Genomic DNA, 57,671 nt, shown 5'->3' with positions numbered 1-57,671 from the left:
TCGGTGAGTCCCATCTTTCCGGCATACTCGCTCCAAGTGGCAATGGTAATTTGATACATGCCCGATGCCGTAGTTTTTCCGCCGTAACCGGCCCCCGGATGGGTGGACTCATCGGTGAAAGTCCATTTCCCGGATTGAAAACCCGGTGCCCAGCCATAACCATATTTCGCGTGGTAGCTACCGCCTTCGGATTCGGCAATGGCAACCAAAAATGCCTTCACGTTCTTATCCTTCAAATACTCTTCATTCTCGGCCCGCCTTATCTGTTTCCTGGCGTCCAGCAATACAGTTTTTGGAGTGGCGTCTTTGACGGGCGTCACCGCTCTGGTGGCTACGGGAGACATTTTTCTGCCATTCTTGCTAACCACTTCAGCCATGATGAAAGTCACCAATATAGATTTTGACGCTCTCTGTCTGCCCCTTTGGGAAAACAGAAATAATGAAACTTGTTCTTTGGTCTGGGGAGCACGGTGTGCAGTCGGTTGTATGAAGAGCATCTGCTGCCATGCCTTAGTCCTCCAGAAACAGTTCGATTGTTTCGGGCAGGTGCGAACTCACCAGATGCGTATACCCCATCGAATCACTTACACCGTGCTCTATGCTGCCGTCAGCGCGCTGGATGGCGTAATCAAGATTGGGTAGAGGCTCGCCCGAGTCTTGGTCAACTAGTCTGAACTTGTCGCTGAAGTGCACTGGCATCGGCAGCAGGCCGCTGAAGGGGGCTGGTACGAAGGTGTCGCCAATAATGACCGTGCCGGACCCACCCATAACCACGTTGCCGTGACCACCGGTACTGTCTTGAGTAGCCGCATTCAGCCCATTGATGAAAACAGTAGCGCTGACGCCGCCCGTGATCGGGCTACCGCATGCGGATTTATCGGTCATTCGAGCGGCGGCAAGGCCATCGAAGTTCACATTGGGGGAGCCGGTGACAATCGGATTCGTGCCATGCCCCGGAAGCGGGCAATTGGTAGGATCTGTTACTCGGGCAGCCGGTTTACCACTCATGGGAAGTTCCTTTTCAAGGCTTTAAATGGGGTAATAGTGGTCGATGGGGGAGTCGGAAAATCGCCAGCACTCATCGATTGGGTTGAACAGCACTCGGTGGTTTTCGCGCATGGGGCGGCAGGCCAACAACGCCTGCCAGGCGATTTCGACGCAGTTGTCCATGGCCTGAATGGAATTGCCATCAAGCTGGTTGAGCCAGGCGTTGTAATTGGGCATGCCGACGCTGCGGTAGGCACTGAGCAATATCTCGGCGACTTCTTCGCCCCAGTGGATAAAGCGCCCCGGACTCCAGGGACCTGTCTGGGCATAGATAAACCAGCCCAAGCTTGGCAAGTCACCATCTGCAAGTCGTAACGTGTCGCGCTGCGAGGAAAAACCACAGGTGATGTGGACGGTCAGCCAACCCTGGTGTTGCTGGATAAATCCAGTGGGGTCGAATTGCGCCAGCGGTACGACGCGATAGCCCGTGCCAGGCATTGACCTGGCGACCAACTCGGCGTCCAGCCTAGAAACGAAGGCCTGGATCGTCTTGCCTTCGCCGGACGCTGCGCAAAGAATTTCAACCGGCGCGCTCGCATGCGTGTCGCTGAATCCGACGATGCGAACCAGTCCATAAAGGCGTAACGAGGTTTTCAGGCCGCTGGGATGATGCGAGGTATCGAGCGTGCAGGCGCAGGGGATAGGCACGTCCATAGGTGAAGAGCGCATCAAATGTTACCGTCCATGTAAATTTGCGTCGCGAAGAATGCCCCAAGCAGAAGTCGCGCTCAACAATCTTTACAGCTTTTAGGTTGGCTGCCGGTCAATGACCGCCGATTGCGTGGTCCGTACCGTCTTGGCGTTCGAGCCTGGCGCGGAGCGTCTGGTGTGGTTGACCCATTCGCGAGGCGAGTTCATTTGTGGTGGTGTGGGAGGAGGGATTGTGTTCGGTCGGCAGGACGCCGGGGAGGTTAGTGCGCAAAACCACCGCTGGAGGCTACGGTTTCTCGTTTGCATAAGCACAAAAGTGAGGGTGTTTTGCTCAACTAAATAGGTTGGATATCCATTTAAAAACAATAGGTTAGGTGTTTTATGCCCCCAGCATGGGGTGCTAGGGGGCGAGCGTGGTATTTCTGACCGATTGCAGTCACTCGGGCGTCATCAGCACCGCAAGCGTCATTTTGATGAACTCCTCGTTCTTGTCGATGGTGTCCAAGGCGCCGCGAACGTTGTCGGCAACGTCGGCTGAGCCGCGCGCTTCAACCCAGTTCGACAGCTCCAAGATGGCTGCTTCGAGGGCGAGTTGGTTTTCATTGATTTTGTACAGCAGGGAAGGGAGCAGGTCTGAATTTGGCATCGCGATTCCTCCATGAAAGGAGGGCATCGTAGCAGCGGAAATGCTGTGACACATATTGGGAAATGAAGCGGTCGGCAGGACGCCGGAGAGGAGGCAAAAGCGGAAAGTTTTGTAACGGCTGCCAAATAGTTTTGTAACGCTCTCAAAAAACAGCGCCGATTCTCAAACCCAAGAAACGAAAAAGCCCTGAATAATCAGGGCTCTAACGTACAAATATGGCGGAGGCGATGGGATTCGAACTCATGGACCTGTTACAGTCGACGGTTTTCAAGACCGTTGCCTTAAACCACTCGGCCACACCTCCGTATTGCGTTGCGGGCGCCATAATACCTGAATGAAACACACTGTCAAACTCTCTGCATAGCTTGTTACAGAGCGTCTGTTATGATCTTTGCGACTGAACGTTTCAAACCAACAGGAGTGTCGCCATGCGCGAACAGGATTACGCAGTTAATAACAGCGTGCAGGCTGAGCAGCTAGAGGTTAGCCGCGTCCTGCGCAACACTTACGGCTTACTCGCCCTTACGCTCGCATTCAGCGGTGTGATGGCGTTCGTCGCTCAGCAGATGCGTGTCGGTTACCCGAACGTGTTTGTGGTGCTGATCGGCTTCTACGGGCTTTTCTTCCTGACCAACAAACTCCGTGATTCGGCCTGGGGCCTGGTGTCGGCGTTTGCCCTGACCGGTTTCATGGGGTTCCTGCTGGGCCCGATTCTCAACCGTTACCTGGGCATGCAAGGCGGCGCTGAAGTGGTCAGCTCGGCCTTCGCGATGACCGCACTGGTATTCGGTGGTCTGTCGGCCTATGTGCTGATCACCCGCAAGGACATGAGCTTCCTCGGTGGTTTCATCACCGCTGGTTTCTTCGTCCTGCTGGGCGCGACGCTGGCGGGCATGTTCTTCAAAATCAGCGGTCTGCAACTGGCGATCAGCGCGGGCTTCGTGCTGTTCTCCTCGGTCTGCATTCTGTTTCAGACCAGCGCCATCATTCATGGCGGCGAGCGTAACTACATCATGGCGACCATCAGCCTGTATGTATCGATCTACAACTTGTTCATCAGCTTGTTGCAGATTTTCGGCATCATGAGCCGCGATGACTGATCGCCAGCCTTGAGCAAAAAACCCGCTACGGCGGGTTTTTTGTTGCCTGGCATTCGGGCAGGGCTCATTCGGAGACGATGATGCTGCCGTCGGTCTGTTGTCGGTAAACGGTGTAGGGCAACAGCAGGGTGTCGAGTGTGCCGGAAATGAGGGCATCGATCAGAACGACGGGCGTGGCGTTTTTGTGGTCCTGCTCATCGATACCTGAGTGCAGGGGAGCATTCAGTGTGCAGAAATCGTAGGTCACACCGCTGTAGATTCGGGGGATGGCGCCGCAGTAGCTTTTCTGCTCCTTGAGGCTCTTTATGGCCACATCGTCGTGGCGCACCACTGTCTGGATGGTGCCGCACCCGGCGAGCATCAGCACCGCCAATAACATTGCCCGAGTCTTCATACCGCCAATCCTTCGCCGGAAAACCCTCAGCCTACGCCGTTCGGAACAAATCAGCACTCACGCCATCGGCGGCAACCGCCGTTTCACCGGGGTCTTCTTGACGATCGCGGTATTGGTTTCTGCATAGCTGTTAAGGCGGTCGAGCAGGGTGTCCAGTTGTTCCATCGAACGCACGTGCAGGCGCGCGATGAAGCAATCATCGCCGGTGACCTTGTCGCATTCGGTGAATTCGGGGATGGCCTGGATTTGCCGTTCGACATTCTGCAGCTGGCCCGGTAACGGACGGATGCGGACGATGGCCTGCAGCTGATAGCCGAAGCATTTTGGATCGATCTCAACGGTATACCCCTTGAGCACGCCACGCTCTTCGAGCCGGCGCAGGCGCTCGGCGACGCTGGGCGATGACAGGCCGCTGATCTGTGCCAGGGCCTTGAGCGAGCGTCGGGAGTCTTCCATGAGGGCTGCGATCAGCAGTTGGTCAATGTCGTCAGTCATGTAAAGCCCCATTAGGCAAATGCTTGAATCTGCCTTGATAAAAAAGGTGAACCCGCAGTTTAGCCTGCATTTGACGCTGGAGTAGCGCGGCAAGGGATTGGCATACTTTGGGCTCATATCGAGGAGCCTGATCATGGATACAACACTGCGCCGTGGTTCGTTGGAAATGACCGCCGCCATGCTTATTTCCGGGACCATCGGATGGTTCGTGCTGGTATCCGGCCAGCCCGTGCTGGACGTCGTGTTCTGGCGCTGTGTGTTCGGTGCCGCCACCTTGCTGCTGATTTGCGCAGTGTTCGGCTTCCTGCGCCCAGGTATTCTGACCCGCACCACGTTCCTGCTGGCGGTGCTCAGCGGGGTCGCGATTGTCGGTAACTGGGTGCTGTTGTTTGCCTCTTATTCCCGGGCCTCGATTGCCATTGGTACGGCGGTCTACAACGTGCAACCGTTCATGCTGGTCGGCCTGGCGGCGCTGTTTCTGGGCGAGAAGATCACCGCACAAAAGCTCTTTTGGCTGGGGGTTTCGTTTCTCGGGATGCTGGCAATTGTCAGTGCTCATGGCGAGCAGGGTGTGGGGGGAGGTGAATACCTGCTGGGGATTGCACTGGCCCTGGGCGCCGCACTGCTTTATGCCTTTGCCGCGCTGATGATCAAACGCCTGACGGGCACGCCGCCGCACTTGATTGCGCTGATTCAGGTCTGCACCGGTGTGCTGTTGCTGGCGCCCTGGGCGAATTTTTCCGCCTTGCCGCAACAATCCAGCGCCTGGGCCAGTTTGCTGACGCTGGGCATCGTGCACACCGGCGTGATGTACGTGCTGCTTTACGGCGCGATTCAGAAACTGCCGACGGCACTGACCGGCGCACTGTCGTTCATCTACCCGATTGCGGCGATTTTCGTCGACTGGTTCGCCTTCGGCCATCGCCTGGAGCTGCTGCAATGGATCGGTGTAATCGCGATTCTGCTGGCGGCCGCCGGCATGCAACAAGGCTGGGGCAACGGCGTTCGTAAAGTCGTGACGCAGTAACTCAAACTCAGATTTTCCAACGGGGCGCGGTCTTCACCAATCGCTGGCGCATGTCACTCAGGTTGGCAGCCAGTTGCCGGGTCAGTAACCGGTAACCGTCCAGAGCGCTGTAGACCGGGGAGTCCATGCGGGTCTGCGGTGCTGCCTCGTCGATGTCGCGTTCCAGGCGTTGTGTCGCACCGGATTGCAACGCCCGGGCCATGCCAATCAGTAAAACGCGAATCTGTCGGTGCTCGGTTTTCAGCGCCAGTTGCAGCTGCGCCATGGCGTGTTCGTCGCTTGCGTCGGGGCGGGTGTTGGCGAGGATTTCCAGGGTGCTGATGCACATCCGCAGATTGCGCTGGAGGGCGTCCAGTTCGGTCATGGAAATTCGTACTTCCTTGGACACTGAAGGCATCAGCGAGCGCAGTTGCACCATCATGCCGTTGAGGCGTCCCAGCATCTTCAGGTAGTGGTCGTCGGTGACCGATTGGCCACGGATGATTCAGCTGTAAATGCTCGCGCAGTCGCGCAAGGCACTGGCGAGTTTGTAGCGCCAGGAGTAGACCGCGTACAGCGGCAGCGCGAAGGAAAAGGCCAGCGCCAGGACGATACCGATGAGAATATCGACCGTGCGCCAGAGCCCATCGGTCAGCGGGTTGTCGCCGTGGCCGGCGACGATGAACACGGTGATCGCCGACAACAGCGCGGTGTAACCACCCTTGCCAATCGCGTGGTATGAGAAGAAACCGCAGACCACCGACATGCCGAAGTAGGTCAGCCATGGCAGACCGAGCCAGACCTGCTGCGCCACCAGCAGCAAACCCACGCCAGCGCCGATCAGCGTGCCGTAAGCACGCTCGGCGGCTTTCTTGCCGATATTGCCGTGGTGCTGCAAACCACCGATCACCACCAGCATGGTCACCGACGCCCATTCACCGTGCGGCAGGTTGATCCCGGTGGTCAGCACAATCGTCGCCAACAACCCAAGCGACACCCGCACGGCGTGGATCAGTCTGGCGTTGCGATAGCGCCGATACGGGTCCAGCAACGGACGTAGTAATTGGCGCAGCAACGGTGGCAGTCGGGACGATCGAAAGGCAGTCATCGGGTTCGCTGTTTGTCCTCAGTGTGCCTTCTAGAAAATGTAGTCGGTGGTCAGGAAACTCGAGTCCCGTCCGCGGATAATGTCGCTGATCAGTTCCTTGTTACTCTCCTGGAACTTGGTCGCCACCAGCGTACGGATCGAAAATGTCCGCAGCGCATCGTGCACCGACAGCGTGCCTTCGGCCGAATTCTTGCGCCCGTTGAACGGGAAAGTGTCCGGGCCGCGCTGGCATTGGGCGTTGATGTTGATCCGCCCGACCTGGTTGGCAAAGGTATCCACCAACCGCCCAACCTCGACGGGATTGGTGCCGAACAGGCTCAATTGCTGACCGAAGTCTGATTCAAGGACGTAGTCGATCACTGTGTCCAGGTCGCGATAAGGGACAATAGGCACTACCGGGCCGAACTGTTCCTCTTGATAGACGCGCATGTCGGTGGTCACCGGGTACAGCACGGCCGGATAGAAGAATGAGCCGCGTGCCTGGCCGCCATTGTCGTTCACCACTTTGGCGCCTTTTCTGACGGCATCGTCCACCAGGCCGTGCAGGTAATCGACCTTGCCCGACTCCGGCAGCGGGGTCAGTGACACGCCGCTTTCCCACGGCATGCCGGGTTTGAGAGAGGCGAGCTTATGGTTGAATTTCTCGATGAACCTGTCGACCACATGCTCGTGGACGAAGAGGATCTTCAGCGCGGTGCAGCGCTGGCCATTGAACGACAGTGAGCCGGTGACGGCTTCGTTGACCGCATTGTCCAGATCCACCTCGGGCAGCACGATCCCTGGGTTCTTTGCATCCAGCCCCAGCGCTGCGCGCAAACGGTGCGGTTTCGGGTGAAGTTTCTTCAGGTCGCTGGCGGCCTTGTTGGTACCGATGAAGGCAAAGATATCGATCTTGCCGCTGGCCATCAGCGCGCTGACGGTCTCGCGGCCACTGCCATAGATCACGTTGATCACCCCGGCCGGGAAGCTGTCACGGAAGGCTTCCAGCAACGGACGAATCAGCAGGACGCCGAGCTTGGCCGGCTTGAACACCACGGTGTTGCCCATGATCAGCGCCGGAATCAGCGTGGTGAAGGTCTCGTTCAGCGGGTAGTTGTAAGGCCCCATGCACAGGGCGATGCCCAACGGTACGCGGCGGATCTGGCCGAGCGTGTCCTGCTCCAGTTCAAAACGACTGGAGCGCCGGTCAAGCTCCTTGAGGGCGTTGATGGTGTCGACGATGTAATCGCAGGTGCGGTCGAATTCTTTTTCCGAATCCTTCAGGTTCTTGCCGATCTCCCACATCAGCAGTTTGACCACCGCCTCGCGTTGTTCGCGCATGCGGGTGAGGAAAGCTTCGACATGCTGAATGCGCTCGGCCACGCGCATGGTTGGCCAGATGCCCTGGCCACGGTCATAGGCGCGGACAGCGGCGTCGAGGGCGGTCAGCGCGGTGTCGGCGTCGAGCAGCGGTGTGCTGCCGAGGATCACTTGCTCATCAGCGTTTTCACCGGCCAGGTACACCGGGCTGCGAACCACTGCCAAGGGGCCATTCCAGATTTTCAGAACGCCATCGACCAGGTATTCGCGTTGTTCGGTTTGCCCATCGAGGCGGTATTTCTCCGGGATGTCGCGGGCCGTCGGGAACAGGTTGCCAAGGATGTTTGCTGTGGTCATGTCGCTACCCCGCTGGATTGGGTGATGCGGATAAGGTTTTTATCGCCAGACACTGCCGTGAGGTCAAGGCCCGTCAGCGGTGTCTTTTCCATGAATGATGGCCAGTGGCTACAAATCATTCTTGTTGCTGCCTCGGGCTCGGCGTAGGATGCGCGCCCTCATCAGCATAGCTGAATCGTTTTATCAGATTGCAACATGGATTGTTATGACTCATCCCACCCGTTTTTTCACACCGCTATTGATTCTTGCAGTAGCGACGACCCCGCTGATGGCTGACGCAAGTCCGGAACGTGCCGATTTACTGAGCGTTTATCGACAGGCCGTTGAGCACGATGCTCAGCTCTCTGCGGCGCGACATGATTACCAGGCTCGGCGCGAAAGTGTTCCTCAAGCCCGCGCCGGGCTACTGCCCACGCTCAATGCGGGAAGCACGGTGGAGTCGGTCCGGCTGCAACGAGATGAGCCGAGTCTGACACGTACCCGCAGCACAACGGTCTTTCAGGCCAATCTGAATCAACCGCTGTTTCGTGCCGATCGCTGGTTCCAACTCGAGGCCGCCCACGCCAGTACAGCACAGGCCGAACTTGAACTGGGCGCGAAAGAACAGGGGCTGGTGCTGACGACAGCACAGAGTTACTTCGAAACCTTGCGTGCACTGGATCTGTTGGCAGCCTCCAAAGCCGAGGAAGCGGCGCTCAAGCGTCAACAGCAACAGGCCCAGGCTCGCCTGGAGAATGGCGCATCGAGCATCACCGATGTCCTCGATGCACAGGCCGCTTACGACAACGCGAGCGCCAACCGAAAACTGGCCGAGCGCAAGGTCGATGATGCCTTTGAGGCACTGTCTCGTTTAACGCGTCAGGAGTATTCGGCGATCGAAGGGATTCAACATCAGCTGCCCGTGGAGCTTCCGACACCCAACGACGCCAATACGTGGGTGAGTCAGGCGGTACGTCAGAATCTTGCGTTGCAGGCGAGTAGTTATGCCGTGATTGCCGCCGAGCAGACCAACCGCCAGCGCAAGGCCGGCTATGCACCGACCGTCGATGCGGTGGCGTCCTGGCGCAAGGGCGACAACGACAGCTTCGGCTATAGCAACCCGACCGACTTCGGGCGTAATGGCTACCGGGGCGATGTCACCCAAGGCAGCATCGGATTGGAGCTGAACGTTCCGTTGTTCGCCGGCGGCATGACCCGCTCGCAAGTGCGTGAAGCGACAGAACGCCTGGCCCAGAGTGAAGACGAGCGTGAAGACCGACGTCGCGAAGTCGTGCAAAACACCCGCAATTTCTACCGCGCCGTCAATTCCGATATTGAGCAGGTGATTGCCCGGCAACAGACGATTCGCTCCAGCCAGGCCTCGGTTCAGGCCAATCAGGTCGGCCGTGATCTGGGCTCGCGTAATACCGCTGACGTGCTCAATGCTCAGCGCCAGTTGTACAGCGCCGTGCGCGAGTACAACAACGCTCGTTACAACTACATCATCGATACGCTCAAACTCAAGCAGGCGGCCGGGACCTTGAGTCCTGTGGACCTGACCGACCTTGCGATGTACCTGACCAAGGACTACGACCCGGATCGGGATTTCCTGCCGCCGCAGGAACGCAAGGCACTCTGATCATCAAGCGTCGCGGGCAGCCATCGCTCATTCATACGCCTGAGTGAAATAAATCTCAGGAAATGATGGCGTATTGATGTCTAATGTTTCAAAATTGTTACAACCTGTTGAAAGGTCTACGAATTTTTTGCCGCAATGCGGCGTGCATGGAAGCTTATGAGTGATCAAGGAAGGGGCGCTGAGTCGCCCACGCCAGATACCGGTCTCGTGTGTCTGGTCATGCTGGCCCGTTTTCATACGGTGGCAGCGTCTGCCGAACAACTGGCCCACGAATTCGCTCCGACGAATCAGGTGTTCACCCAACGCGAACTGTTGCTCGCTGCCCGCAAGCTGGGACTCAAAGCCAAATCGGTCAACACCACCATCGCGCGGCTGGACCGTACGCCTTTGCCGGCGATTGCGGCCAATGGCGACGGAACGTTTTTCATCATCGCCAAGCTGGATCAAGGCAAAGCGCTGATCCAGGACCCGCGCTCGGATCGCCCCGAAGTCATCACCTTCGAGGCGTTGGCGGCACGCTGGACCGGCGAGCTGGTGCTGGTGCGCTCCGAGGCCGGGCTGCCTGGCGAAACCTCGCGTTTCGATTTCACCTGGTTTATTCCTGCCATCGTCAAGTACCGCAAATTGTTGGGCGAAGTGTTGCTGGTGTCGTTCGCCCTGCAATTGTTCGCCCTCGTGACACCGCTGTTTTTCCAGGTGGTCATGGATAAAGTGCTGGTGCATCACGGCTTGACCACGCTCGATGTGATCGCCGCCGGGTTGTTGGGCATCATGCTGTTCGAGTCCGCATTGAGCGGTCTGCGCAGCTACGTATTCGCCCATACCGCGAGCCGTATCGACGTGGAGCTGGGCTCGCGGCTGTTCCGGCATTTGATCAACCTGCCGCTGGCGTATTTTCAGGCGCGGCGAGTCGGTGATTCGGTCGCCCGAGTGCGTGAACTGGAGAACATCCGCAGCTTTCTGACCGGCAATGCCATTACCTTGCTGCTGGATGTGCTGTTCTCCCTGGTGTTCATCCTGGTGATGTTTTACTACAGCGGTTGGCTGACCCTGATCGTGTTGCTGTCGTTGCCTTTGTATGTGCTGGTTTCGGTGTTTGTCACGCCACTGCTGCGTGCCAGGTTGCAGGACAGCTTTACCCGTGGCGCGGAGAACCAGGCGTTTCTGGTGGAAACCGTGAACGGTATCGACACCGTGAAATCCATGGCCGTCGAACCTCAGGCGATCCGCAAATGGGACAACCAGATGGCCGCTTATGTGGCTGCCGGTTTCAAGACCCAGACCTTATCCACCATCGCCAATGAAAGCGTGTCGCTGATCGGCAAACTGGTCACCGTGGCGACCCTCTGGCTGGGGGCTCGATTGGTGATCGATGGTCAACTTTCGGTTGGCGAACTGATTGCCTTCAACATGCTCGCCGGGCGCGTCAGCGGCCCGATCATGCGCCTGGCACAGCTGTGGACCAGCTTCCAGCAAACCGGTGTTTCGGTGCAGCGTCTGGGCGATATCCTCAACACCCGTACCGAACTGTCCCAGGCCACCCGCAGCGCGTTGCCGCCACTCCAGGGGCAGATCGAGTTCGACCAGGTGCATTTTCGTTATCGCGCCGATGGGTCCGAAGTTCTGCGCGGGGTCAGTCTGCAGATCGCGGCCGGTGAGGTGATTGGTGTGGTGGGGCGTTCCGGGTCTGGCAAAAGTACGCTGACACGTCTGCTCCAGCGCTTGTATGTGCCGGAGCGTGGCCGGGTGTTGGTCGATGGCATGGACCTGGCGCTGGCCGATGTTTCATCATTGCGTCGGCAAATCGGTGTGGTGCTGCAGGACAACATGTTGTTCAACCGCAGCATCCGCGAAAACATCGCGTTGACCGATCCGGGCGCGCCGCTCGAAGCGGTCATGCACGCCGCCAGCATGGCCGGGGCTCATGAATTCATTCTGGAGTTGCCCGAGGGCTACGACACCATAGTGGGTGAGCACGGCACTTCGCTTTCCGGCGGTCAGCGGCAACGGGTCGCCATCGCCCGCGCCTTGATCGGCAACCCGCGAATTCTGATCTTCGATGAGGCCACCAGCGCGCTGGACTACGAGTCCGAGCGGATCATCCAGCAGAACATGCAAAGCATCTGCGCCGGCCGCACGGTCATCATCATCGCGCACCGACTGTCTGCGGTGCGCGACGCCAATCGCATTCTGGTGGTCGACCGCGGGCAAATCGTCGAGCAGGGCAGCCATGCCGAGTTGCTGGCTCATCAGGCCGGCCACTATTCGCGTCTGCACCGCATGCAGCAGGGCTGAGTAGCCCCTCAATCGTTTGTCACTCGTTTGTCGACCGCGCCTTGAATCAGGCGCGGCGGCATTCACTGTATTCCGGATTCAAGGATCGATTTCCCATGAGCGCACACCCTTCGCTATTGCAGCGCTATCGTCATGCCTGGCGACACTCCTGGCGCCAGCGTAAAAGTACGGACGGCCCACATCGGCTACCCCATGAGGCGCAGTTTCTGCCGGCGGCGCTGGAGTTGCAGGACACGCCGGTGCATCCGGCGCCGAGAATATTTGTCTGGAGCATCATGGGCTTCGCTGTGTTGGCGCTGCTCTGGGCCTGCGTCGGCAAGATTGAAGTGGTCGCTGTGGCGCCGGGCAAGATCGTTCCGAATGGCAAGACCAAGCTGATTCAATCCAGCGAAACGGCGGTGGTCAGAGCGATCCACGTCAGCGACGGTCAGGCGGTGAAAGTCGGCGAGTTGTTAGTCGAGCTCGATCCGACGGCGGCGGACGCCGACGTCAGACGGATTCAGAGTGATCTGCTGGGCGCACGAATCGACACCGCACGCAGCGCGGCGATGCTCGATGCGATCAACCACCAGCAACCCCCCGCGTCGCTGGTGGACAGCATTCAGAACGCCAACCCTGAACAGGTGCTCAGCGCCCAGCGCTGGTTGCAGGGTCAGTATCAGGAGTACCGCAGCAATCTGGAGTTGGTGGACGCCGAGATTCTGCAGCGCAGCGCCGAAATCCAGTCTGCCCAGGCGCAGGTGGCGAGCCTTCGACAAACCGTGCCGATTGCCACGCAATTGGCCGAGGACTACCAGCGGCTGTTGGCGCAACAGTACGTGGCGCGCCATGAATACCTGGAAAAGGAACAGGCCCGACTGGACCTGCAACGTCAGTTGAGCGTGCAGCAAGCCAGCGTCCTGCAATCCACCGCCGCCCAGGGCGAGGCACGACGCCGGCGCGAGGGTGTTGTCGCCCAGGCCCGCCGCGCCATGCTCGACCTGCAACAGGAGGCCAACCAAAAAGCCGCGAGCCTGGTTCAGGAACTGGCCAAGGCCCGCTATCAGGAAACCCTCACCAGCCTCAAAGCCCCGGTGGACGGCACCGTCCAACAACTGGCCATCCACACCGTCGGTGGCGTGGTCACCCCGGCCCAGGCGTTGATGGTCATCGTCCCGGCGGATCAGCCGGTCGAAGTGGAAGCGATGCTGGAAAACAAGGATGTCGGCTTCGTCCGCGCCGGCCAACCGGTCACGGTCAAGGTCGAAACCTTCACCTTCACCAAATACGGCACCGTCGACGGCGAAGTGCTCAGCGTCTCGAACGACGCCATCGAGGATGAAAAACGCGGGTTGATCTATAGCAGTCGTATTCGGTTGAACACCGATCATCTGATGGTCAATGGACAGCGAGTGGCGCTGTCGCCGGGGATGTCGGTGACCGCGGAAGTGAAGACCGATCAGCGGCGGGTTATCGAGTACTTCCTGAGTCCGCTGCAACAGCATGTGGATGAGAGTTTTAGAGAGCGTTGAGGGGATAGGTTTGCTTTCGAGGGTGAGTTCAACTCTGGAAAAATGACCGGCCATTTTTATCGTTTTTTTTTGAGAGGTATAGGCGTGGGTAAATTAATAAAGTTTAGTTTTTTTTGCCTTGGGGTTGGGTGGGCCGCTTGGCATTCAGTACTTCTTCTGATTTATCTGAAGCCGGCTTCGTTTTCGTTAGAGGGGGCTTATATCAAACTCTATCCCTCCCCAGGAGGAGGGAGTACTGCGGCACTGGTTAGTTATTCAGGTGGTGGCGGGCTTTCTCCCTATTGTTATGACGAAATAGTCATCTTCAATAAGACAATGGATGTGCAGGTGGCGATAAAAGACAGGGAGTATCAGGTTTACTCTGCTGGGTGTGCTTCATTTTCTGATAGGAGTAACTCTCCAAAAATAGAGTGGACTCTTGATAGTAAAGTCCGTGTGGAGTTTGCATTGGGGCGTTCAAGCTTGGACGCTCGCAAGGTTGTTATGAAAGGCGTGGATAAAACAGGAAGTGTGCGTGTTGAGTTTTATGCGCATCAATGAGTGTGTAGTTGTTAGAGTCTTAATAAGGAGTGGTTATGTTAACAACGCTAGCTAAGAAGGGGCAGTTTGGTAAAGATGAGTTTTTAGTCCAAACAAGGAAGGGTAAGGACGTTCCGGCCAAATGGCTTGATGATGGAGCCGGTAATTACATTATCGACCCCTGGACGAGTGAGCCTTACATGGTTCCGATGGAATACGACGTCAAGAGCGTTGTCAGTAAATACGCCGCTATTCGTGATGGCATAAATGGTGGAAGTAAAGGCGCGATTAACTATGAAAATCCTGAGATTTCCATCCGGACCGAAGTTTATAAAGTCCTTTATGAATCGTTAAGGCAGGGTGGTGACGGGGACTTGCAGCGCGGCTATAAGGGCGCAAGTGGTGACTTGGGTGATCGTTTTGTCCCCAACTTTACAAATGCTGCCTCCTTTAATCTCGGTCTTATCGGCACTGTGCTGGGCGTTTCTAGTACGGAAATAACGGCGGGTGGCGGTTTCTATAATAGCTATAATTATCTTGCGGATCTCTGGAATAAAGGTCTCAGTACTGTTGATACGTCGGGCAGTTGGTGGAATAACCCGAATAACGTTGTGTCCATCGATATGGGTGTTGCCTTCGCGGATTCAAAGAAAAATGATATCTATCATTGGGACGGGGTTAAAAATAATCCAGAGCCTCAAAAGCTGATCAATATTGATATCACGCCCAATCCCGTACCCCAACAACACATCCAGGGCGAAAGCAAAGCCCAGCAAGACGCCGCCAATGGCTTCATTCAAAACGCCGCGACTCACAACGTCTTTGCCGTCGGCGGTATTCTCAACAAAACCGATTTTACCTCCACCCAGATGGCCAGCCTCGCCTCGGGTGGTGTTCGCCCCGGTGAAATGCAGCTTGATCCCAACGCTCGGCCCAACACCTATCTGTCGAGTTTCTACCAGGCGCCGAACAGCAGCAAACCGGATTTCAGCCTGCGCAATGCCGTGACCCTGAACGGTTTGTCGGCCATGTCCACGTTCAACACCTACGTTGACCCGCTGTTGCTGGATTTGACCGGCAATGGCGTGCACATGACCGACATCCGCGATGGCGTGCTGTTCGACACCGACCACAGTGGCACGCTCAAGCGCAGCGGCTGGGCAGATCGCACCACAGGCATGCTGGTGATCGATGATGGTAGCGGCCAGATCAAAGACGTCAGCCAGATGTTCTCCGAGTATTACGGCGGTAAGGCGGGCGTCAATGGCGCTGCTGGCGAGGCACGTTTCAAGGACGGCTTTGCCGCACTGGCCAGTGAAGATGCGAACAAGGACGGAGTGATTGATTCACGCGACCCGATCTGGAGCAAGCTGCGAGTCTGGGTCGATGGCACCCACGATGCCAAGGTCGATGCGGGCGAACTCAAGACGCTGGCCGAGCTGGGCATTACCCAGATCAACGTCCGCGCTGCATCCACCAGTGCCGAAATTCGTGACGGCAACAAGGTGCTCGCCACCGGTTCGTTCACCATTAATGGCAAGAACCAGGAAGCATTGGCGGTCGATTTCCTTGGCGATCCGGTCAGCAACACCCTGAGCACTCAGGGCGCCGGCACGCGCGTGACTTCCACCACCAATGGCATCACTACGACGGCTTATGCCAGCCAGAGCACTACGGGTGAAACCCTGAACGCGGCGCAGCTGGGTGTGAGCAATTTGTACGGCGGCAGCGGCGACGACACCTTGATTGCGGCCCCGGCCGGCGGTTGGCTGGTGGGCGGTGCCGGCAGCAACACCTATGTCGGCGGAGCAGGTGATGACGTTTTTGTCATTAGTGCTTCGGACAATCCGGTAAATATTCACGGTAATGGCGGTCACGACACAGCGATCATCGTCGGTGACAAAGGCGTGGTGTTGAACATGGCTCAGGCCGGTTTGACCATTGCTGAAGGTGGCGGCGGCAACGACGTCATCATGAGCGGCGGCACCGGCAGCGCCTTCATCAAGGGCGGCTCCGGCAATTCGACCCTGGTGGGCGGGGCGGGCAACGACGTACTGGTCGGCGGCACCGGCCACAACACCATCATTGGCGGCAGCGGCAAAGCGGTGATCTACGCCGGGCCTCAGGGCGACACCATTTACGCCTCCGAAGCCGGCAGCATCATTCACGCCGGTGGCGGTGCCGATAAAATCTACGGCGGTGCCGGTAACGATGTGATCGAAGTCGGCCACGGCAATGCGACAATCGATGGCGACGGCGGGATCAACCTGGTGACGCTGCACGGCAACCATGGCGACTACCGCATCACCCGCACCGACAGCGGCTATGAAGTAGCCGACAAGGTCGCCGGACGTGACGGCACGGTCACTCTGAAAAACATCCAGAAGCTCAACTTCTCGGATATTTCAGCCGTCGACCTGCAAACCCCCAACGCCATGCCGGTGGCGGATGTGCTGACCCATGACAAGGACGGCAAGGTCTTCGATCGTACGCAGACTCACTTGATTTCCGCAGAGAGCCTGTTGGCCAACGATCAACACCTCAACAGCCAGGGCGCGCTGCGTATCGCCAATGTCGGTGACGCGGTGGGCGGTACGGTCAGCCTCACGGCCCAGGGCGATGTGCTGTTCAACCCGGACGCGCATTACACCGGCCTGATCAGTTTCAAATACGGCGTGGCCGATGCGGCCGGCAACCTGTCGGCGTCGGTGGTGGACCTGGGCAGTGGGCAGACCGCGCCAATGCGTGCCGGTGTCACCTTGCTGACCCCTGAAGTGCCGCTCGATCCATTGGCGGCTCAGGAATGGTACTTGAGCGACACTAACGTGCTGCCGGTCTGGAAGGACTACACCGGTAAGGGCGTGCGCATCGGTCAGTTCGAGCCGGGTGGCCAGTTCGCCACCGCACCTGAAATCTTTGATGTCGCCCACCCCGATCTGGCGCCGAATGTCGACAAAGCCTGGTTGCAGACTCAACAGGCGGGCGGCACTTTGCCGGGGCTGGTGTCCAACCACGCGACCATGGTCGCGGGCGTTATGGTCGCCGCCAAGAATGGTGTGGGTGGCGTGGGCGTGGCCTACGACGCAACACTGGGTGGTTATTACCTGGCCAACAGCGGTGCCGACATCGCCGGGTTGGGGCATATGGTCAGTTTTGACATTGCCAACAACAGTTGGGGGTTCTCGAACGATTTCGCTCTGAGTAATGTGCAGGATGGCCAGATCAATACTGCCGCTGCGCTGACCATGAATGCGCAGTATGCCGCGAGCAACGGTCGTGGCGGATTGGGCACCATTATTGTGACGGCCGGCGGCAACAGCCGTGCGACCGGCGGCAATGCCCAGGGGTCGATGACCAACAACAACCGCTTCTCGGTCGAAGTCGGTGCGATCAACGCCCAAGGCGATTTGTCGACCTTGCAGATCGGCTCTTCACCGTTCTCCAACCCCGGCGCAAGCCTGCTGGTCTCGGCACCGGGCAGCAACGTTGTGTCCACCAGCCATATGCTGGAAACCGAGCGCGGTTCCACCTTCGGCAACGACTACACCAGCATGCAAGGCACCAGTTTTGCCGCGCCGATTGTCTCCGGCATCGTCGCGCTGATGCTGCAGGCCAACCCGAACCTGGGTTATCGGGATGTGCAGCAGATCCTTGCCCTGTCGGCGCGCAAGATCAACGACCCGTCCACCCAATGGAGCGACAACGCTGCCCACGGCTGGAACGGTGGGGGCATGCACACCAGCAACGATTACGGTTTTGGCGAAGTCGATGCGCGGGCCGCCGTCCGCTTGTCCGAAGCATGGATGACCCAAAGCACCGGCACCAATGAGTACGTCTACAGCGCATCGAGCGGTGCGCTTGGAAAACCGTTGGCGGCGGGGGCGACGCTGACGTCGTCCATTGCCATGAATGCTGGTCTGAGCGTCGAGCATGTCGAGATCGATTTCGATGCCCAGGTCGGCCGTCTTGGCGATCTGACGCTCAAACTGATTTCCCCGGACGGCACCCAGAGCGTGCTGCTCAACCGTCAGGGCAAGGTCCCGGACGGCATGCCGGGTGCGAGTGCGAGCGATGTCGGCAGCACGCAGTCCGGTGCGTTCAAGTACACCTTTATGACGACTCATGACTTTGGTGAACGGTCGGCTGGCAACTGGACGTTGCAGGTGACTGATTCGGCCTCCGGTCTGCCGGTCACGCTCAACAGCTGGTCGCTGCGTTTGTATGGCAGCAAGGCCAGCCCGGACGACACCTATTTCTATACCGATGAATACGTCAAGTCGGTGCTCGTGCAAGCCAACCGTGCGGTGCTCGATGATGCCGTCAATGGTGTGGCGGGCGGGCGCAATACCCTCAATGCGGCAGCGGTCTCGGGGGATACCTCGGTCAACCTGCTGACCGGTGTTGCCAGCATCGGCGGTACCGCGTTGAAGGTGAACAACCCGTCGACCATTCAGAACATCGTCACGGGCGATGGCAACGACACGCTGATCGCCGGTGCGGCCGATGCATTGCTGGACGGCGGGCGAGGCAATAACAGCCTGGTGGGTGGTACCGGCAAGGACTTCTTTGTGGTCCATCGACGCGATGCGGGCAGCGATACCATCAGCAACTTCGAAGCTGCCCGTGGCGAAATCGTCGATCTGGTGGGGTTTGCCGGGAAGAAATTCGCCGATCTGCAGCTGACGCAGCAGGGGGCGGACGTCAAGGTTGACCTGGGCAAGGGCCAGAGCATTGTCCTGAAAAATCAGGCACTCGCTGGCATCACCGCCGCGAACTTCAAGTTCCAGGACAGCTTTGTGGCGCCGACGGCTTACGTCAACAGCGATGCTCACGCGGTTCAACCGCAAGAAGGCCTGGGCACTGTGGTGCTTAAGGGCGGCAGCAATGGCGTCCAGCTCAGCGGCTCGGTGTTCTCTCTGAGCGGCACGGTCTACAGCCATGACAGCGCGACCTCGGATGTGTTCGTGGTGGCTGCCCAGCCTGGCGCGAAGGACTATAACAACGCGTTGCGCGGGTTCCGTCACGGCATCGATAAAATCGATCTGCGCCAGACCGGGATTACCGATTTCAGCCAATTGATCATCGCCCAGCAGAACCGTGGCACCATCAATGGCCTGTCGCAGATCCATGGGGTGAATGTGGCACTTGCCGGCGCCAATGGCCCGGGTTCGAATACCAGTCTGGTGTATCTGGATGCGCTGGACGTTGCACAGGTCAGTGCGTCGGACTTTCTCTTCGCCGAGCACGGGCCTGACGTGGTGCCGACGGTCGGGCCACTTCCTCCCGTAGATCTGCATCCGACCACGAGCGTTCCGACGATTGACCCGGTATTGCGGCCATCCGTCACGATCCCGGACATCAAACTGCCGGACACCAAGACAATTGATCAGATCCTGGCAGAGCGCGGTGTTGATCTGAACCCGAAGATGCCAGAACACAAAACCGTTGAGCAGATCCTTGCCGAGCGTGATGCGAATCGCGGTGCGACGACGGTCCCTGAACGCAAAACCATTGAGCAGATTCTCGCCGAGCGCGGTGTCGGTTCTTTGGAACCTTCGAAAGGGCCGGATATCGCACCGGTCGTGCGCACGCCGATTGATACTCCGAGCCCAAGGCAGATTGTCATTCCGGATAGTCCTGTCATCGAAAGCACTCACCGAGACCTTGTTATCCCGACCCGCCCACGGGTCACCGTTCCTGACATTGCGGTTTCGCCAGACCCTCGGCTCAAGTTCGATGATGCGATCCCGGTGCCGGTTGACGATTCGGACTTCTCGTATGTTTCGGCCCGTGGCAGAACCTGGGGGCGTCCAACGCCCACGCCAGTGGGGCCAGTGACGGTTCCAGTGACGGTGACGGTGCCGGATATCCGCGTGCCCGATATTCGGGTACCCGATATCGGGTCCGTCGGACGCGATACGACGTGGCGCACACCGATTGATATTCCGAGCCCAAGGCCGATTGTCATTCCGGATATACCTGTCGTCGATATCGCTCACCGAGACCTTGATATCCCGACCCTCCCACGGATCACCGTTCCTGATATTGCGATCTCGGTGCCGGCTGACACTTGGGACTTCTCGTATGCTTCGATCCGTGACAGAACCAAAACTCCGGCAGTGGACCCCGCACCTGTGGTCACTGACCCCAACACCATGACGGTCAAGGGGTTCTTTGCCAATGTCACCCTGGGGGATGAGAGCAAGACCATCAACGTGGAGGCGTCGAGTGCCAAAGTGGTTGCCGGCAATGGTGACAACAAGGTGAATGTGACAGGCAAATGGGGCGATATCACCTTGGGTAATGGCAATAACGTCGTGACGGGTGAAGTCGACAAACTCACGGTTGGCCATGGCAACAACATCATTACCGACTCCGGGCGTTTCTCCGCGGTAAAACTGGGGGATGGCAATAATAAGGTGGTGGTCAGCGGCAACATGCCGACGGTTGAAGTCGGGCACGGGGTCAATGACATCGAGTTCAGCAGCGCGAGTGGCGATCTGGTGTTCGGTAAGGACATCAACCCCGATCATCTGTGGTTCCAGCACAAAGGCCAGGACCTGCAGATCTCTGTCATTGGCAGCAAGCAGGAAGTCACGCTGCATAACTGGTATGCCAGTACCCCTGAACGTCCACGGGACATCATGGCCGGGGACCACCATCGGTTGATGAGCAATGATGTCGAGCACCTGGTCCAGGCCATGGCGGCGTTCGCGCCGGCGGCACCGGCGACCATGACCTTCGGTGCTGCCGAGCAGCAGGTGTTGCAGCCTGTGCTGGCGGCCAACTGGATGTAATCACGCGTTAACCCGGTAACACGGCCCGCGATACTCATCGCGGGCCTTCGACCGTCTCGTTCGAGACTGGTCATAATCCCAGACATCACCCGTCCCTGTAGCAGCTGCCGCAGGTGGCGTTCGGCTGCGTAGCAGTCGTGAAATCAGACGCTGCGGTGCGTCAGGATGGCCGTGCATACCGGGTTTACGACTGCTACGCCCGAGCGGGGACCAAGCCGAACGCAGCCTGCGGCAGCTGCTACGAGGATTTGAACGGCATCAGCACAGTTTCCTGTCTGCTCCGGTCTTGTACCTTCCAACGCACACAAACCGCCATGTGCCGGGTAAACTTCGTGCCTTTCTAGAAGGAGTTCTCATGAGTTACTACCAGCCGGGCATCCTCGCCACCCCCGTTCCGCCTCAGGCGCGTCATCTGTTTTTCGCCCTCGAATCCGCCGATGCTCTGCCGGCTGCGCTCGAGAACCTGATGAAGCTGGTGGACGGCAAGTCGGCGGTGGTCGGTTTTGGCAAGTCGCTGGTGAATGCCCTGGGCGCGAAAGTGGCAGGGTTGCGACCGTTCCCGGCAATGATCGGTGTTGGCGTCGATAACCCTTCGACCCAGCACGCACTGTGGTGCTGGCTGCACGGTGAGGACCGCGGCGAGCTGCTCAACCGTAGCCGCGCTCTTGAAGTCGCGCTGGCACCTGCGTTGCGCCTGATGCAGATGAACGAAGCCTTCCGTCACATGAGCGGCTACGACCTGACGGGTTACGAAGACGGCACCGAAAACCCCCACGACGAAGCCGCCGTTGCCGCAGCGCTGGTGGCCGAGGGCGAGGACAGTCCGGTGGGTGGCAGTTTCGCCGCGATCCAGCAGTGGCAGCATGACCTGAACGGTTTTAATGCGATGCCGTCCCATGAGCAGGACAACATCATCGGCCGTCGCAAGAGCGACAACGAAGAACTCGACGACGCGCCGGTTTCCGCTCACGTCAAACGCACCGCCCAGGAAAGCTTCACGCCCGAAGCGTTCATCGTGCGCCGTTCGATGCCGTGGATCGAAGGCGATCGTGCCGGTCTGATGTTCCTGGCCTTCGGTCATTCCTTCAACGCGTTCGAGGCCCAACTGCGTCGCATGAGCGGTCTGGAAGATGGCATCGTTGACGGTCTGTACCGCATGAGCCGACCGATCACCGGCGGCTACTACTGGTGCCCGCCACTCAACAAGGGTCAGCTGGATTTGCGTGCGCTGAACATCGGCTGAAGACGGATATAGACGCGGCCTAGGCTGAGTCTCACGACTGGCGGTTCTTGTCAGGGAAATCCGAGAAGAGTACAAATGTACTCCATGACGACTTTGACTCCCCGCCGTACCGCCATCCTGACCTTCATCCGCGACCGCATCGCGCAGCAAGGCCAGCCACCGAGCCTCGCTGAAATCAGCGAGGCGTTTGGCTTTGCCTCGCGCAGCGTGGCGCGCAAGCATGTGGTGGCGCTGACCGAGGCCGGTTTTATCGAGGTCAATGCGCATCAGGCCCGCGGTATTCGCTTGGTCAATCAACCGCCCCGCCCCGAGCTGCTGGACATCCCGGTACTCGGGCGGGTGGCCGCCGGTGCGCCGATGGGCGTCGATGCCGAGGTTCACAGCCGCTTGTGGCTGGATCCGTCGATGTTCTCGCGCACGCCGGACTACCTGCTGCGGGTTCAGGGCGATTCGATGATCGGCGACGGCATCCTCGACGGTGATCTGGTGGGCGTACGCCGCAGTGCCGAGGTGCAGAACGGCCAGATCGTCGTTGCGCGGCTTGAGGGTGAAGTCACCATCAAACGCTTTGAACGGGCAGGGGACAGCGTGCGGTTATTGCCGCGCAACCCGGCTTACAGCCCCATTGTGGTCAACGCCGATCAGGACCTGGCGATTGAAGGGGTGTTCTGTGGTCTGGTGAGGCAAGGGTGATGGGCGCCGTCGTTGCGCTGGATACGCTGTTCAATGGCGGCCAGGTCTGGAAGGGCCGGCCTGCGCCACCCAGCGTCAGCCCGCAGCCGACCGGGCATGGGTTGCTGGACGCCGTTTTACCTACGGGCGGCTGGCCGGAAGCGGCGCTGACGGAAATCCTTATCGCCGGGCAGGGCGTGGGCGAGTTGCAACTGGTCTGGCCGGTCCTGGCCCGGCTGACAGCCGCCGGTGAGCGAGTGGTGCTGGTGGCGCCGCCGTATGTGCCGTATCCCCAGGCCTGGCAGAACGCCGGGGTGGATCTGCGGCAGTTGTCGATCATCCAGGCCAGTGACCGCGAGGCGCTGTGGGCGGCGGAACAATGCCTGCGCTCGGGCAGTTGCGGGGCGGTGTTGTGCTGGCCGCAACAGGCCGATGATCGCGCCTTGCGTCGCTTGCAGGTGGCGGCGGAAACCGGGCAGACCCTGGCGTTTGCCTATCGCTCGCTCAAGGACGCCATCAACCCTTCGCCGGCGGCCCTGCGCATCGCCATCGATTCGAGGCCTGCGCAGTTAAGGGTGCTCAAGTGCCGTGGCGGGCTGGCCCGTTCGGCGCCAATTGCCTTCGCCACGGGGCAGTGAGGTTGGCATGCGCTGGGTCTGTATCCTTTTCCCGCAGTTGGCGCTGGACGCGGTGTTGCGTCAGCGCAGCGATCCTGGCGAGCCGCTGGCACTGCTGAGCGGCCCGGCGCAGCGCCGGGTGTTGCAGGCGGTCAATGAGTCGGCGCGGGCACTGGGGTTGCGCCCCGGCCAGTCGATGACCGCCGCCCAGGCCTTGAGCAAGGCTTTTGCCTGCGCCGACTATGACGTGGCCGAAATCGAGCATTGGCAGCAGTTTCTCGCCGCCTGGGCCTACCGCTTCAGCTCCCAGGTCAGCGTGCATTACCCGCGTGCCGTGCTGTTTGAAATCGAGTCGAGTCTGGGATTGTTCGGGCCCTGGCCGCAGTTCGAGGCGCGGTTGCGTGCAGAGCTTACGGCGCTGGGTTTTCGCCATCGCCTGGTCGCGGCGCCCAATCCGCTGGCCGCACGGATCCTGGCCAATGCCTACGACGGTCTGGCGGTGCCAGACAATGCAACGTTGCGGCCATTGCTCGGGCAGATGCCCATCGACCGCATCGGGCTTGAGCAACCGGTCGCCACCGCACTGTCGCGCATGGGCTTGCGCACCTTGAGTCAGGTTCAGGCGCTGCCGCGTCAAACCCTGGCCCGACGCTTCGAGGCGCAGGTGCTCAAGCACCTCGATACCCTGTTGGGTGAACGGCCGCTGGCCTTGGGGTTTTATCTGCCGCCGGACCGTTTTGATGTGCGGATCGAGCTGAATTTCGATGTGCAATCTCATCAGGCATTGCTGTTCCCGTTGCGCCGGCTGACCGGTGATCTTTCGGCGTTTCTGTGTGGCCGGGACAGCGGCGTGCAGCGTTTCGACCTGCATCTGGAGCACGCCGGGTTGCCGGACACGCTGATCAAGGTCGGTTTGTTGAGTGCCGAGCGTGATCCGGCGATGCTCTTCGAACTGGCGCGCGGTCGGCTGGAACAGGTGCAGGTCGAGGCTCCGGTGCGCGGTTTTCGACTGTCGGCGCAGGACTTGCCGAGTTTCGTCCCGCAGCGCCGGGAGCTGTTCGACGAGCGCCCGCAACAGTCCTTGCCCTGGGAGCAACTGCGCGAACGCTTGCGGGCGCGGCTCGGGGACGAAGCAGTGCAGGGCCTGGGTTTTCAGGCCGATCATCGACCAGAGTGTGCATGGCAGCCGAGGGCGCAGAGTCAGGTCTGTCCGGTGCGGCCTGATGTGCAACGTCCCGGTTGGTTGCTGAGCGAGCCGTTACCTGTGCATGAAGGCTCGGCGCGCATCCTTATGGGCCCGGAGCGCATCGAGTCCGGCTGGTGGGATGGCGCCGACGTACGCCGCGATTACTACCTGATCGAAACCCGCGCCGGCTCGAAGGCCTGGGCCTATCGTGCGGTGGGCGAGGCCGGGCCGTTGTGGCTGCAAGGCTGGTTCGCATGAGCGCCGGCTACGCCGAACTGCACTGCCTGTCGAACTTCAGTTTCCAGCGGGGGGCATCGAGTGCCCGCGAGCTGTTCGAACGGGCCAAACGCCAGGGCTACCAGGCCCTGGCGATCACCGACGAGTGCACCCTGGCCGGCATCGTCCGCGCCTGGCAAGCGGCCAAGGCGCTGGAATTGCCGCTGATCATCGGCAGTGAAATGCGCATCGAGAATGGCCCGAAACTGGTGCTGCTGGTGGAAAGCCTTGAGGGTTACCAGGCCCTGTGTCGGCTGATCACCCACGCCCGACGCCGCACGGAAAAGGGCCAGTACCGGGTGCTGCGCGAAGATTTCAGCGAGCCGTTACCCGGGCTGCTGGCGTTGTGGGTGCCGGATGCACTCGACGCGCAGGAGCACGGCGCCTGGCTAAAAGGTATTTTCGGCGAGCGGTTGTGGCTGGCGGTCGAGTTGCACTGCGGGCAGAACGACGCCCGCCGTCTGGCCGATTGGCAGGCCTTGGCTGCCCGGTTGCAGATTCCGGCGGTGGCCTGCGGCGACGTGCACATGCATACCCGTGGCCGCCGCGCCTTGCAGGACACCATGACGGCGATTCGTCTGCATGTGCGGGTCGCCGAAGCTGGGCAGCGCTTGCATCCCAATGGCGAGCGGCATTTGCGCAGCCTTGAGGCGTTGTGCGAGCTGTATCCACCGTCGTTGCTCGAAGAGACGCTGATCATTACCCGACGCTGCACCTTTGATCTCGGTCAGCTGCGTTACCAATACCCCCGTGAACTGGTGCCGCAAGGGCAGACGCCGACCTCCTGGTTACGCCGGTTGACCGAACAAGGCTTGAGCAGACGTTGGCCTGAGGGGCCGGACAGCACGGTCATGGCGCTGATCGAAAAGGAACTGAAGCTGATCGCCGAGCTCGGTTACGAGAGCTACTTTCTCACCGTCGAAGACATCGTCAGCTTCGCCCGCAGCCAGCGCATTCTGTGTCAGGGGCGCGGTTCGGCCGCCAACTCGGCAGTGTGTTATGCCTTGGGTATCACCGAAATCGACCCGAGCCGCACGAGCATGCTGTTCGAGCGCTTCCTCTCCAAAGAGCGTAACGAGCCGCCCGACATCGACGTCGACTTTGAACACGAACGCCGCGAAGAAGTCTTGCAGTACGTGTTCCAGCGCTATGGCCGGACCCGGGCAGCGCTGACGGCGGTGGTCAGCACTTACCACGGCGCCGGCGCGATCCGCGACGTGGCCAAGGCCCTCGGTTTACCGCCGGACCAGGTCAACGCGCTGGCCGATTGTTGCGGCCATTGGAGCGACGATGTGCCGCCGCTGGAACGCCTGCGCGAAGGTGGCTTCGACCCGGACAGCCCGGTGCTGCGCCAGGTGTTGAGCCTGACCCGGCAACTGATCGGCTTCCCCCGGCACCTGTCCCAGCATCCGGGCGGTTTCGTGATTTCCGAGCAGCCGCTGGACAGCCTGGTGCCGGTGGAAAACGCCGCCATGGCCGAACGCACGATCATCCAGTGGGACAAGGACGATCTGGACATGGTCGGCCTGCTCAAGGTCGACATTCTCGCCCTCGGCATGCTCAGCGCCATTCGTCGCTGTTTCGACTTGCTGCGCTACCATCGCGGGCGGGACCTGAGCCTGGCCAACATACCGTCCGAGGACCCGGAAACCTACGAAATGATCAGCCGCGCCGACACCATCGGGGTGTTCCAGATCGAGTCCCGGGCGCAGATGTCGATGCTGCCCCGACTCAAGCCCCAAAACTTCTATGACTTGGTGATCGAGGTGGCCATCGTCCGTCCCGGCCCGATCCAGGGCGGCATGGTGCACCCGTACCTGCGGCGACGTAATGGTGAGGAAAAAACAGTTTATCCCTCCCCAGAGCTGGAGGCCGTGCTGGAGCGCACCCTCGGCGTGCCGTTGTTTCAGGAACAGGTCATGCAGATTGCGATTGTGGCGGCCGACTACAGCCCCGGCGAGGCCGATCAGTTGCGCCGTTCCATGGCGGCCTGGAAGCGTCACGGTGGTCTTGAACCGCACCAGAAACGACTTCGTGAAGGCATGCTGAAAAACGGTTACTCAGAAGAATTCGCCGCGCAGATTTTCGAGCAGATCAAGGGCTTTGGCAGCTACGGTTTTCCCGAGTCCCATGCCGCCAGTTTCGCCTTGCTGACCTACGCCAGTTGCTGGCTGAAATGCCATGAGCCGGCGGCATTCGCCTGTGCGCTGATCAACAGCTGGCCGATGGGTTTCTACAGCCCGGACCAGATTCTCCAGGACGCGCGCCGACATCAGTTGCAGATCCGCCCGGTGGACGTGGCCGCCAGCGATTGGGATTGCAGCCTGGAGCCGACTGACGGCGAACAACCGGCGATTCGCTTGGGGTTGCGCATGATCAAGGGTTTTCGCGAAGACGACGCCCGTCGTGTCGAAGCGGCGCGTTTGCGGGGCGAGTTCATCGACATCGCCGACCTGGGCGAGCGCGCCCGACTCGATGCCCGTGCCCAGGAGCAACTGGCCGACGCGGGAGCGTTGCACAGGCTGGCAGGTGATCGTCATCGCGCCCGTTGGGAAGTGGCGGGGGTGCAGAAACAGTTGGGGCTGTTCGCCGGGTTGCCGAGCCAGGAAGAACCTTGCGTGGTGTTGCCCAAACCGACCGTGAGCGAGGACCTGCAAGCCGACTACAGCAGCGTCGGCACCACCCTCGGCCCGCATCCATTGGCCTTGTTGCGCGATGAGTTGCGTGCCCGACGTTGTCGCAGTTCACGGGAGCTGTTGGAGGTCGAACATGGGCGCAACGTCAGCGTCGCCGGCTTGGTCACCGGCCGCCAACGCCCGGGCACGGCCAGTGGTGTGACGTTCGTGACCCTTGAAGATGAGTTCGGCAACATTAACGTCGTGGTCTGGCGCGACCTCGCCGAGCGCCAGCGCAAAGCATTGATTGGCTCGCAACTGCTCAAGGTCGACGGGCGCTGGGAGAAGGTCGGCGACGTCCGGCACCTGATCGCCGGACGCTTGAGCGACCTGAGCTCGTTGCTCAACGGCATCAGCGTGCACAGCCGGGATTTTCATTGAACCGAAGGCCGGGTCAGCACGTGCGCTAGACGGTTACCTCAACACGCTGTAGTTGTTCGTCCCCATACCTGACACCGGTCCGAAGTGCATGACGAAGCTTCAGGGCCGGCCGCTCGATGCAGTAATACGATAGGCCGCTCAATAAAAACGACAGCACCAACACCGCTGTGACGGTAAGCGTGCTGTATTCAACGGGCCAGAACGCACGGAAGAAATACATCACGACGAAGTGATTCAGAAACACGCCATAGCTGATGTTTCCGAAGAGCTCATCAATTCGGTGGAATTTCAGCTTGCTCAGCAGGAACACCGCCGGAATTCCCAAGGCAATACCAGCGGTCACTTCGGCGTTGAAGGGCAGGCGCGGGATAACCCCGGTCATGATTGCCAGAAACATCAGCGCGGCAGCCGCGGTCGTACCGGCGGCGATCACCAGCCCCTTGGCCTCTGCCCTGTACAGGTAGCTGCCGCACAGGAAGATAAACAGGACCCCTGGCAGCAATCGGTAGCCGTACACATCGGTGTTGATCAGGCCAAGGCAGGCAATCAGAAAAACCACGGTTGAGAGGGCAAACGCAGGGCCTCGGGCTTTGTAGATGATCAGGAACGGTATCACCAGGTAAAAGCACATTTCGAGCCCCAGCGACCAGGCAGGCGGCAAGATCCCGGTCCCGACGGCCTCGAACATATAGAACCCCAAGGGAATGATCGAAAGGTTCGCAACGATGTTCTTCAGGGTCAGCTCAGTTGCCTGGGGCGTTCCCGGCAGCAGGAAGTAGATCACCGCGCACGAAGCAATCAGGTACAAAAGAAATTGTGGGTAAAGCCTCAAGACCCGGTCCACATAAAACCGGTGGATTGATTCAGGCGTTCTGTAGTTCCTCTCGATGAGCGAAGTCATTACAAAGCCGCTGATGATCAAGAAAGAAATCACGGCAATAACGCCGACATTCAGCCCCACAACGGTTATACCCATATGAGAAATGGCCACAAGGATAGCCAGCAACAGTCGATAAGATCCCACTCACGTCCCCCTGAACGTCCTTGTAATAAGGGGGCGTAAAGTACGTTGCTTTACGCTAGGAGGACAGCCCTTTCCCTACGATTTTGTGGTGGTTGCGCGATAGAGGGTTAGGCAGGGTGTTTGGCTTCGTCAAACAGAGCGGCGGCCATACCGGGATTGCCGACGCGCGGTGCTCAGCACAGGGGCGGGCAGGAGACTATTCTGGTGGTTGAGGGCAATGAAGAAATACAGTAACGATAACGGCACGTCCGACCAACGGGCACCGCTGGTTTGATTGATGGTCGACAACAACCGCCGGGCGAGGCCATTCTGATAACTGGCGAACGCGCGCCAAGGCGTTCGCCACCGATCAACAAACGGAGGTGTTCCATGCCGGTGAACCATGACCTGCCTCAGGACCTGAGCTACTCAAAGGAAGTCATACAGCAAAAGCGTGCCATTGATCCCCATCTGAATGCGCTGCTGGATAAATATACGGAAATCGACAAACGGGTCCTGGAGGCGGAAGCCCAGGCTCTGGCGGATGACAAAGTGAGGAAGCTCAAGGAAAAACGCCTTTCGCTCAAAGACGAAATCTCCAAAAGTCTAAACGGCTCTTCCAGAGCGTAACCTGCGTACGGGGGCGCAATGCCGCCCCCGTGTTGCAGTCTATTGCGGGTGTCGCAACGCGTTGGCCAATGGCAACGCGCCATGTGGCTGGACTTCAGCGAGCCGAAATACAATCTGTCGGCGTACCCGCGAACCGTGGTGATCGGTGAGTCATTGCCGTTGCGGGCATCCTGCAGGTTGGCGATGCCCCTTCCGGTTGTGGCGTCCAGGCCACCGATTGAACCTTGGTCGGCGACAGCAGCAGGAACAGGCCGACCACCACCAGCACAACTATCAGAACCCCGCGAACGCTGAGTCGACGTGGCATCTTGTTCATCAGGCGACTGCTCCTGTCTGGGTCGGGATCGTCTGCTGCACCATGTCGCGCAGGGCCAGCATCGAGGCCGCCGATTCGTGTTCGATACGCCGCTTGAGCAGCAGTTGATTGACCAGGCGCATCAGCAGACCGCTGAAGCGGTATTCCAGGGTGCGAACGAAGCGCGTGCCGTCACCCTCGCTGGCGCATTCATAAGTCAGCAGCAGTTCCAGGCCATGATCACCCAGAGCGCGAGCGCTCCAGCGGCGGCCCGGCAGGTACTCGTTGACCTCCCAGCTCAAATGCCCGGCCCGGCCACCGGCATGGATGTCCTCTTCAAAGCGTGCGCCCGCGTGCAGCGACCCTGGCTGGCCGTCGACCTTCAGCGATGACGGGTGCCACTCGGGCCAGCGTGTCGCGGTGCTGGCGTAGGCGAGCACGGCGATCGGGTCGCGCGCGATGTCGACCTGGTGCTGCAGGCGGGTCATGGGCGCTCTCGTCGTTTGGAGGTGCGAATGATCGGGTTCAGCTTCCCAGTACAGCGTGCCGAACAGGTAGTCCATCAACGGGAAAACGATATTGAAATTACGCTCCTGCATCAGCTCGCGACGGTGATGCAGTTCGTGCAGACGGCGCATCTGGCGAATCCACGGCAGGCGGGTGGCAGGGTTGCCTGGTGGCAGATGCTCGCAGGCGTGAAACACCTCGTAGGTCAGGTAGCCGAGGATCATGCAACCGGCGAACAGCCCGGCGACGTTGCCATTGAGCTGTTTGAGCAGCCACCAGGCGGGCAGGGTGATCACCAGGCTATGCAGCACGATCAGCCAGGCCGGAAACAGAATCACCCGCCAGTCGCGCGCCGTGTCGTAGGCCATGTAGCCAGGGGCAAAAAAACTGTGGTGATCGCCGGCGTGCCGGGCATAGAACAGCCGCGCAAAGGTTTTTTTGTGATGGCCAAGATGGCGGTGTACCACGTAGACGCCGACATTGAAAAACAACAGCGTCAGCGGCACCGCCAGCCATTCCAGGGGTTGCACCTGATGCACGGTGCTCCAGAACAGCGTGATGCCCAGCAAACCGAAGGTCAGTACAAAACCACCGTGCAGCCACGGGTTGTAGAACCGATGGATATCGGCCCGGTAGCGGGTACGAAACGCCTGCGTGGTTTGCCTCACCGCGATCACCTGTTGTCGTTCTTATAAAGACAAGACTAGTCGCCGCGAAATTATCTGGCCAATGGAGGTTGGGAATGGGTGGGTATTCACGCCGAACGGGTGCGGAGATTGCTCAGATCAACGGATCCCAGCGTTGCGACCAGTCGCTGTCGGTCTTGACCAGTTCGCGTAACAACTCGAACGCCTGTTGCAGCACTGCCGAGTCGCGGTCCCGCGAGTACACCAGATAGGTCGGGTAGCTGAATTCCGGGGCTTTGGGCACCCGCTCCAGCACGCCGCTGTCGAGGTAGGTCTGGACCACCCGCGTACGGAAATAACCGGCGCCACCGTTTTGCAGGATGTACTGCAGTGCCAGAGGGCCGAGGTTGAAGCTCAACGCGGCTTTGGCCTTGTCCGGCAACGCTGCGTCGTGCTGGCGGCGAAACTCTTTGCCCCAGTCGATGTAGACGTAGGGCTCGGGCCTGTCCGGCAGGCGCACCAGGATGAGTTTTTCCTCCAGCAACTGTTCCACTTGCAGCCGTGGCCAGTACTCGGGCTGGAACACCAGTGCAGCATCCAGCACGCCCATTTCCAACTGACGCAGCAGGTTTTCGCCGTCGCGGATTTCTGTGCGCAAGGCATGGCTGGGGATCTTCTCGCGCAGTTCACGGGCCCAACTGAGCATCAGCGGGTTGCACAAACTGACCTCGCCGCCAATGTGCAGTACATTGCGGTAGCCTTCCGGCAACGGCAGATCCCGGCGCGCCGCTTCCCATGTCTGTACCAACTGATTGGCGTACACCACAAAGGCTTCGCCGTCGGCAGTCAGGCGGGCGCCGGCGCGATTGCGCACGAACAGGGTGCTGGCGAGCTGGTTTTCGAGTTTCTGTACCCGCGCGGTGATCGCGGTCTGGGTGACGTGGAGCTTTTCGGCGGCGGCCGCCAGACTGCCGTAGCGAACGATTTCCAGGAAGGTGCGGGCGAGATCGATGTCCATAAGCAGTCGCTGACGTAAAGAGCCCAGCAGTGTAGAACAAGCGTCCATCTGAACTCGAGCGCAATGAGCAGGACGCGGTGTGCATCAGTGCGAGTCCTCGCTCTACACTGCAAACCACCCGAAGAAACAATGGACGTTCCCATGACAGCACAGTCAACCGCGAACATTCTCGACACCGTCGAAGGTCAACGTTTGGCCGGTGATGAGGCTGAGCGCTGGCGCGAGTGGGGGCCGTACTTGAGTGAACGGCAGTGGGGCACGGTGCGCGAGGATTACAGCGCCGATGGCGATGTCTGGTGCTATTTTCCCCATGAGCACGCGCGCAGCCGGGCTTACCGTTGGGGCGAGGACGGGTTGGCGGGGTTCTGCGACAAGGCCCAGCACTGGTGCCTCGGGTTGGGGCTGTGGAACGAACGCGATCCGATTCTCAAGGAGCGCCTTTTTGGCCTGAACAATGCCGAAGGCAATCACGGCGAGGACGTCAAGGAGCTGTATTTCTATGTCGACGGGGTGCCGAGCCATGCCTACATGCGCATGCTCTACAAATACCCGCAGGTGGCGTTTCCCTATACCGACCTGGTGGCCGAAAACGCCCGTCGCGGGCTGGACGATGGCGAGTATGAAATCCTCGATACCGGGGTGTTCGAGGACGACCGCTACTTCGATGTGACGGTGGAATACGCCAAGCACAGCCCGGACGACCTGTTGATGCGGGTCAGCGTGCACAACCGTTCTGATCAGCCGGCGCGTCTGCGGGTGCTACCGCAGGTGTGGGCACGCAACACCTGGAGTTGGGGCGGTGATGGACCAAAGCCGAGCCTGACGCTGGCCGGTGACTCGGTCATGGCGCAACACCCGATGCTGGCGGACCGGCAACTCAGTGCCTGGGGCGCGCAGGGGTGTGAGTGGCTGTTTTGCGACAATCAGACCAACTACCCGAAACTCGATGGCGTGGCCGCCAGCGGCCCGTTCAAGGATGGCATCAACGATTATCTGGTGGACGGTGTAGCGGGGGCGATTCGACATGACGCGGGCACGCGGGTGGCGGCGCATTTCGTCCTGGAACTGGATGGGCTGGCGAGCAAAAGCGTCTACCTGCGTTTTGCCCCGGTCGGCGCACCGAGGGTCAACGCCAAGGCGCTGTTCGAGCGCCGCCATGCCGAGGCCGATGACTATTACGCCGTGCTGCAAGCACAGATGCCCGACCCGGACGCGCGGAACGTTCAGCGCCAAGCGCTGGCCGGGCTGCTCTGGTCCAAGCAGCTGTATTACTTCGACGTCAATCGATGGCTCGATGGCGACCCCGGTCAACCGGCGCCACCGCCCGAGCGACGGCACATCCGCAACACCCACTGGCGGCATCTGTCGAACGCCGACATCGTTTCCATGCCCGACACCTGGGAATACCCGTGGTACGCGTCCTGGGACCTGGGGTTTCAGGCCGTCGCTTATGCATTGATCGATCCGGGGTTTGCCAAGCATCAACTGCTGCTGTTGGTCAAAGACCGCTTTATGCACCCCAACGGCCAGCTGCCGGCCTACGAGTGGCGTTTCGACGATGCCAACCCGCCGGTGCATGCCTGGGCCAGTTGGCGGGTGTATCAGCGTGACAAGGCCTTGACCGGTGTCGGCGATATGGATTTTCTCGAGCGGATTTTCCACAAGCTGCTGCTGAATTTTTCCTGGTGGGTCAACCGCAAGGATGCCGAAGGTCGCAACCTGTTCCAGGGCGGGTTTCTCGGGCTGGACAACATTGCGTTGTTCGACCGTTCGGCCGTGTTACCGCAAGGTTTTCAACTGGATCAGGCCGACGGTACGGCGTGGGTGGCGGCGTATGCGCTGGACTTGATGCGCATCGCCCTGGAACTGGCCAAGCGCAATCCGGTGTACGTCGACATCGCGGTGAAGTTCTTCGAGCACTTCCTCTACATCGCTGGCGCCATCAACCGGGTGGACTATGCCGAAGAAGGTTTGTGGGATGAGCAGGACCATTTTTTCTACGACGTGTTGCACCGGCCCGACGGCGTCAACGAACCGCTGCGTTTGCGTTCTATCGTCGGCCTGATGCCGTTGTTTGCGGTGCAGGTGCTGGAACAGCATGAACACGAAGGGCTGCCGGGTTTGCGTGAGCGATTATTGGGGTTCATGCACCATCGGCCGGACCTGGCGAGCCTGGTGTCACGCTGGACTGAGCCCGGAGAAGGCAATCGGATGTTGCTCGCGCTGTTGCGCGGGGAGCGCACCAAAGACCTGCTCAAACGCATGCTCGATGAGGCCGAGTTCCTCTCCGAATTCGGCGTTCGCTCCTTGTCCAAAGCCTTTTCCAGGCAAGCTTTTGCCGTGCAGATCAACGGCAATAAGTTATGTGCTCACTATGAGCCGGCGGAATCCGGTTCGCGCCTGTACGGCGGTAACTCCAATTGGCGCGGGCCGTTGTGGATGCCGATCAACTACATGTTGATTGAGTCGCTGCGCGAATTTCACCGCTACTACGACAACAACTTTTCGGTCGAATACCCCAGTGGTTCAGGTTATCTGGCGTCGCTTGCAGAGGTGGCCGACAGCTTGAGTCAGCGTCTGACACGGCTGTTTCTGCGGGACGAAAACGGTAGCCGGCCATCGATGGCCGGCTATGCGCAGCTCCAGGCCGACCCGTTGAGCCGGGACCTGGTGCTGTTTCACGAGTACTTCCACGGCGAAACCGGTCGTGGTCTCGGCGCATCCCATCAAACCGGTTGGAGCGCGCTGGTGGCGTTGTTGCTCTGAACGCCACGCAATTTCCGTAGCAGCTGGCGTCAGTCAATCGACCAGTGTGGCCTCACGCTCCAATGCCCACGGCGCGATCAGCCGCTGTGGGGTCTGGCAGGTTTTGCGCTTGAACACGAAGTTGCGACACTTCTCGGCAAACTGTTGGCGGTTGTGCACCATGTCCAACTGCATCTGTGCCAACTCGTTTTTGCGGCAGCGTTCAATCTGTTGAAGGTCCATGTTTGCCTTACGCGCGCGATACACGGCGTATTTTTTGTCGGTCAACGCGCTGCTGGCCTGTTGCAGCAACCACTGGGCGAACTCGTGTGGGCAGCGCGGGCCGATGTCCTGAATCATCCCCCATTGTCGCGCCTGAAAAACACTGAGCGGCAGGCACTCTTCGGTGAGCGTGTGCGCAACTGCGCTGCCGACTGCGCGGGGCAGGCTGTAGGTCCAGTATTCGGAGCCATACAAGCCCATGGTTTTGTAATGCGGATTGAGCACCACGCCGGCCCGGGCAAACACGATGTCGGCCGCCAGCGCCAGCATCACACCGCCGGCTCCGGCGCTGCCGGTCAGGCCGCTGACCACCAGTTGCCGGGCCGTCAGCAGTTCCTGGCAGACATAGTCGATTGCCTGAATATTGGCCCAGGCTTCCAGCCCCGGTACCTTTGCTGCCTGAATGACGTTGAGGTGCACGCCATTGGAAAAGCTCCCGCGCCCGCCCTTGATCAGCAGCACGTGAGTGTCGCGAGCCTTGGCCCAACGCAAGGCGGCGACCAGCCGTTGGCACTGTTCGGTGCTCATGGCGCCGTTGTAGAACTCGAAGGTCAGCTCACCGACGTGGCCCGACTCCCGATAACGAACAGGTTGGTAAGCCGCCTCGTTGAAGGGTTGACTGGCGATCGAGCCGTCCAATACCGGGATAGCACCGAGCTGCCCGGCCAGGACATGCCGTGCCGGCAACTTGAAGGTCTCTTCCCCGGGCTGAGCCTTACGCTTGAGCGAGCCGATCCACAGGCTGTGATCGCCGGTCGCGACCAGTACGGCATCGTCCTGCACGGCAAGGATTTCCCCCGGCATGCCACTGTTTGAATCCAGATGGGCGTCGTACAGGTAATACTGCCCACCGGCCAGACTCGCCAGCACACCGGGCTGGCCGTCGGCGGCGTCGATACTGCGTTTGATGAACCGTGCGCAATCGTGCCAACTGAAGGTTCGGTCGGCCTGCTTCATGTTCGGCTGCAAACGCCCGATGACCTTGGGGTGCGTGTAATCGAGTGGCGTCGGGACGAAGTCGCTGGCGAACTTCTCCACCACATCGCGGATGCAATGGATCGCGGCGTCACTCACCGGGCCGTTGTACAGCTCGGACTTGCGCACGTCGGCGGGCATATTGAACTCATAGGTCGACCAGATCGGCCCCGCGTCCATTTCTTCCACCGCCTGCAAGGCCGTGACGCCCCAGCGGCTGACCTGCTGGGTGATGGCCCAGTCCAGCGCGCTGGCACCGCGGTCGCCGACGATACCCGGGTGAATGATCACCACCGGTCGCTCCGGGTTGCTCCAGAGTTGCTGCGGCACGCGATCCTTGAGAAACGGGCAGATCACCAGGTCGGCCGCCGATTCCTCGATCTGCCGGCACACGGTGGCTTCGTCGGTGAACAGCACCACGCTGGGCTCGTGGCCCGATTGGCGCAGGTCCAGCCAGGCGCGTTGGGTCAACCCGTTGAACGCCGATGACAACAAAATGATCTTCAATGACCGCATGGATGACTCTTCCCTGAGGATGCGCGGCCGGAGGCTCCCATTGAGCCGTCCGTGGCCTTTGATGGAAGCGCAAGGGTAGAGGCTGTGTGGCGAGGGTTACCTGATCGAGATCAATCTTGTGTCAGCAAAACGGTCATCAGTTTTGAACGTTCCCACGCGGGGGCGTCACCAGTGTCCGGTAAAGCTTACTGAACAAGCCGTGGTGGTGTAATGGCGCCATACACTGGGCCAATGCCACTTGAGTTGACAGGGGGGCACTTTGTACTCATTTCAGCTTGAATGTATTTACCTGATCCCCCATTCGCCAAGTCGATGTGGAGACAAGCAAACGCCACAATGGGAACCGCCGCATGAGTAGTTATATTTCCAACGATAGGAATAGTAACGTACTCGCAGGTTTTGTCCCCTGCCGCACTGCAGCTATTGACTGAGCTGAAAAGTGTGGTCTTAGTGCCAGGCTGAATCCAGGTATTATCCCCGATGCTGAGTGCTGTCGGGTTTCCATTAGTAATAAGGCCTCTTATTGTTGGAACGTCATTGGCGTCAACAGAAAATGATGTCCACTGCCCAGCTTCGCAGGCTCCGGTATGATAGGACGATCCAATTTTAATGACATAGGGCTTTCCCGTGGCGGGATCATTTATCGGTTGTGGCGGATTTGAGCTTGAATTCCAATAGTTAGTGTACATGCATTGAGTCATTACGACGGGGAGAAGCCCCTGCACAACGGTGCCGGGGCTTGATATTACCGCAGTAGCAGTGGAAGTAATGGGTACGGTGTTAACCCCAAAAATGCTTGCAATAAACGTATGTACAGGTCCGCCGTTAAAGCCGGTATCTTTCTTGATCCTCACTTGCACCGCTGGGAAATCTGATGCGCCCGGCACAGCATGCACGCCAAGCGAAGTGTTTGTAACATTCCAATAACCGGTATTAATACTGCCGCTGGTGATGGTGGCGCTTTCGCTTTTATTTAATGCAAGCGCCGTAGTTGCGTGACTGGATGCTGTAGTGAAATCTGGCGCGTTGTTAGTTGAGTTTCCACATTCAGTGCGCGGGTGTAGGCAACCCGTGCCTGCAAGGGCAGAGGCATCAGCGGCGTTTTGAAGTTCGTTACGCACAACGTAAGCATAAGCAAAATCCACAGCCAATGCTGTAACGCCGAACAGCACGGGCAGTGCAATGACAACCAAAATTAACGCTGCGCCTTGTTGATTTCTCTTGACCCCAACATGGCCCGCTATTTTTTTGGGGCTGTAGGGGCGTGCGGCAATGCTTTTAATTTCAATCGCTGTGCACATGGTGAACATCCTGAGTTGAAGTCACTCATTTAGCATCACTGTTGTCGCCGACAGGTTAATCGGGTTATTGACTACATGGAGAATGCCGCCCAGAACCATCGTGGAGTATGGGTATGTAACCTGGACGCTGAGTTGCGTTCCAAACGCCCCGCCAGCCCCTAGCGGAGTGACTGTCGGGGTAACGGATGATCCAAATGTTATCAAATTAGAGCCCAAATAATTATTGGCAACACTCTGGATTTGAGCGGTGGTGAGTTTAGGGGACTTTAATACTATGCCGGCTCTTGCTGCTTCTCGGCTGGCATTGGTTATTATGGCCTTGTCATAAAGGGCAACGCTAAACTCTATAATGACAAATATGATGAGAAAAAGAACGGGTAAAACGAGTGTGAGCTCGACAGCGGCAAGCCCTTGTTCTTTTTTCTTCATGCTATTCACCTTTTACTTATCCCGCATCGTTGTCTACTATATGCTTGCCTTTGCGATGGTTCATGTTCTGGATTTGCAGGTGCCACCCAAACAAAAATTATGGATAATGCTATTGTTTCGTAAAATAATCAGCCGACTACGTATTTACGATAGATCCATTTGGCCAGAAGTAAAGCCTGTCTTGCGCTCATTCTTGCAGCGCCGAAAAATTTCAACCCGCACGCACAGTGGTTGCGTGGCTGGCGGTTGAAGTAACTCCGCAGAGGCCAATTTTCGCTCGGCCTGACGCGTTACCAATATAAATCAACGATATAAGTAAGTGCGCGGTGCTGGTGCGTTCATTGAAGGTTTATTCCGAAACGCTACATGAATCTATAGTTATTCAAGTTTTCGCAATATTAGTGAACGGTTGATGGGGGTTGGCATTCTTTAATATATCCGGAGTCTATAGGGGGATTTCAGGCGGGTTGCGTCAAGTGATCGAGTTGGAGTTGTCGCTTGTGATGCAGTGGTCGTCGCTAATGACCGCGATGAGTCGATAGCGGACTCGTCTGTCTCATCGGTTGCCCCAGCAGCAAGCGTTGGGCATCATCCGTGACTCGCTACAAGGAATATCTCCCATGACAGAAACTACACTGCATCTGATGTGTGGCAAGATCGCTTCGGGTAAATCGACGCTGGCAAAAGCGCTTGCCGACGAGCACGCTGCGATTCTTGTCAGCGAGGACCGATGGCTTTCGAAGCTCTATCCGGAAGAGATCCATTCGGTGACCGATTACGTTCGGTGCGCGCGGCGCATTCGCGAAGTATTGGGGCCGCTGGTCGTCAGCATGCTTACCGCAGGTGTTTGTGTGGTACTTGATTTTCCGGCAAACACGGTCTCGGATCGCGAGTGGCTGCGCACCTTGGCAGATCGTTCGCATGCGCAGCATTGTCTGCATTATCTGGATGTTGATGATGAGACTTGCCGAGCCAGATTGCGTGCGCGGAACGCGGAAGGCGATCACGATTTCGCAGCGACGGAGGCTGAGTTTGATCTGATCACAAGCTACTTCAACGTTCCTGGTGCGGAAGAGGGGCTGGTTGTCGTTGTTCATGAGTAACGATCAACGTTGCGCTGAAGCAATCTAGCTGCGCTCGGGAGTTTTCGAGGTGGACGCTGCCCTCGTCATGACCGACTGGCGTTCGGTCAGGTGGTTGACCGCGAACCGAACGGCCCGCTTTGCTGTCGCTCTATTAATGTTTGCACTCCGCCAACACCACTTGGCAAGTATTCGGCGTGCCACCGGATTGGCCGGCATAGCGTATGCAATTATCCAGGGATTTTTTGCGAGCAATGCTCAAGGTGGAGCCCCAAGCCAGGCCGCCCTCGCCGACAGTGGGTAGCGCTTTTGCATAGCAGCTTGAGCCTGTGCTTGAGGCCGAATAGCGAGACGTGGCAGCTTTGCCTGCACATCCTGCTGTCAGCGCCAGGTTGATGGCGAGCAGGGAGGGCAGGACCCATGACGAGTATTGGCGCGCTGTTTTTCCGGTCATCCCATTTCCCCTGTCTCAAGAGGTTAGAGGCGTGTTTGTGGTCGTGCTCTACTCAGATTAGACGGTGTTGCGCTTGCCCTTAGGTCGGTTTAGCGGACTTGGCGCATCCCAGATAACGGGCCGATGCGCGGAGACCCACGCATCGGTGCGGTTATTATCCATGGAGTGGATAAGCGCGATGCAATTGTCTGTGTAAGACAGTGTGCCTTCTGATTGGAGGCTTACAGATGCCATTCCAAGTTCAGAAATGGCGTATTGGCCTCGGTGCCAGGTGTGTAGGCAGAGTTATTACCGAACTTGTTATTCCAATATTCGTAACCCACCCCGGCAAAGAAGGTATCTTTCTTGCCGAAAGTCAGCTGGCCCACGTCCACCAGCAAGGAGGCGTGCACGAGCGTCTCGCTCACGGTGTCGTTACCGAAGCCGTCCTTACCCTTGGGGGGGATGAAGTTGGCAAAGCCCTTGAACTTGAGCGGTACCGAACCGAGCTGGAATGGAATGCCCCAGGCGGTTTCCAGGTAGTAAGTGTCGTTGAAACGGACATTGTGCTCCTGGGCGAACGACAAGCCATTGTGGTTGCTCTCGGAGCGGTACATCACACTCAAGTCCCAGAAACCCGGCACATCGAAATTGATAGTCGGGCCGATGACGAGCATGCGTTTTGCCGGCGCGAAGGCAGTGTTTTTGGTGTTCCAGTCGACGCCACCCGACAGTGACCAGTCCCGAACGGGTCCCCACTTGAAGTCATGGCCGGAAATTTTGTTGAGTGAAAGTTGATGGCGATATATCGCATACACCTCAGTCGCGCCTTTGTCGCCACCGTCGGCCGGATCGTGTTTATCGGAAAAGAGTACCTGTACGTCGAGGAAGTTGCTGCCGTATTTGTATCCATCAACATGCGTGAACTCGACGATATTCTTGGCTATCGGACCATCGATACCCGGCTCAGCGAAGCGGGTGCCATACAAGTAACTAATGGAGTTGTCGCTCCAATCGGCCGCTTGCACTGAAGTGGCGGCACTCAATAACAGTGCACTGATGGCAAAGGTCTGGCGGAGAAGCAACTTACGGCTCTGCATCTTCTATTTCCTTGAGTAGTCGTCCATCTCGGCTAAATGGACTTTTTTATATTTGCCGAGGAAAACTCGCAGTTGTACAAATAGTCTGGGGGTAGGTTCAAACTGCGCACCGCTGTGACGGCGGTGCGCAGGGCTCAGTCTGGCCTAGACACTACTGACGGTATTCGTCGCTTTCGCATCGGGCGGGCGATGAGAGTGGTGTGCCTCTAAAACCTCGGTCACCAGAGCAATCGTGGTGATCACGATGCCCGTCACCAGCGGCAGCTGACAGCCGAAAAACGGCAAGCCGAGGGTCTGCAACAATGTCGCCAGCCCCCCCGCGAACAGTGACGCGGCGATCAGCAGACCGATGTCCGCCGCAGAAAGCCCTGCCGCCTGGCCGATGATCAGCGGTACCGCGACGATACCGCCGTACAGGGTCAACACGGGCTGAAGGCCATAAGCCACATTCGCGCCGATCCCGAGATTTTCATCCTCAGGCCGTTGTTGTGAAACAAGAGGCGTTTTCATGGTGAGGGGTGCTCTGTTTTTATTATGGGCGACACTGTATTCAATAAAGCAACATATTGTCCAATAAATTGTATACAAGAATTAAGCCTGTGGCTGTAGATCGGCACGGAGGGGTGTCAGCTGGCCTGCTGAACATTGGCGAAAATCGAGTCTGAAACCCTGATTATTGCTTGGACGCAGGCACAGCAAGGCGTTGTAGCCTGTGATGGAGGTTGCGTGGGCAAGCATAAACGCCCGTAGCAGCTGCCGAGCCCGCGAGGCTGCGTTCGGCCGCGAAGCGGTCGTAAAATCAGGCAACACGTTCGTTCAGGCGAACCGCGTATGCAGGGTTGGCGAGGACTGCGTCCTCGAACGCAGCCTCGCGGGCTCGACAGCTGCTACGGGTACGGGCGCGGCTCTACACCTTTTGTTTTGAAGCAAGTAACAAGGCAGTTCTGGTGCACCCGCAGGTGTTATCTATGTAGGGCCTCAAGTGGATGGCCGGGGCATAAAGTGACCCTCGATCTTCAGGCAAGAAGATCGAACATCCACTTAAAGGGAATTAACCAACGTGCCGGATAGCAATCAATATTCACACACAGACGAACAGGTAAACGCGGCGTTTTCAGAGATCAGCGCGAGTTTGTTCGAAGGCAAGGTCATCAATGCCACCAACCCGAAAATGCTGGTCGTGGCGGGTATCCAGGGCTCGGGGAAAACCTGGTTGCTGGAAGAGTCGTTACTGAAAACAGGCAGGTACTCGAACTACATCAGACTGCATCTACCCGAGTTCCGCAAAAAACATCCTCAGTATTCGCAGATGGAGGCCCACGGGGGTGTTGCACGCGTATGAACACACCGAGGCTTTTGTGCGAGCAGTGTGCGCGAAAATCTTCGAAAAAGCCTATACCGAGAAATACAGCATCATCATGGAGTCGGCGCTGGATTCGGCAGATTTCGCGGCATTCCCACCGATGGCCGTGTCAGCCGGTTATCAGTTTGAAGTGCATGTGGTGGCCTGTAAAAAAGAGTTCACCCATTTGTCGACGATCACCCGTGGCCTCAAGAGCCTTCAAGACAAGCAACTGGAGCGCTTCCTGAATCTCTCGGAGCTTGAAGCGAGTCTGGGCAATGCACAGACGGTACTGAATGCCTTCGAAGAGGCGTGTGCGCAGAAGGTCGGCTCTGAAATCACTCTGTACGAGCGCGGGTTCGGCGAGCTGAAAAACCGCAAGGTCGTCTGTCGCAGCCTATGCGATGCAATCGGTCAGTTGGCCCCGCAATCGGTACTCGATCATAAGGGCACCACGGTCGCCGTCGCCGACAACCCGGTCGCGATCGAGCGAGCCCCCGACAAGACTTCGCGTACCTGTTACGCGGCCTACAACAGCATTGTGAATGCCGAGGTCAGCCTGCGACGTGATCGCCGGGAAATGGTCTGGGATTGCCAGCTAGCGCTGCTGGATGCGCCACGCCTGAGCAATCAGGTTCCCGGTTTCGTCTACACCGATCTGGTCAGTTACGTGATCAAGCATTTACATCATTGATTGGCTGACAGGAAGCCCGCCATTGGCGGGCTCTCTGTCGAACGCATCGGTCAAAACGCAAAGCACGAACAGCCAAACGCGCCCCAGAAGCCCTGGAAATCGCTGACCGGCACCGACGACATTCGGGCTCGCTCATGGCTGTGGGCATGCACCACGCAGGCGCCGGCACACTGGTGAACCATGGAAGTCATTGGCGCCAAGGGTTTCCAGTGCCCTGGCACGTTCACCACCGGTGACCAGTCCGGCATGACCGGCAAACGCGGCGGGCCGAGTTTTTCGAATTCGAGGCTGCCATACACCACTTTGCCGTCGACCACGGTCAGTACCGATTCAATCCATTTGATCGCTTCGTCGTCGACGCTGAAGTAGTCGGCAGACAACGCCACCAGATCGGCCAGTTGCCCGACCTTGATCTGGCCCTTTGTGCCTTGCTCGGAGGAGAACCAGGCGCTGCCATGAGTGTAGAGTTCCAGCGCCGTGTCACGGCTCAGACCTTGCGGGTACAGCGCCAGACCGCCGACGGTGCGACCGCTGACCAACCAGTAGAGCGATGTCCACGGGTTGTAGCTGGAAACTCGGGTGGCGTCAGTGCCGGCACCGACCGGGATGCCTTCGGCGAGCATGCGCTGGATCGGCGGCGTGTGCTCGGCGGCCTTGGCACCGTAACGGTCGACAAAATACTCACCCTGGAAGGCCATGCGGTCTTGAATCGCAATGCCGCCGCCCAGTGCGCGAACCCGTTCGATGTTCTGCGGGGTGATGGTTTCGGCGTGATCGAAGAACCACGGCAGACCATCGAACGGGATATCGCGGTTAACCTTTTCGAACACGTCGAGCATCCGCGTGATCGATTCGTTGTAGGTGGCGTGCAAGCGAAATGGCCAGCGCTGCTCCACCAGATGGCGCACCACGGGCTCCAGTTCCTGCTCCATGGTCTGTGATAGATCGGGACGCGGTTCGAGGAAGTCTTCAAAGTCAGCCGCAGAGAACACCAGCATTTCGCCAGCGCCGTTATGCCGCAGGAAATCGTCACCCTGGCCGTAGTGCGAGGTGCTGGTCCAGTTCTTGAAATCGGTCAGCTCTTCCTTGGGTTTTTGGGTGAACAGGTTGTAGGCGATGCGCACGCTGAGCTGCTTGTCCTTCGCCAACTGCTGGATGACTTGATAGTCGTCCGGGTAATTCTGGTAGCCACCCCCTGCGTCAATGGCGCTGGTGACGCCCAGGCGATTGAGTTCGCGCATGAACTGCCGGGTCGAGTTGACCTGATACTCCAGCGGCAGCTTCGGCCCCTTGGCCAGGGTCGAGTACAGAATCATTGCGTTCGGGCGGGCGATCAGCATGCCCGTGGGGTCGCCATTGGCATCGCGCTGGATTTCGCCACCCGGTGGGTTCGGGGTGTTGCGGTTGTAGCCGACCACTTTCAGTGCCGCGCGGTTGAGCAGGGCGCGGTCATACAAGTGCAGCACGAACACCGGCGTGTCAGGCGCGGCTTTGTTCAGCTCTTCAATCGTCGGCAGGCGTTTTTCGGCGAACTGGAACTCGGTCCAGCCACCGACCACGCGCACCCATTGCGGTGCCGGTGTGCGATCAGCCTGTTCCTTGAGCAGGCGCAAGGCGTCGACCAGGGACGGCACACCTTCCCAGCGCAATTCGAGGTTGTAATTCAGCCCGCCGCGAATCAGGTGCAGGTGTGAGTCGTTGAGGCCAGGAATCACCGTGCGCTTTTGCAGGTCGATCACTTGCGTGCTGGCGCCGCGCAGGGGCATGACGTGCGCATCATTGCCGACGGCGATAAACCGCCCGTCCTTGATGGCGACCGCACTGGCCTGGGGGTTCTCCCGGTCCACCGTGTGCAAGCGCCCGTTGAACAGAATGAGATCGGCTGGGGTGTTGGTCATGCTGGTGCTCTCCGCAAGTAGAGGACTGGTCCAGGCACCGACGGCGCCTGCCGAAAGGCCTTGCAGTATGCTGCGGTGGGTGAAACCGTCATGGTCGTCAGGTGGGCTCACGGCGCTGTTCTCCGCAGGTATTCGGTCGAGCGAGCCGCCGGGTGCGTGACTCGCACGGCCAGCAAAGAATATAGACGGCAAATTCGAGGTCGATGCGTCGGGCAGGTAGATTTACGACCGGCAGAAACGACGAATCCCGCCATAAAGGCGGGATTCGTGTGTAGCCAGAGGGGCTCCCGAGGTTGGGAGCCGCCGTCTTAGCTCGGGAACAGCTCGGACAGTTTCATGGCCAGCATCATGTCGCCTTCAGCGCGCAGTTTGCCGCCCATGAACGCTTGCATGCCGTCGGTCGAACCGTCGACGATGCCTTCCAGGGTTTCGCCGTCCATGACCAGCGTCACTTGAGCGTCCGGATTTTCGCCTTCTTGCAGCTCGCAAGTGCTGTCTTTGACGATCAGCGAGAAGTTTTTGTCTTCGTCGATGCGGAAACCGAAAACCAGGTCCAGACCGGCAGCAGCGGCTGGGTTGAACTTGGCTTTCATTGCTTGTACGGCGTCAGCTACGGAGGTCATGGTTCGATCCTTTCATGAAGTGTTACAACAAGGGTCACAGTGATCCGGACTCAACGGAAAGTGATGAGTTCCGGGGCCTTCAGCAGTTGCAAATGTGCATGACTGTTGAAGGAAGCCAGCGCCACCTCGCGACCACGGAACTTCAGTTGGTTGAGCGAGGTGTTGACGATTTGCCAATTCAGTTCAAACGCCTGTCTGGCCGGCATTTGAGTAATCAGGTGGAGTAGGGCAGTGATGGTCCCGCCGGAGGTGAACACGGCGATTTTCTGGGTGTTGTCGGCCTGTTCGAGAATCCGTTGCAAGCCGGCCTGGACCCGCTCGACGAAGCCGAGCCAGCTTTCCAGGCCCGGTGGGTCGTACGTACCGGCCAGCCAGCGTTCTATGATCCGGGCAAAGATTCGCTGAAATTCGCCGCGATTCTGTGCAGCGTTGCGCAGGATGTGCAGGGCTTCAGGCTCTTCGGGCAACAGGTCGGGAAGCAGTGCGCGGATTACCGCGTCGGCGTCGAACTCGTTGAAAGCCGAATCGATTTCCAGGGGCGGCACCGGCAGGCCGACAGCGCCGAATTGCGCCAGGGCGCTGTTGGCGGTGTGTTGCTGGCGGCGCAGATCGCCCGACAGGCAGCGGTCGAAACTCAACCCCAGTTCAGCCAGGTGACTGCCGAGCACTTCTGCCTGACGAATACCGGTCGGCGACAGTACGTCGTAGTCGTCTGCACCGAAAGAGGCCTGGCCATGTCGAATCAAATAGATGCTGCCCACGTCCGCGTCATCCCGGTGCGCTGAAGGTTTTGCGAGGTTATGAGGATGCCGGTGAGCTGTCAATGAAAAAACATACGCTTGTTTGAAATGCTCGTTGGAGCCCCGTTACAGAAGGTTTCACGGCTGGCCGCAACGCGGTCGCATGGGTATGCTGGAGGTATCCGCGCCTGTGTGTTCAGCGGCGCACTGTCGTTAAGGAGTCAATGTGGATTTTCTTGCCGAGTACGCAAGTTTTCTGGCTAAAACCGTTACCCTGGTGGTCGCCATTCTGGTGGTCCTGGCCAGCTTTGCGGCGCTGCGCAGTAAAGGCCGGCGCAAGTTCGCGGGCCAGTTGCAGGTCAGTAAACTCAATGATTTCTACAAGGAACTGCGTGAGCGCCTGGAGCAGACACTGCTCGACAAGGATCAGCTCAAGGCCTTGCGTAAATCCGAAGCCAAGTCCGAGAAAAAGCAGAAGAAAAAACCGGAATCCAAACCCCGGGTGTTCGTGCTGGATTTCGACGGCGACATCAGGGCTTCGGCGACTGAAAGCCTGCGTCACGAAATTACCGCACTCTTGTCCCTGGCCACGCCCAAGGACGAAGTCGTGCTGCGGCTGGAAAGCGGCGGAGGCATGGTTCACAGCTACGGTCTGGCGTCTTCGCAACTGGCGCGTATTCGTCAGGCCGGTGTGCCATTGACCGTGTGCATCGACAAGGTCGCGGCCAGCGGCGGCTACATGATGGCGTGCATCGGCGAGAAGATCATCAGCGCGCCGTTTGCCATTCTGGGTTCGATCGGGGTGGTGGCGCAGTTGCCTAACGTCAATCGTCTGCTGAAAAAGCACGACATCGACTTTGAAGTCCTGACGGCTGGTGAGTACAAGCGCACCCTGACCGTGTTTGGCGAAAACACCGAGAAGGGCCGGGAGAAGTTCCAGGAAGACCTGGATGTGACTCACGAACTGTTCAAGAACTTCGTCTCACGCTACCGCCCGCAATTGGCCATCAATGAAGTGGCAACCGGTGAAGTCTGGTTGGGCGTTGCAGCGCTGGAAAAAAGACTGGTCGATGAACTGAAAACCAGCGATGAATACCTCGCCGAACGTGCCAAGGGCGCAGAGCTGTTTCACCTGCATTATGCCGAGCGCAAGAGCCTGCAAGAACGCGTCGGCCTGGCAGCCAGCGGTTCGATTGACCGCGTCTTGTTGACCTGGTGGAGTCGCTTGACCCAACAACGATTCTGGTAAGGAGCAGGGAACTCTCCAAGGCGAGCCGGTTATCGTGGCGTCGAGTGCAATGCTCGGCGCCGTATAGGTCCGTCGTGCTGGCGTTTGTTATCTGCATTTGAGCTCTTTTCAGACTGTCGCGTTTTCCAGCCGGATTGAAGACATTTCCTGCTTTTGTTTCGGCAGGCGGCGCATAAGCTTTCAACTCCCAAGTCAACTGCAAAGGATTGCAAATGATGGAGCTAGAGAGTCAACACCACCCTGCCATTGGCCAATTACCAGCTCAGAACAGACAGGCACTGTCGAGCCTGGCATTGGACACCGTATTGCCTTCAACCCCGAGCCAATATGCCGCGAAGCTGATCGAGGAGCGTTGGGGATCGGCCCCGTTGGCCGCTCGACTGGTCGATCTCAATTACGATTTCTATGGCTACCCCGCGCAACAGGGTGTGCAACAGGGTCGAGTCAGAAAATCGCAAAGCCTGGTACAGGCCTTACTGTCCAACTATCAGACCGTGGGCGCCGGTCGTTTCGGGGAAACGGCATTTGGCCTGTACACACCTCCTGCTGTGGGCCCGCAAGTCCGAATCGTCGAGATAGATCAGTCGATCAACCCTGACGGTGGGTTCCGGGACTACGAGGGCATCTACCGTCAGACCATCCCTCAGCTCTACGGTCCGAGCACTCAGCTAAAACTGCAGCCCGCTGAATTCAAGCAGTGGGTATGGGAGCTGGAGTTCAAGGACAAATACACCGCTTATGTGCATGCTGCCTGGCCTTCCGATGAGGTCTGTCTTGAGCCGCAAGGCTATCCGCTGCGCACCTCGGTCAAGACAGCGTTTGTCATGGCGGCATATCTGCAACATCAGGAAAACAGCCTGACGCGCGACGGACTCACATTGGCACTGCGGGCTGCCGGGTTCGATGCGCAGCAAGCGTGGGAGCAACTGACGGCTGAGCAATGGCAGGCCTGGGCGACAATCGAGTCTTCCATAGAGGCCTCGCGTCTGGTCATTTACCGTTATGTATCGAGCGATATCTGGAGCTTTCGGGAGAAAGCCAGTGAGCGGATTCTGCTTTATATCCCGGGAAATTCTTCTCCCTTCCACGAGTTTTCCGATCACAAGGCGTTGCACAGGTGGGTGGTCGAGGTGGGCAGGGACATTGCCAGGAAAGAGGCACTGGCAGCGCATTTTTCCGACGATGATCGGCAGGATGGTACGTTCCACGCCGGCGTGTTGACCGCGCTGGACGGCATGGCGATTTACCCCCGGCAACACCACCTGAAGAAAGGCCATGGTTTCTTCAACGATGATGGTTACTGGGATCCTGCCGATTACGTTTACTTCGAGGTGTCTTCGACGCCAACCGACCCCTTCGCCCAGTGGGTACTGGTGATGAAGCAAGCGGCCCAGGCCAGTATCGAAATCATTCGTGACGATGCCCAGGTCAATCGGGACGATTTGAGTGCGGTGGTCGAGCCCGTTGTGCAATGGATCAACAAATTTGGTCCCTTGGCGTTGTTCGTGCCGGGGGGCGAAGGTTTATTGGCGTTGGCCGGACTGATTGATGCCGGTTATGGGCTGGCTCAGGCGGTTGATGGCAAGACTCCTGATGAGCGCTCGGAAGGTATCACACGCATCGTATTCGGCTTGCTCAACGCCTTGCCACTGGTCGCAGCGGGTGCCGCCATCAAGACTGAAGAACACGTTGCCGTTGCCGGGTCAGAGCCGGACCTTGTGTCCGTGGTCACCGAGGAGCCCTCGCCTGGCGAGCGCCCGTTCGTGACCCGAGATGTCGCACCTCCCGCCCCGAGTGCCGATCGGGCAGCGCTGATGCGAGGGATCGGACCCAGTGTCCAGGCATTCAGCGATGAGGTACTGACCCAGATCGCTCATGTCAGTGCGGTGGACGATGACGTATTACGCCTGATACACGTGGGGCAGCGGGCACCGTCTCCGTTGCTGGCCGACACCATCAGTCGTTTCAGGATCGATCAGGATCTTGAGCATGCTCTTGCCACGTCGAACAGTGACACCGCGCTGGCAAAGCGAGCCGAACTGTTCAATAGCCGTTACCAGGCGCTCCAGCACTCGGAGCATGAATGGGTTCGGTTGTTCCAACAGCAATACCCTGGCTTGCCCAAAAGTGTCGTGGAGCAAATGCTCGACAGGTATGGTGTGGACTTCATGGTGCCGCCCGATGTTGTTGAAGCCGCAAATGTGTTCAAGCGCCTGGACAGCAAGGCCCGTCAGTATCAACAACATGTGCGGCTCAACCGGGCCTATGAAGGCCTTTATCTTCGCACGAGGGTCAATCCTGAATCGGACACACTGGCGTTGCACTCACTTGAGCGCCTGCCCGGTTGGCCGAAAGGCCTTCGAATCGAGGTGCTCGACCGTTCGATCAGTGGTCGGGTTGTGGATCGTTGCGGTCCGTTCGATGCACCCGATTGTCGTCGTCTGATCAAGACAGGTGACCGCTACCGGCGCTTCGATGCGTCCGTTCAGTCCGGCGAGGGCACCGACTTTTATGACGCGCTTCTCGGTCTTTTGTCCGAGGCGGAGCGTTCGGCGCTGCCATTGCAGTCTGTGGAGCAAGCCAGTGAGCTGCGGCTCAGCCTCGCCGATCGGGCATTGTCACGTTCCGAGCTGATGCTGGGGCTGGACAGGATGGACTCGGGGCTACCCTTTGAAGCAGGAGGATTACGTGGCGGCGGTTTCCCGGTGACGCTGCAGGGTGAAGCGCTGACGCACGAAGCAATGAGGCTGCAGGTCAAGGAACTCTACCCTGACTTCTCGGATGCTCAAGCCGACGAGTTGCTGCAACGCGCGGGCGCCGGTGCTCAGACGCACCTAGACGGATTGAGGCTCCAGGCCCTGCAACTCCATACGGATTTGACCCGCTGGATCAATCAGGCGGTGCACGACGCCGATGACATGGATATCGATTTTCTCGCCGTGGGCGACGTAGAGGCAGAGGGGCTGAACCCGATGCAAGTCGCAGCACACAACGTTGGTCTGCTTGAACACGTGGTGCAGTACGAGCGTGAAACCAGAGCTGAACTCGCTGACGAATTGATCGCTATCTGGCAAAAGCGCCCGCCGGACGCCAACCACCTCTATTCAGGTGAGGCGTTTGCAGGGTTCAAGCTGGATCTGGAGTTTGAGGACTATCACCGATTGCCCGCACTGAACGTTCGGTTCAACGAGGTTATCGAGTTGTCGATGCGAGGTTTGCACCTGGTCGAGCATGAGAGTTTGAATGGTTTTATCGAGTGTTTTCCAAATCTTCGAACCTTGAGTCTGGAGGGTGTTGACCTGCGACTGCCCAACGCTGATGGGGAACTGGAAAGTGTTTTGCCACCTGTGATCCCCCAACTGAGCCATCTGACCACGTTGAACCTGAAAGCCACTTTCCTGGCATTCAGGGAGAACAGCGCCTCGCAGTTGAGCGAACTGGTCAACCTGCAAACACTGGATCTGAGTGACAACCCTTTGGGTGTCTCACCGGTGGTGCTGGGGATGAAAGAATTGCGTCAGCTGAATCTGAGAAACACCCGGATCACCACGTGTCCGATCGGCATCATGGACCCGCCGTACCTGACCTCTCTGGACTTACGCGACAACCGGATCACCCGGGTCTCGCAGGCCGTATTGAATCAGGCTGTGGCTCGAGATCGCGTAAAACTCTGGGGGAATCCGCTTACGGACGAGGACACGCTGTTGCGCCTTGTCAGTCATCGTGAGAGCACGGGCATCAATCTGTGGTTGAGTGCACCGGGCCCCGATTATGGCAGCGCAGTGGTGTGGTTGCGCGAGGGTGAAGAGGGGCCGCGGCAGGCCAGGCAATTGATCTGGCAGCGGTTGGCCGCAAGGCCTTCGGGCACTCGGTTTTTACGGGTAATGGATGGGTTGAGCCTGACTGCGGATTTTCAGGTCAATTACCTGGAGCTGCAAGCGAGGGTGTGGCAACTATTGCGCGAAGTGGATGAATCGGACGAGTTGTGGGGCTGGTTGAGCCAGTATGTCGAAACTGCCGCGGTCGACGCCGAGAATCCGTTTACGACTTTCACAATGCTGGAAGATCGTGCCCGGCTACACAGGGACTGGGTGTCCATGGGGCGGCCGTTTCCGATAGGCACGGAGCAGGCGCTGTAAAAATGGCCAACCTTGAACCCCATTGCGGGGTTCAAGGTATGAGGGTCAACGGCGACGGAACAGCGGCAGCGGTTCGTCGGTGGCGGCCTGGTAGGTCACCGAGAAGTCCTTGAGGCTTTCCAGGGCTTCGTACGGGTCTTTGTCGGCGCGCAATGCATAAGCATCGAAACCGCAGCGGTGCAGGTAGAACAACTGGTCGCGCAGCACATCGCCAATCGCTCGCAGTTCACCCTTGTAACCGTAACGGTCACGCAGCAGGCGGGCGTTGGAGTAGTTGCGCCCGTCGGTGAAAGCCGGGAAATTCAGGGCAATGACCTGAAAGTGCGCGACGTCATCACCGATTTCTTCGGCTTCTTCATCGGCGTCCAGCCATACGCCAAGACCACCATCGCGGGCCTTGAGGGCGTGAGCGTGATCACGCCACAGGGCCAGCGGCACGATCAGGTCGTCGCAGTTGGAAATACCGTCGAGGGTCGCGTCCTTGGGCATCAAGTGCCAGGTTTCGTCGACAACTTCGTTGTTCTTAATGATTCGCTGCATAGACGCGTTCCTTGAAGAGGTCGATGCCGATACGTTGATAGGTGTCGATGAAGCGCTCGTCTTCGGTACGTTGTTCCACGTACACGTCGATCAGCTTCGAGATCACGTCCGGCATGTCGTCCTGGGCGAAGGACGGGCCGAGGATCTTGCCAAGACTGGCGTCACGGCTGGCGCTGCCGCCGAGGGAGACCTGGTAGAACTCTTCACCTTTCTTGTCCACCCCGAGGATGCCGATGTGGCCGACGTGGTGGTGACCACAGGCATTCATGCAGCCGGAGATGTTCAGGTCCAGTTCGCCGATGTCGAACAGGTAGTCCAGGTCGTCGAAGCGACGCTGGATGGCTTCGGCGATCGGGATCGACTTGGCGTTGGCCAGGGAGCAGAAGTCGCCGCCCGGGCAGCAGATGATGTCGGTCAGCAGGCCGATGTTCGGCGTAGCGAAACCTTGCTCGCGCAATTCACCCCACAGGGCGAACAATTGGTTCTGCTCGACGTCAGCCAGAATGATGTTCTGCTCGTGGGAGGTGCGCAGCTGGCCAAAGCTGTAGCGGTCGGCCAGGTCGGCAACGCCATCGAGCTGCTTGTCGGTCAGGTCGCCTGGCGCAACGCCGGTCGGCTTGAGCGACAGGGTCACGGCCACATAACCCGGCTTCTTGTGAGCCAGGGTATTGCGGGTGCGCCAGCGGGCAAAGCCTGGATGTTGCTGGTCGAGTTCAGCCAGTTCTGCCGTCTGATCGTTCAGGACTTTGTAGTCCGGATCGACGAAGTGCTTGGAGACGCGATGAACTTCAGCTTCGGTCAGCGTGGTCTGGCCACCGCGAAGGTGTTCCATTTCCGCGTCGACTTTCTGCGCGAAGACTTCAGGCGTCAGGGCCTTGACCAGAATCTTGATCCGCGCCTTGTACTTGTTGTCGCGACGGCCATAGCGGTTGTACACACGCAGGATGGCGTCGAGGTAGCTCAACAGGTCTTGCCACGGCAGGAATTCATTGATGAACGCGCCGACGACCGGCGTACGACCGAGACCGCCACCGACCAGCACGCGGAAACCCAGTTCGCCTGCGGCGTTGTGCACGGGCTCAAGGCCGATGTCATGCACTTCGATGGCTGCGCGGTCCGACGTCGAGCCGTTGATGGCGATCTTGAACTTGCGCGGCAGGTAGGCGAATTCCGGGTGGAAGGTCGTCCACTGACGGACGATTTCGCACCAGGGACGCGGGTCGATCAACTCGTCGGCAGCGACACCGGCGAACTGATCGGTGGTGACGTTGCGCAGGCAGTTGCCGCTGGTCTGGATCGCGTGCATCTGCACGGTCGCAAGCTCAGCCAGGATGTCCGGAATGTCTTCCAGCGCCGGCCAGTTGAACTGTACGTTCTGCCGGGTACTGATGTGGGCGTAGCCCTTGTCGTAGTCGCGGGCGATCCTGGCCATCATTCGCGCCTGGCGCGAAGTCAGTTGGCCATAAGGCACGGCAACCCGCAGCATCGGGGCGAAGCGCTGGATGTAAAGGCCATTTTGCAGGCGCAGGGGGCGGAATTCTTCTTCGCTCAGTTCGCCTGCCAGATAGCGTCGGGTCTGATCACGGAACTGCTTGACGCGGTCCTCGATGATCCGCTGATCGTACTCGTCGTATACGTACATATAAGTCCTGTTCTCAGGCTTGGGCCAATCAGAAACAGCTGCGTTTCTCGCTCGCTTGATTCGGATACTGCCTTGGCAATTCTGCGCGCACGGCCGCGCACTCCCCACGGAGCCGAGGCAAGATACCAGTTTGCGTTTATGCGCAAAAGTGATGTTTGAGTATATGTAAAGAACCAAATGGACTAATGAGATTGGTTATTGTCTTACCCACATTTGTGGTGCGGGCAATCCTCGACTTAACTGTGCTCGTGTCCTTATGCAATCACCGATAAAACCGACAAGAGGCGATGCAATGAGCAACCCAACCAAAGCACGGAAAAGCGATAGCAGTGTCGACGCATGGGCCATTCTGTTCCTGATTCTCCTGGTAGTGGGCACTGCGGTGTTCTGGGTCAGCCATCAGTAAGTAAGCGTGTCCGAGCCCTGTTCCGACGATTGTCGGACAAAACGCTAATTAATCGCGATTTGCCAGTATTTCGCCGGCTATAATGCGCGCTAATTTCCGGGGCTCGGATATTCAATGTTCAAGTTTCTCTGTGGGGTGTTGCTGACGGTTTGCGCGGTCTATGGATCGGGTACGCAAGCGGCGTCGGTGTTGTTCCTGAACCCCGGAACGTCTTCGGAAACCTTCTGGCTCAGCTATACGCAATTCATGCAGGCCGCCGCCAGGGATCTGGGCATGGACCTGCAGGTGCAGTATTCCGAGCGCGTGGCTGAAACCACGATCAAACAGGCCCGTGAGGCCCTACAAGGGCCAAAGCGTCCGGACTACCTGGTGTTCACCAACGAGCAATATGTTGGGCCGGAAATTTTGCGGCTGTCCCAGGGCAGCGGCGTGAAGCTGTTTCTTGTCAATAGTGCGCTAACCGCCGATCAACTGGCGTTGCTTGGCAATCGCGACGAAAAGTACCCCAACTGGATCGGCAGTCTGGTGCCCAACGATGAGGAGGGCGGTTACCTGATGCTCAAGGAGTTGATCCGCCTGCATCCTCCCGTCGCCCCAGGCCAGAAACTTGAGTTGTTGGCGTTTGCCGGTTTGAAAATCACTCCCGCGTCGCAATGGCGTGAAAAGGGCATGATGCGGGCGCTGCGCGAGCATCCCGAGGTGAGTTTGCGGCAATTGGTATATGGCGCCTGGAACCGTCAGCGATCTCATGAGCAGGCGACGTTGCTGTTCAAACGCTATCCGAAGACGTCGCTTATCTGGGCGGCCAACGATGAAATGGCGTTCGGGGCGATGCAGGCTTATGAAGAAGCAGGCGGCACGCCGGGCAAGGGCGCGCTGTTCAGCGCCGTCAATACATCACCGCAAGCCTTGCAGGCACTGCTGGATGGTCGCCTCAGCGTATTGCTGGGCGGGCACTTCAGCCTGGGCGGTTGGGCGCTGGTGGAGTTGCATGACTATGATCAGGGCGTCCACGTCGATCGATATGGTGGACGCGACCGACAAGTCCCGCTGTTGCAGTTGATTGATCGGGCGCAGGCCAAGCGTTTGTTGGCTATGGGTGCCACTCAGGATTACGGCGTGAACTTGCGCAGCCTTTCGGCCAAAAATCGCCCCTTGAGCTATCGATACCCGTTCAGCCTGCAAACCCTCATGCACTGACGGCGGGCTAGACCCCGGCCAGATGCAAGACCAGTTTCACTATGCCGAACAGCATCAGCGCAAAGACTGCCGTGAACAGAATGCCTAAAATCACGAAATGACTGGGTTTGCCGTGCGTGAAGTCGCGGGCGCGGTTCTTGCCACTTTGCACGCCGAATGCCGCCGCCATCACGCTGTGCAGCATCTGCCAGAAAGTGGGTGGTTTGTTGTCGGCTGGATCGTCCATAAATCCCTCGTCACACGGAGTGTATGAGGCAAGCATAGACAATCCACGGCATGCACAAATCAAATGTGGGAGCGAGCCTGCTCGCGATAGCGTACTGACAGTCGACATCAATGTTGACTGAAGGGTACTCATCGCGAGCAGGCTCGCTCCCACTGGGGGTTCTGTTGGCCACAGTATTGTGGCTAACAGGGCAACTTAGTTGTCGTAACCCAGATTCGGCGCCAACCAGCGCTCACTCACGCTCAGCTCCTGACCTTTACGCGCGGTGTAGCTCTGCACCTGATCCTTGTCGACCTTGCCCACGGCAAAGTACTGCGCCTGCGGGTGGGCGAAGTACCAGCCGCTGACGGCCGCCGCCGGGAACATCGCGTAATGTTCGGTGAGGAACACCCCGCTGCGACCGGCGTGCATTTCACTGGCCTCAGGATCCAGCAGTGAGAACAGCGTGCCTTTCTCGGTGTGATCCGGGCAGGCCGGGTAGCCGGGGGCAGGGCGGATGCCGGTGTATTGCTCTTTGATCAGCGCCTCGTTGTCGAGGGTCTCGTCCTTGGCGTAACCCCAGTAGTTTTTACGAACCTGCTGGTGCAACCATTCGGCACAGGCCTCGGCCAAGCGGTCGGCCAGCGCCTTGACCATGATCGAGTTGTAGTCGTCGCCAGCGTCCTGGTAGGCCTTGGCAACTTCTTCGGCGCCGATCCCGGCGGTGGTGATGAAACCACCGACATAGTCAGTAATGCCGCTGTCTTTCGGCGCGACGAAGTCGGCCAGGGAGAAGTTCGGCTTGCCGTCGGTCTTGATGATCTGCTGGCGCAGGTGATGCAAGCGGGCCAACGGCTTGCCGTCGTCGCCATAGACTTCCAGGTCATCGTCGTGCACTTGATTGGCCGGCCAGAAGCCAAACACCGCACGGGCGCTGATGAGCTTCTCGTCGATCAGTTTGGCGAGCATTTCCTGGGCGTCGGCGTACAGTGCGGTGGCGGCTTCACCGACCACTTCGTCCTGGAGAATGCGCGGAAATTTTCCGGCCAGGTCCCAGGAGATGAAAAACGGCGTCCAGTCGATGTACTCGGCCAAAACCTTCAAGTCGATGTTGTCCAGCACCTTGGCGCCGGTGAAGGTCGGCTTGACTGGCTCGTAAGCACTCCAGTCGAACTGCGGCTTCTTGGCGATCGCTGCCGGGTAGCTCAAGCGCTCGGTACGGGCGCTGCGATTGGCCGTACGCTCGCGGACTTCGACATATTCCTCGCGAGTTCTCTCGACGAAACCGGCCTTCAATTCCTTGGACAGCAACTGGGTGGCCACGCCGACGGCGCGCGAGGCGTCGGTCACGTAGACCACCGCGTCGTTGCTGTACTTGGGTTCGATCTTCACCGCCGTGTGAGCCTTGGAGGTGGTCGCGCCACCGATCATCAGCGGCAGGTGGAAGTCCTGGCGCTGCATCTCGCGGGCCACGTGGACCATCTCGTCCAGCGAAGGCGTGATCAAACCGGACAGGCCGATGATGTCGCACTTCTGTTCTTTGGCCACTTGCAGGATCTTCTCGGCCGGCACCATCACGCCGAGGTCGACGATGTCATAGCCGTTACAGCCCAGCACTACGCCGACGATGTTCTTGCCGATGTCGTGCACGTCACCCTTGACCGTGGCCATCAGAATCTTGCCCTTGGCTTCCGGCTTGTCGCCTTTTTCCAGCTCGATGAACGGGATCAAGTGCGCCACGGCCTGCTTCATCACGCGGGCGGATTTCACCACCTGCGGCAAGAACATCTTGCCGGCACCAAACAGGTCGCCAACGATGTTCATGCCCGACATCAGTGGGCCTTCGATGACCTCGATCGGCCGGGCGAAGGATTGGCGCGACTCTTCGGTGTCTTCGACGATGTGGGTGGTGATGCCCTTGACCAGCGCATGCTCCAGACGCTTGTTGACGTCCCAGCTGCGCCACTCTTCGGTCTCGGCTTCCTTGACGCTGCCGTCGCCCTTGTACTTGTCGGCAATGGCGAGGAGGGCGTCGGTGCCGTTCGGGGTGCGGTTGAGCACCACGTCTTCGACGGCGTCGCGCAGCTCGGCCGGGATCTGGTCGTAGATCTCCAACTGACCGGCGTTGACGATACCCATGGTCAAGCCATTGCGGATC

At 58.9% G+C, this 57,671-nt stretch carries 43 protein-coding genes, 1 tRNA gene and 2 pseudogenes (2 of these 46 running past the window's edge); 20 read left to right on the top strand and 26 right to left on the bottom strand.

Translation table 11 applies throughout. The features are described 5' to 3' along the window. The 5 genes from NTD87_RS22040 to NTD87_RS22020 form a co-directional block, all read right to left on the bottom strand. Nucleotides 1–377, bottom strand: partial view of a hypothetical protein gene (locus NTD87_RS22040; RefSeq protein ID WP_262116291.1) — the 5' portion only. Its footprint begins 229 nt before the window's first position; 377 of the gene's 606 nt are visible here — the first part of the coding sequence; the start codon lies at nt 375–377; its stop codon lies beyond the left edge, outside the window. 133 nt (nt 378–510) lie between these two features. After that, nucleotides 511–1,008, bottom strand: coding sequence for a PAAR domain-containing protein (locus NTD87_RS22035; protein ID WP_262116290.1), 498 nt, complete (start codon nt 1,006–1,008; stop codon nt 511–513). 21 nt (nt 1,009–1,029) lie between these two features. Further along, on the bottom strand, nt 1,030–1,716 hold the full coding sequence (locus tag NTD87_RS22030) for a hypothetical protein (RefSeq protein WP_262116289.1): 687 nt from the start codon (nt 1,714–1,716) through the stop codon (nt 1,030–1,032). Between the two features lie 418 nt (nt 1,717–2,134). Further along, nucleotides 2,135–2,344: a hypothetical protein gene (locus NTD87_RS22025; protein ID WP_262116288.1), complete on the bottom strand. Its 210-nt coding sequence runs from the start codon at nt 2,342–2,344 to the stop codon at nt 2,135–2,137. Between the two features lie 216 nt (nt 2,345–2,560). Then, nucleotides 2,561–2,648: transfer RNA gene (locus NTD87_RS22020), tRNA-Ser, on the bottom strand. 124 nt (nt 2,649–2,772) lie between these two features. Between NTD87_RS22020 and NTD87_RS22015 the strand changes: the two genes are divergently transcribed. Further along, nucleotides 2,773–3,444 (top strand): Bax inhibitor-1/YccA family protein, encoded by a 672-nt coding sequence (locus NTD87_RS22015; RefSeq protein WP_071555346.1) that lies wholly within the window; start codon nt 2,773–2,775, stop codon nt 3,442–3,444. Nucleotides 3,445–3,508: 64 nt separating this feature from the next. Here the strand turns inward: NTD87_RS22015 and NTD87_RS22010 are convergent, their stop codons facing one another. Both NTD87_RS22010 and NTD87_RS22005 read right to left on the bottom strand, forming a co-directional pair. Continuing rightward, nucleotides 3,509–3,838 carry a YceK/YidQ family lipoprotein gene (locus tag NTD87_RS22010; protein WP_262116287.1) on the bottom strand — a complete coding sequence of 110 codons (330 nt, stop codon included), beginning with the start codon at nt 3,836–3,838 and terminating at the stop codon, nt 3,509–3,511. Between the two features lie 57 nt (nt 3,839–3,895). Next, on the bottom strand, nt 3,896–4,333 hold the full coding sequence (locus NTD87_RS22005; RefSeq protein WP_262116286.1) for an Lrp/AsnC family transcriptional regulator: 438 nt from the start codon (nt 4,331–4,333) through the stop codon (nt 3,896–3,898). 133 nt (nt 4,334–4,466) lie between these two features. Between NTD87_RS22005 and NTD87_RS22000 the strand changes: the two genes are divergently transcribed. After that, nucleotides 4,467–5,360 (top strand): DMT family transporter, encoded by an 894-nt coding sequence (locus tag NTD87_RS22000; RefSeq protein WP_262116285.1) that lies wholly within the window; start codon nt 4,467–4,469, stop codon nt 5,358–5,360. A 7-nt stretch (nt 5,361–5,367) separates the two neighbouring features. Here the strand turns inward: NTD87_RS22000 and NTD87_RS21995 are convergent. Together NTD87_RS21995 and NTD87_RS21990 are read right to left on the bottom strand one after the other, a co-directional pair. Continuing rightward, nucleotides 5,368–6,447 (bottom strand): annotated as a pseudogene (locus tag NTD87_RS21995) (FUSC family protein). Between the two features lie 30 nt (nt 6,448–6,477). Next, a complete protein-coding gene (locus NTD87_RS21990; RefSeq protein ID WP_262116284.1) occupies nt 6,478–8,103 on the bottom strand; it encodes an NADP-dependent glyceraldehyde-3-phosphate dehydrogenase in 1,626 nt (541 codons plus the stop codon). A gap of 205 nt (nt 8,104–8,308) precedes the next feature. Between NTD87_RS21990 and NTD87_RS21985 the strand changes: the two genes are divergently transcribed. The 10 genes from NTD87_RS21985 (at nt 8,309) to NTD87_RS21940 (ending at nt 27,893) form a co-directional block, all read left to right on the top strand. After that, a complete protein-coding gene (locus NTD87_RS21985) occupies nt 8,309–9,721 on the top strand; it encodes a TolC family outer membrane protein (protein ID WP_262116283.1) in 1,413 nt (470 codons plus the stop codon). A gap of 156 nt (nt 9,722–9,877) precedes the next feature. Continuing rightward, on the top strand, nt 9,878–12,016 hold the full coding sequence (locus NTD87_RS21980) for a type I secretion system permease/ATPase (RefSeq protein ID WP_262116282.1): 2,139 nt from the start codon (nt 9,878–9,880) through the stop codon (nt 12,014–12,016). Between the two features lie 95 nt (nt 12,017–12,111). Then, nucleotides 12,112–13,527 carry an HlyD family type I secretion periplasmic adaptor subunit gene (locus tag NTD87_RS21975; protein ID WP_262116281.1) on the top strand — a complete coding sequence of 472 codons (1,416 nt, stop codon included), beginning with the start codon at nt 12,112–12,114 and terminating at the stop codon, nt 13,525–13,527. 84 nt (nt 13,528–13,611) lie between these two features. Continuing rightward, nucleotides 13,612–14,067: a hypothetical protein gene (locus NTD87_RS21970; RefSeq protein ID WP_262116280.1), complete on the top strand. Its 456-nt coding sequence runs from the start codon at nt 13,612–13,614 to the stop codon at nt 14,065–14,067. Between the two features lie 848 nt (nt 14,068–14,915). Next, the gene (locus NTD87_RS21965) at nt 14,916–20,843 is read left to right on the top strand and encodes a S8 family serine peptidase (RefSeq protein ID WP_262116378.1); all 5,928 of its coding nucleotides are present in this window, start codon (nt 14,916–14,918) and stop codon (nt 20,841–20,843) included. A gap of 355 nt (nt 20,844–21,198) precedes the next feature. Further along, complete coding sequence (locus NTD87_RS21960) at nt 21,199–22,086, top strand: Dyp-type peroxidase (protein ID WP_262116279.1); 888 nt, start codon at nt 21,199–21,201, stop codon at nt 22,084–22,086. Nucleotides 22,087–22,161: 75 nt separating this feature from the next. Continuing rightward, nucleotides 22,162–22,779 carry a transcriptional repressor LexA gene (gene lexA / locus NTD87_RS21955; RefSeq protein ID WP_262116278.1) on the top strand — a complete coding sequence of 206 codons (618 nt, stop codon included), beginning with the start codon at nt 22,162–22,164 and terminating at the stop codon, nt 22,777–22,779. Beyond that, nucleotides 22,779–23,396: a translesion DNA synthesis-associated protein ImuA gene (gene imuA, locus NTD87_RS21950; protein ID WP_262116277.1), complete on the top strand. Its 618-nt coding sequence runs from the start codon at nt 22,779–22,781 to the stop codon at nt 23,394–23,396. Before lexA ends, imuA begins: the two co-directional genes overlap by 1 nt. Nucleotides 23,397–23,403: 7 nt before the next feature. After that, nucleotides 23,404–24,819, top strand: coding sequence for a Y-family DNA polymerase (locus tag NTD87_RS21945; protein ID WP_262116276.1), 1,416 nt, complete (start codon nt 23,404–23,406; stop codon nt 24,817–24,819). Then, nucleotides 24,795–27,893 (top strand): error-prone DNA polymerase, encoded by a 3,099-nt coding sequence (locus NTD87_RS21940; protein ID WP_262116275.1) that lies wholly within the window; start codon nt 24,795–24,797, stop codon nt 27,891–27,893. Before NTD87_RS21945 ends, NTD87_RS21940 begins: the two co-directional genes overlap by 25 nt. 25 nt (nt 27,894–27,918) lie before the next feature. On the opposite strand, the gene NTD87_RS21935 is transcribed toward NTD87_RS21940, so the two are convergent. Further along, on the bottom strand, nt 27,919–28,917 hold the full coding sequence (locus tag NTD87_RS21935; RefSeq protein ID WP_262116274.1) for an acyltransferase family protein: 999 nt from the start codon (nt 28,915–28,917) through the stop codon (nt 27,919–27,921). Between the two features lie 369 nt (nt 28,918–29,286). On the opposite strand from NTD87_RS21935, the gene NTD87_RS21930 reads away from it, so the two are divergent. Next, a complete protein-coding gene (locus tag NTD87_RS21930) occupies nt 29,287–29,526 on the top strand; it encodes a YdcH family protein (RefSeq protein WP_262116273.1) in 240 nt (79 codons plus the stop codon). Between the two features lie 94 nt (nt 29,527–29,620). On the opposite strand, the gene NTD87_RS28155 is transcribed toward NTD87_RS21930, so the two are convergent. From NTD87_RS28155 to NTD87_RS21915, 3 genes are all read right to left on the bottom strand, one after another. Beyond that, nucleotides 29,621–29,842 carry a hypothetical protein gene (locus NTD87_RS28155; protein ID WP_410017504.1) on the bottom strand — a complete coding sequence of 74 codons (222 nt, stop codon included), beginning with the start codon at nt 29,840–29,842 and terminating at the stop codon, nt 29,621–29,623. Next, nucleotides 29,842–30,996 carry a sterol desaturase/SRPBCC family protein gene (locus NTD87_RS21920; RefSeq protein WP_262116272.1) on the bottom strand — a complete coding sequence of 385 codons (1,155 nt, stop codon included), beginning with the start codon at nt 30,994–30,996 and terminating at the stop codon, nt 29,842–29,844. The genes NTD87_RS28155 and NTD87_RS21920 overlap by 1 nt, the downstream gene beginning before the upstream one ends. Nucleotides 30,997–31,108: 112 nt before the next feature. Next, nucleotides 31,109–31,972 (bottom strand): LysR family transcriptional regulator, encoded by an 864-nt coding sequence (locus tag NTD87_RS21915; protein ID WP_262116271.1) that lies wholly within the window; start codon nt 31,970–31,972, stop codon nt 31,109–31,111. Nucleotides 31,973–32,113: 141 nt separating this feature from the next. Here NTD87_RS21915 and NTD87_RS21910 point away from each other — a divergent pair, with 141 nt between their 5' ends. Beyond that, nucleotides 32,114–34,738 carry an MGH1-like glycoside hydrolase domain-containing protein gene (locus NTD87_RS21910; RefSeq protein WP_262116270.1) on the top strand — a complete coding sequence of 875 codons (2,625 nt, stop codon included), beginning with the start codon at nt 32,114–32,116 and terminating at the stop codon, nt 34,736–34,738. A gap of 33 nt (nt 34,739–34,771) precedes the next feature. On the opposite strand, the gene NTD87_RS21905 is transcribed toward NTD87_RS21910, so the two are convergent. The 3 genes from NTD87_RS21905 to NTD87_RS21895 form a co-directional block, all read right to left on the bottom strand. After that, nucleotides 34,772–36,490, bottom strand: a complete 1,719-nt coding sequence (locus tag NTD87_RS21905; RefSeq protein ID WP_262116269.1) for a hydrogenase maturation protein — start codon at nt 36,488–36,490, stop codon at nt 34,772–34,774. 185 nt (nt 36,491–36,675) lie between these two features. Next, a complete protein-coding gene (locus NTD87_RS21900) occupies nt 36,676–37,791 on the bottom strand; it encodes a TadE/TadG family type IV pilus assembly protein (RefSeq protein WP_262116268.1) in 1,116 nt (371 codons plus the stop codon). Nucleotides 37,792–37,812: 21 nt separating this feature from the next. Continuing rightward, a complete protein-coding gene (locus NTD87_RS21895; RefSeq protein WP_262116267.1) occupies nt 37,813–38,220 on the bottom strand; it encodes a TadE/TadG family type IV pilus assembly protein in 408 nt (135 codons plus the stop codon). Between the two features lie 620 nt (nt 38,221–38,840). Here NTD87_RS21895 and NTD87_RS21890 point away from each other — a divergent pair. Continuing rightward, complete coding sequence (locus tag NTD87_RS21890; RefSeq protein ID WP_262116266.1) at nt 38,841–39,323, top strand: AAA family ATPase; 483 nt, start codon at nt 38,841–38,843, stop codon at nt 39,321–39,323. Nucleotides 39,324–39,456: 133 nt separating this feature from the next. Here NTD87_RS21890 and NTD87_RS21885 read toward each other — a convergent pair whose 3' ends face one another. The 3 genes and pseudogenes from NTD87_RS21885 to NTD87_RS21875 form a co-directional block, all read right to left on the bottom strand. Then, nucleotides 39,457–39,756, bottom strand: coding sequence for a hypothetical protein (locus tag NTD87_RS21885; protein WP_262116265.1), 300 nt, complete (start codon nt 39,754–39,756; stop codon nt 39,457–39,459). A 221-nt stretch (nt 39,757–39,977) separates the two neighbouring features. Continuing rightward, nucleotides 39,978–40,835 carry a hypothetical protein gene (locus tag NTD87_RS21880; RefSeq protein WP_262116264.1) on the bottom strand — a complete coding sequence of 286 codons (858 nt, stop codon included), beginning with the start codon at nt 40,833–40,835 and terminating at the stop codon, nt 39,978–39,980. A gap of 201 nt (nt 40,836–41,036) precedes the next feature. Further along, nucleotides 41,037–41,345: pseudogene (locus tag NTD87_RS21875) on the bottom strand (solute carrier family 23 protein); the annotation flags it as partial. 550 nt (nt 41,346–41,895) lie between these two features. On the opposite strand from NTD87_RS21875, the gene NTD87_RS27895 reads away from it, so the two are divergent. After that, nucleotides 41,896–42,177: a zeta toxin family protein gene (locus NTD87_RS27895; protein ID WP_315975335.1), complete on the top strand. Its 282-nt coding sequence runs from the start codon at nt 41,896–41,898 to the stop codon at nt 42,175–42,177. Then, nucleotides 42,161–42,871 carry a zeta toxin family protein gene (locus tag NTD87_RS21870; protein ID WP_315975334.1) on the top strand — a complete coding sequence of 237 codons (711 nt, stop codon included), beginning with the start codon at nt 42,161–42,163 and terminating at the stop codon, nt 42,869–42,871. The genes NTD87_RS27895 and NTD87_RS21870 overlap by 17 nt, the downstream gene beginning before the upstream one ends. 50 nt (nt 42,872–42,921) lie before the next feature. Here NTD87_RS21870 and NTD87_RS21865 read toward each other — a convergent pair whose 3' ends face one another. The 3 genes from NTD87_RS21865 to NTD87_RS21855 form a co-directional block, all read right to left on the bottom strand. Next, the gene (locus NTD87_RS21865) at nt 42,922–44,769 is read right to left on the bottom strand and encodes an amidohydrolase (protein WP_262116376.1); all 1,848 of its coding nucleotides are present in this window, start codon (nt 44,767–44,769) and stop codon (nt 42,922–42,924) included. 308 nt (nt 44,770–45,077) lie between these two features. Further along, a complete protein-coding gene (locus NTD87_RS21860; RefSeq protein WP_262116262.1) occupies nt 45,078–45,392 on the bottom strand; it encodes an SCP2 sterol-binding domain-containing protein in 315 nt (104 codons plus the stop codon). Between the two features lie 50 nt (nt 45,393–45,442). After that, nucleotides 45,443–46,153, bottom strand: a complete 711-nt coding sequence (locus NTD87_RS21855; RefSeq protein ID WP_262116261.1) for a histidine phosphatase family protein — start codon at nt 46,151–46,153, stop codon at nt 45,443–45,445. 205 nt (nt 46,154–46,358) lie between these two features. Between NTD87_RS21855 and sohB the strand changes: the two genes are divergently transcribed. Both sohB and NTD87_RS21845 read left to right on the top strand, forming a co-directional pair. Next, nucleotides 46,359–47,381 carry a protease SohB gene (gene sohB / locus NTD87_RS21850; protein WP_262116260.1) on the top strand — a complete coding sequence of 341 codons (1,023 nt, stop codon included), beginning with the start codon at nt 46,359–46,361 and terminating at the stop codon, nt 47,379–47,381. 212 nt (nt 47,382–47,593) lie between these two features. After that, entirely contained in the window at nt 47,594–51,520 is a 3,927-nt protein-coding gene (locus tag NTD87_RS21845; protein ID WP_262116259.1) for a dermonecrotic toxin domain-containing protein, read from the top strand. A 45-nt stretch (nt 51,521–51,565) separates the two neighbouring features. On the opposite strand, the gene NTD87_RS21840 is transcribed toward NTD87_RS21845, so the two are convergent. Together NTD87_RS21840 and NTD87_RS21835 are read right to left on the bottom strand one after the other, a co-directional pair. After that, the gene (locus NTD87_RS21840; RefSeq protein WP_262116258.1) at nt 51,566–52,060 is read right to left on the bottom strand and encodes a DUF934 domain-containing protein; all 495 of its coding nucleotides are present in this window, start codon (nt 52,058–52,060) and stop codon (nt 51,566–51,568) included. Then, a complete protein-coding gene (locus tag NTD87_RS21835) occupies nt 52,044–53,702 on the bottom strand; it encodes a nitrite/sulfite reductase (RefSeq protein WP_262116257.1) in 1,659 nt (552 codons plus the stop codon). Before NTD87_RS21835 ends, NTD87_RS21840 begins: the two co-directional genes overlap by 17 nt. A 520-nt stretch (nt 53,703–54,222) precedes the next feature. On the opposite strand from NTD87_RS21835, the gene NTD87_RS21830 reads away from it, so the two are divergent. Beyond that, nucleotides 54,223–55,308, top strand: coding sequence for an ABC transporter substrate-binding protein (locus NTD87_RS21830; RefSeq protein ID WP_262116256.1), 1,086 nt, complete (start codon nt 54,223–54,225; stop codon nt 55,306–55,308). Between the two features lie 7 nt (nt 55,309–55,315). On the opposite strand, the gene NTD87_RS21825 is transcribed toward NTD87_RS21830, so the two are convergent. Both NTD87_RS21825 and metH read right to left on the bottom strand, forming a co-directional pair. After that, complete coding sequence (locus NTD87_RS21825; RefSeq protein ID WP_262116255.1) at nt 55,316–55,534, bottom strand: DUF2970 domain-containing protein; 219 nt, start codon at nt 55,532–55,534, stop codon at nt 55,316–55,318. Between the two features lie 195 nt (nt 55,535–55,729). Further along, nucleotides 55,730–57,671, bottom strand: the 3' portion of a protein-coding gene (metH, locus tag NTD87_RS21820; protein ID WP_262116254.1) for a methionine synthase. 1,769 nt of this gene lie beyond the right edge of the window; the window shows 1,942 of its 3,711 coding nt (coding positions 1,770–3,711); the start codon falls outside the window, past its right edge; it ends in the stop codon at nt 55,730–55,732.

This window comes from Pseudomonas sp. 6D_7.1_Bac1, from assembly GCF_025465945.1.
Classification (GTDB): domain Bacteria; phylum Pseudomonadota; class Gammaproteobacteria; order Pseudomonadales; family Pseudomonadaceae; genus Aquipseudomonas.
This window is presented reverse-complemented; position numbering and strand designations above follow the sequence as displayed.

Coding starts and splice junctions, on each gene's coding strand:
- NTD87_RS22000 (WP_262116285.1), top strand. CDS start 4,467: ATGGATACAACACTGCGCCGTGGTTCGTTGGAAATGACCGCCGCCATG.
- NTD87_RS21865 (WP_262116376.1), bottom strand. CDS start 44,769: ATGACCAACACCCCAGCCGATCTCATTCTGTTCAACGGGCGCTTGCAC.
- NTD87_RS21830 (WP_262116256.1), top strand. CDS start 54,223: ATGTTCAAGTTTCTCTGTGGGGTGTTGCTGACGGTTTGCGCGGTCTAT.
- lexA (WP_262116278.1), top strand. CDS start 22,162: ATGTACTCCATGACGACTTTGACTCCCCGCCGTACCGCCATCCTGACC.
- NTD87_RS21900 (WP_262116268.1), bottom strand. CDS start 37,791: ATGTGCACAGCGATTGAAATTAAAAGCATTGCCGCACGCCCCTACAGC.
- NTD87_RS21880 (WP_262116264.1), bottom strand. CDS start 40,835: ATGCAGAGCCGTAAGTTGCTTCTCCGCCAGACCTTTGCCATCAGTGCA.
- NTD87_RS21990 (WP_262116284.1), bottom strand. CDS start 8,103: ATGACCACAGCAAACATCCTTGGCAACCTGTTCCCGACGGCCCGCGAC.
- NTD87_RS21960 (WP_262116279.1), top strand. CDS start 21,199: ATGAGTTACTACCAGCCGGGCATCCTCGCCACCCCCGTTCCGCCTCAG.
- NTD87_RS21980 (WP_262116282.1), top strand. CDS start 9,878: ATGAGTGATCAAGGAAGGGGCGCTGAGTCGCCCACGCCAGATACCGGT.
- NTD87_RS21975 (WP_262116281.1), top strand. CDS start 12,112: ATGAGCGCACACCCTTCGCTATTGCAGCGCTATCGTCATGCCTGGCGA.
- imuA (WP_262116277.1), top strand. CDS start 22,779: ATGGGCGCCGTCGTTGCGCTGGATACGCTGTTCAATGGCGGCCAGGTC.
- NTD87_RS21835 (WP_262116257.1), bottom strand. CDS start 53,702: ATGTACGTATACGACGAGTACGATCAGCGGATCATCGAGGACCGCGTC.
- NTD87_RS21985 (WP_262116283.1), top strand. CDS start 8,309: ATGACTCATCCCACCCGTTTTTTCACACCGCTATTGATTCTTGCAGTA.
- NTD87_RS21890 (WP_262116266.1), top strand. CDS start 38,841: ATGACAGAAACTACACTGCATCTGATGTGTGGCAAGATCGCTTCGGGT.
- NTD87_RS21915 (WP_262116271.1), bottom strand. CDS start 31,972: ATGGACATCGATCTCGCCCGCACCTTCCTGGAAATCGTTCGCTACGGC.
- NTD87_RS21845 (WP_262116259.1), top strand. CDS start 47,594: ATGATGGAGCTAGAGAGTCAACACCACCCTGCCATTGGCCAATTACCA.
- NTD87_RS21885 (WP_262116265.1), bottom strand. CDS start 39,756: ATGACCGGAAAAACAGCGCGCCAATACTCGTCATGGGTCCTGCCCTCC.
- NTD87_RS21905 (WP_262116269.1), bottom strand. CDS start 36,490: ATGCGGTCATTGAAGATCATTTTGTTGTCATCGGCGTTCAACGGGTTG.
- NTD87_RS22005 (WP_262116286.1), bottom strand. CDS start 4,333: ATGACTGACGACATTGACCAACTGCTGATCGCAGCCCTCATGGAAGAC.
- NTD87_RS22010 (WP_262116287.1), bottom strand. CDS start 3,838: ATGAAGACTCGGGCAATGTTATTGGCGGTGCTGATGCTCGCCGGGTGC.
- NTD87_RS21910 (WP_262116270.1), top strand. CDS start 32,114: ATGACAGCACAGTCAACCGCGAACATTCTCGACACCGTCGAAGGTCAA.
- NTD87_RS22025 (WP_262116288.1), bottom strand. CDS start 2,344: ATGCCAAATTCAGACCTGCTCCCTTCCCTGCTGTACAAAATCAATGAA.
- NTD87_RS21895 (WP_262116267.1), bottom strand. CDS start 38,220: ATGAAGAAAAAAGAACAAGGGCTTGCCGCTGTCGAGCTCACACTCGTT.
- NTD87_RS21945 (WP_262116276.1), top strand. CDS start 23,404: ATGCGCTGGGTCTGTATCCTTTTCCCGCAGTTGGCGCTGGACGCGGTG.
- NTD87_RS21860 (WP_262116262.1), bottom strand. CDS start 45,392: ATGACCTCCGTAGCTGACGCCGTACAAGCAATGAAAGCCAAGTTCAAC.
- NTD87_RS22035 (WP_262116290.1), bottom strand. CDS start 1,008: ATGAGTGGTAAACCGGCTGCCCGAGTAACAGATCCTACCAATTGCCCG.
- NTD87_RS21965 (WP_262116378.1), top strand. CDS start 14,916: ATGGCCAGCCTCGCCTCGGGTGGTGTTCGCCCCGGTGAAATGCAGCTT.
- NTD87_RS21840 (WP_262116258.1), bottom strand. CDS start 52,060: ATGCAGCGAATCATTAAGAACAACGAAGTTGTCGACGAAACCTGGCAC.
- NTD87_RS28155 (WP_410017504.1), bottom strand. CDS start 29,842: ATGAACAAGATGCCACGTCGACTCAGCGTTCGCGGGGTTCTGATAGTT.
- NTD87_RS22015 (WP_071555346.1), top strand. CDS start 2,773: ATGCGCGAACAGGATTACGCAGTTAATAACAGCGTGCAGGCTGAGCAG.
- NTD87_RS21930 (WP_262116273.1), top strand. CDS start 29,287: ATGCCGGTGAACCATGACCTGCCTCAGGACCTGAGCTACTCAAAGGAA.
- NTD87_RS22030 (WP_262116289.1), bottom strand. CDS start 1,716: ATGCGCTCTTCACCTATGGACGTGCCTATCCCCTGCGCCTGCACGCTC.
- NTD87_RS21825 (WP_262116255.1), bottom strand. CDS start 55,534: ATGGACGATCCAGCCGACAACAAACCACCCACTTTCTGGCAGATGCTG.